Origin of the sequence: Qipengyuania pacifica (assembly GCF_019711555.1) — a bacterium.
Classification (GTDB): Bacteria; Pseudomonadota; Alphaproteobacteria; order Sphingomonadales; family Sphingomonadaceae; genus Qipengyuania; species Qipengyuania pacifica.
On the sequence record NZ_JAIGNQ010000004.1, the window covers coordinates 1 to 54,730 of the forward strand.

Sequence of the window (54,730 nt, forward strand, 5' to 3'; positions counted from 1 at the left end):
GCAAGGTTCGCCCCGGCCGCGTGATCTTGTTTTGTAGGCATTACAGTCCGGGCTCGCCGCCGGATGTTTTCGTGTGTCCCACTACCCACGTTCTTTCACCACTGCCATTCACCGTGCGTGACGGTCTGCCCAAAGCGGAAATTCCGGGCTCGGGTCCGCTTCGTTTGACTCCCCCCACCCACCTTTGACAGACTCGCGCGCGACGCGCCCGGTCCGCGGGTGCATTTCCCGAGCAGTGCAACCCTCGCGCTGCGAACACGAAATCTTGAAGGATATTCATGACCACTCCCAACAGCGGTGACACCGTCACCATCGACTACGTACTCAAGCGCACCGACGGCGAAGAAGTCGGCAATACCCAGCAGGCCGGCCCGCAGGACATCACCATCGGCAGCGGCCAGATCTTCCCGCAGATCGAAGAAGCGCTGACCGGCATGGCCGTCGGCGAAGAACAGAGCGTGTCGATCGATTGCGCCAATGCCTTCGGCCCGCGCCAGGATGCGCTCGTGATCGACATTCCGCGTGAAAACCTGCCGCCCGAACCCGCTCCGCAGCCCGGCATGGCCATGCAGGCGCAGGCGCAGGACGGTTCGCCCATGACGCTCTACATCGTCGAAGTCGGCGATCAGACGATCAAGGCCGATGGCAACCACCCGCTCGCAGGTGAAGATCTTACCTTCGACATTACCCTGCGCGATATCAAGCAGGCTGCCTGATCGATCCGGCCGGGCGGCGGCGTTCCAAGGCGAGCGCTGCGCCGCCCGGCCACCTCCTGATCTCTTACGCGAGGTTCAGGTTATGCGACCTCAAGATGAACGTAAGGTCGTCAAGTCGGTTCACTTACGGGTCAGCCCGTTGTGTTACATGTTGCGACATCGACAACAGCCGCAGGTGGTGGAGCGGCAGTACCGACGAAGGATTCGCTCCATGAAACTGACCAAATTGATGAAGGGCAGCGCGCTCGGCGCTCTCGCGGCGGCGATGGCGATCACCGCCCTCCCCGCCGAAGCCGTGGCGCAATCCCGCGACCGGCAGGAACGCGCAGATCGCGGCGACCGTGGTAATCGCGGCGGCGATGCGCGGCAGCAGCGCGGCAATCGCGGTGAAGCCCGCCAGCGCGGCGAGGCTCGCCAGCAACGCAGCGAGCGTCGCGAACAGCGCCGCGAAGCATGGCAGGGCAATCGCGGCGATGCCACGATCAGCCGCGGCGACCGCAATTTCAATCGTGACAATCGTGGCTCCCAGCAGGCGCGCGAACAGGCCGCCCGCGCCCAGGCCGCCCGGGCGGAAGCGCAGCAGCGCAATCGCAGCTACTCCGGCGATCGCAACCGTTCCTACACCGACCGCAACCGTGTCGACCGCCGCCAGGAAGCGCGGCGCGAGGCCTATCGCGACGGCCGCCGTGACGAACGTCGGCGGGACGTGCGCGAAGACCGCCGCATTCGCGACAATGCCTATCGCAACGGTCGTCAGGTCGAACGTCGCCGCGACCGGTATGAAGATCGCAACATCCGCCGCGATGGATATCGGGACGGTTACCGCGAAGCCCGCCGTGACCAGCGTCAGTCACGCTATTACGACGGCCGCCGCTGGCACGATTACAATCGCTGGGATTCGCGGGGCTGGCGCAACAACAACCGCTACGACTGGCAGCGCTACCGGCACAGCAACCGGAACGTCTATCGCCTCGGCCGCTACTACTCGCCCTATCGCGATTACCGCTACCGCCGCCTGAGCATCGGCTTCCAGCTGGGCAGCCTGTTCTTCGGCAGCCGGTATCAGATCAACGATCCGTGGCGCTATCGCCTGCCCGCCGTCTACGGCCCCTATCGCTGGGTCCGCTATTACGACGATGTGATGCTGGTCGATATCTACAGCGGCGAAGTGGTCGACGTAATTTACGACTTCTTCTGGTAACCGCCTTCCGCCGGCCGGCTTGAGAGTGGTCCGGTCGGCAATGAGGCCCCCGTCGAGTGATCGGCGGGGGCTTTTTCGTGGGCCTCAGCCCGGTACCTTGCCGAAGGGCAGCATGCGGAAAATGCCGCCGTTCTTGTCGAAGAAAGTATGCTTCAGCGCGCCGAGGATATGCAGCGCGATCAGATAGATGAAGATCGATCCGCCCAGCGCGTGCATGTCGAAGATGGTGCCGCCCAGCGTCCTGTTCTCACCCACCGGAAGCTGCGGAATGGTGAACAGGCCGAAGAAATCGATGCTTCGCCCGGTCAGCGAATTGGCCAGCCAGCCGCCCAGCGGCAGCGCGATGAGCAGGACGTAGAAGATGACATGGACGGTGCGCGCCAGCGTCTTTTCCCATCCGGCAAGATCGGACGGCAGGGGCGGCACCTTGTGCGTGGAGCGCCACAGCAGCCGTCCCACGGTCAGCACCAGGATCGTGATGCCCACGGCCTTGTGATAACCCATGACCGTGCCACGCATCGCGCCCTCGAAATCATGGGCACGTTCGACGATCTGCCAGTTGGCGATGACGAGTATGGCGATCAGCCAGTGAAATATCATCGCCCCTGCAGAATAGCGGCGTGCAGTCGTGTCGGTCATGGTCCATTCCCCCGGAACGTTTCACCCCTACCTACCGGGCGCGTGCAAACTGGCAAGTCACGTCTTGTCGCGGACGATGCGATTGCTACACGTCCCGCATGACTACCAAGACCGCCCCCGTTCCCGATCAGGATGCTCTGAAGCGCGTCGGCGCCAGAGTTCGCAAACGTCTCGATGCCGATCCGCAGGCTTACCGGGTCCCGACCGACAAGGCCGACATCTACGCCATCGGCGATTTCTTCACGCCGGAAGAATGCCAGCGCCTGATGCACATGATCGATGCCGTCGCCCGGCCCAGCCAGCTTCACGAAACGGCTTATGTGGCCAAGTTCCGCACGTCCTATTCAGGCAATTTCGATCCCCACGATCCCTTCGTCAAATCAATCTCGCGCCGCATCGACGATGCGCTCGGCCTGCCGGGAAAGGTGGGCGAGAACATTCAGGGCCAGCGCTATCTGCCGGGTCAGGAATTCAAGCCGCATAACGACTGGTTCTATACCGATCAGGAATATTGGAACATCGAACGCAAGCGGGGCGGCCAGCGTTGCTGGACCGCCATGGCCTTCCTCAACGAAGTAGAAGAAGGCGGCCACACCCACTTCGTCGAGGTCGGCGCCTCGATCGAACCCAAGCCCGGCGTGCTGCTGGTGTGGAACAACGCCACGCCCGAAGGCCTGCCGAATGAGGATACGCTCCATGCCGGCACGCCGGTCATCAAGGGTCAGAAATACGTGCTGACCAAATGGTACCGCACGCGCAAGCACACCTGAACCGTCAGGCCGCCGAGGCCCGGCCCCGGGCCGGAGCGACTATGCCTTCGCCAGCGCCTCGGCAATCAGCGTGCGGGTGTTGGCGACGCCGTAAAGCGCGATGAAGCTGCCCATGCGTGGCCCCTGCTCGCTGCCCAGCAATGTCTGGTACAGCGCCTTGAACCAGTCGCGCAGGCTCTCGAACCCGTATTCCTCGCGCTTGCCGATTTCATAGACCTGCGTCTGCAAATCTTCCGCGCTCGTATCCTCGCTCGCATCGGCCAGATAGGCGTCGAGCGTGCGGAGCGCCTCCGCCTCGTTCGTGGTCGGTGCGCGCTTGTCGAGCGTGGGCACGATGTAATCGCGCGTATAGGCAACCGCAGTGCTGATCAGCACTTCCAGTTCCGGCGTGATCTGGCCTGCGCCGATATAGCTTTCCAGATAATCACGCAGCGATGCCTCGCTCGCTTCGGCGCCCAGCACGCTGGCAAGGTTCAGCAGCAGTCCATAGGTCACCGGCAGGCTTTCGCCCGCACCCGGTGCCTCGCTGCCTTCGAAGCCGCCATTGGCGCGCGCAAGGTGCCACACCGGATTGCCCAGTTGCTTGTCCAGATCCTGTTCGGACAGGCGTTCGCGGAACTGCCAGTAATCGTCCACCGCGCGCGGGATCACGCCAACATGGAGCTGCTTGGCGCTCTTGGGATTGGGGAAGATGTAGAAACCCAGGCTCTCTTCGCTGCCATAGGTCAGCCATTCCTCGATCGTCAGCCCGTTGCCCTTGGACTTGGAAATCTTCTCGCCCTTTTCGTCGAGGAAGAGTTCGTAGATCAGCCCCTCGGGCTTCTTCCCGCCCAGGACCTGCACGATCTTGCCCGACTGTGTGACGCTGTCGGTCAGGTCCTTGCCGCACATCTCGTAATCGACGCCCAGCGCATACCAGCGCATCGCCCAGTCGACCTTCCACTGCAGCTTGGACATCCCACCAAGTGCGGACTGCTCGACCACGCTGCCATCCTCGTCGGTGAAGCGGATCGTGCCAGCTTCGGCATCGACCACTTCCACCGGCACCTGCAACACCGCTCCCGTGGTCGGGCTGATGGGCAGGACGGGCGAATAGGTCTTGCGCCGTTCTTCGCGCAATGTCGGCAACATGATGTCGAGGATCGCGCCGTTCTTGCGCAGCACCTGCCGCAGGGCGTCGTCGAAAGCGCCCGAGTTGTAGCGGTCGCTGGCGGACATGAACTCATATTCGAAACCGAACCGGTCGAGGAATTCGCGCAGCATCGCATTGTTGTGATGCGCAAAGCTTTCATGTGTGCCGAACGGATCCGGGATACGTGTCAGCGGCTTGCCCAGATTGGCTGCCAGCACGTCCTTGTTGGCGATATTGTCCGGCACCTTGCGCAGCCCGTCCATGTCGTCGCTGAAAGCGACGAGGCGCGTCTTGCCGTCTTCCGGCTTTGCGCCGATTATGGCTTCGAAGGCGCGGCGCACCAGCGTGGTCCGCAGCACTTCCTGGAACGTGCCGATATGCGGCAGACCGCTGGGACCGTACCCCGTTTCGAACAGGACCGGCGAACCGTCCGGCTTGGCACCGTCGGGATAGCGTTTGAGCAGGCGCTGGGCCTCCTGAAAAGGCCAGGCCTTGGAAACGCGTGCGGCGGTAATAAGATCGGTCATGCTCATGGCTGTTGCCTCTTGCCCAGTCGCATCGCCGTTGCAAGCGCGAAGGCGCGGGCGATCGACCAGTGCCGCGATCTGCAATTAGGCTTTACTGGTTGGAAAGGTGGGAGCAAGGGCGGCCGCCATGCTTCGCTTTCGCGATCCGATTCGATTGATCCCGGTGCTTTTTCTCGGGTTCATCATCGTTGGCACCGCCATACTCAGCCTGCCCCTTGCGACCGCGGACGGAACGCGCGCGCCGCTGCTCACGGCCTTCTTTACCGCTACCTCTGCAGTTTCCGTTACCGGCCTGATCGTAGAGGACACGCCCGTCTACTGGTCGCTTTTCGGCCAGACCGTAGTGATGATCCTGTTCCAGATCGGCGGCTTCGGCATCATGACAGCAGCCACCCTGTTCGGATTGATGGTCGGGCGCGGCTTCGGACTGCGCGATCGCATGGCGACACAGGTGGAACGCAACCGGCTCGAAACGGGCGATGCGGCATCCGTGCTCAAGCTGGTCTTCAAGATCACCATCTACGTCGAAGCCGCCGTAGCCCTCGTGCTGGCGGCCCGCTTCGCCATCACACACGGCATGTCCATCCCCGCCGCGATATGGCACGGGGTGTTCCATTCGGTCAGCGCCTTCAACAATGCCGGCTTCTCCAGCTTTTCCGACAGCGTGATGAGCTACCAGACCGACCCGGTCATTCTGGGACCGATCATGCTTTCGGTCATTCTCACCGCGCTCGGTTTTCCGGTGATGCAGGACATCCGTCGGCACAAGCTGCGCTGGCGGCAGTGGTCGCTTCATACCAAGATCACCGTATCGGGCACCGTGGCACTGCTGCTGTTCGGCCTGGTTGCGACGGCAGCCATGGAATGGGACAATCCGGACACGCTCGGGCCCATGACAACGGGCGCGAAAATGCTGAACGCGGCATTCCATTCGGTCATGCCCCGCACGGCAGGTTTCAACAGCCTGGACGTCGGATCGTTTCACGACGAAACGATCATGGCGAATTATTTCCTGATGTTCGTGGGCGGCGGCAGCGCCGGTACCGCGGGCGGTATCAAGGTCACCACCTTTCTCGTCCTGTTCGCCATCGTCCTGTCGGAAGTGCTGGGTCGCCGCGATGCGGGTCTGTTCCAGCGTCGCTTCGGTCGGGCGGTCGAACGCCAGGCCCTTTCGGTCACCGTTCTGGCCGCCGCCCTCGTTTTCGCCGTGACCACCTACATCGCATCGATCAGCCCCCTTCCCCTGGACGATATCCTGTTCGAATGCATATCGGCCTTTTCCACGGTAGGCCTGTCGACGGGTATTACCGCCGATCTGCCGCCCAGCGCGCTGATCGCTCTGTGCGCGCTCATGTTCATCGGGCGCGTGGGCACCATTACCGTGGCGACCGCACTGGCCCTGGGCGGCCGCGAGCGGCCCTATCGCTATCCCGAGGAGAACCCCATTGTCGGCTAAAACACGCAAACCCGTCCTGATCGTCGGTCTCGGCCGGTTCGGGGGCGCGATCGCCCGCACGCTCGAACGCATGGGCCATGAAGTTCTCGGCGCCGATACAGATCCGCGGCTGGTGCAGGAATTCGCCGGCGATTTGACCAAGGTGGTCGAAGCCGACTGCACCGAAGTGACTACGCTGGAACAGCTCGGCGTGTCCGATTTCGAAGCGGCTGTTGTGGCCATCGGCACGGATATCGAAGCCAGCGTACTGGCTGTGCTCGCGCTGTCGGATCTGGGTCTGACCAACATCTGGGCGAAAGCCACCAACGACAAACACGCCCGCATTCTCGAACGCACGGGGGCGACCCACGTCGTGTTTCCCGAACAGCGCATGGGCGAACGCGTCGCGCACCTGCTGAACGAACGCCTGCTGGACTTCATCTCCTTCGGCGAGGAGTTCGCCATTGCACGGCTCAAGGCTCCCGAACCGATTGTGGGTCTGCCGTTGATCACCAGCCAGTGCCGCAAAAAGTTCGATGTAACGGTCGTGGGCGTGAAGCGGGAAGGTGAGAATTTCATTCACGCCGTCCCCGACACGATCATCTTCGAAGACGACGAACTCGTCGTCTCGGGACGCATCGCCGATATCGAAAAGTTCTCGGCAATCTAGAATGCGGCAATTGGCACGCAAAAGGGACGCCCAACTCGGTAGTGGACGCCCCTTCCGCTGCGACACCTTTGAGGGTCGGGTGGGTTTTTAGGCCGTCGCAGGACGCCAGCCGCGCAGCTCAGGCCAGACATTGGTGTACTGGCTGAGATCGATGCCCGGCTTGCGATCGGTAAAGCGGGTACCCAGCGACTGCAGGATCAGACGGGCCCTCTTGGCGCGGGCCTTGTGCGAGGCGAAGGGGTTGGCGCGGTCCGGCTTCGCATCGATCATGCGTTTCAGCAGGCGATCGCGTTCCACCGGATTGCGCGGTGCTTCGCTCGGCAGTTCGACGGCCACGTCCTTGTTGCTCGTCACGGGCGTGATCGGTTCTGCACGCATCGCCGGGGCAGGCTCGCTGTTATAAGTTGCGCCGACTGTTTCACTGTCCCGGCTCAGCGGCTCGGCAACCACCGGCTGCTCGATGACGGGGACTTCCTCGTCCCGCTTGCGGCGACGCGAACGGAACAACAGGAATGCTGCAAGGCCGACACCGCCGACGGCCAGAAGAGCAAACAGCAGCGCAGCACCCGACCCATCGCTCAAGGGGTCCTGTACCGGCGTAAGCTCGGCTGCGGGCGGCGCGCTTTCCGGCGCGGTCGCGGCGGCGAGCGGCTGCTCACCGGCGGCCTCGGATTGGCTATTCGCGAACGGCGCTGTCGTAGGCTCAGCCTGTTGGGTGGCGGCGACCGGCGCTGGTGCTGGCGCTTCGCGAGTAGCCGCGCGGGTCGTCTGCGTCGTCGCAACCGGTTCTGCCTCGTTCACGACTGGCGGCTCTGCCACCGGCTCGGGCTCGGGAAGCTGAACGGTGATTGGCGCGGGTACCGGCGATGTCGTTGCGACCGGCGCGGTCGACGGTACGACCGGGGCGGTCGATGCGGCAGGCGCTTCCTCGGGTATGTCGAGCACGATGGTCGGCGCTTCCTGGGCACCTGCTGCTGTGGTGTGGAGCGCGGCCATCGCGGCAATCGCAATGGGGGCGCTGGCGATCAAGTGGCGTGTCTTCTTCATGACTATAAAACGGGCATCTTTTCGCCACAGTTCCGATGAACGACCGTTCAGAAAACTCTATCTCCCTGTTTTACAGCGCATAATTGATTCCGTTTCACGGCTAAGCGCCGACCAATCGCGACGAACCGAGCGCCGTTCGGCATAGTTCTGCCAGCTTCTGTTTACTTTTCGTTCCCTCCCTTTCATGGTCTTTCGGTGATCCAGCCCCTGCCTCTTCCCGCCCTTCACGCCAGCCACGCGGGCACCTGGCTGCGCGATGCGAACGGCGGCACGCGTGGCTGTTCGAAGGGCGAAGCCGTGATGGCCGCCGCCGACACGCCGCAATTGCTGATGAATGCGCCATTGGTTGCCAGTCGGCTGGGTTACCCCGACCTTTCCGGCCTCGATCTGCTGGAACTGTTCGCCTTTATCCACCCGGCCAGGTTCTGCGTGCCGACCCCCAAAGGCCTCGCCCATGCCCTGTCACTGGATGAGCCGGTGGACGACGCATCGGTCCCGTTACTGCTCCAGCAGGCGGCAGGCGTGCTGATGGCCACGTGCGAAAGCGCAGACTGGGCCGAACGCGAAGGCGCATGGTCTTCGCTGCAGTCTCTCGCACGACTGCGCTGGCCATGGGCCGGTGTGCTCTCGGCCCATATAAGAAGGCCGGAGCGGGCAGAAAAATGGCTCTTCAGCCGCCTGCCCGAATGGGAAGAAACGCCCGAGCGTCCCCAGCCCGCGCAAGTATTGATCGAAGAGCCTGAGATCGAGGCCCAGCTTGCCCGGCTGACCGGCGAAGGCGCCGAACAGCGTGAAGGCCAGCGGTCCTTCTCGCGCGGTGCGGGTCATGTCTTCGGGCCCCGTGACCGGCAAAAACGCCCGCATGTGCTACTGGCGCAGGCCGGAACCGGCATCGGCAAGACGCTCGGCTATCTCGCTCCGGCCTCGTTGTGGGCGGAACGCTCCGGCGGGACGGTATGGGTATCGACCTATACCAAGAACCTCCAGCGGCAATTGCGGCGCGAAAGCAATCGCGCATGGCCGGCAGCGCGCCCGGACGGCTCACCGCCGGTTGTGGTGCGAAAGGGGCGGGAAAATTACCTTTGCCTGCTCAATCTGGAAGATGCGCTGCAAGGCGGGTTTGCCGGACGCCCCGCAATCCTGGCCCATCTCGTGGCCCGCTGGGCAGCCTATTCGCAGGACGGCGACATGATCGGCGGCGATCTTCCCGGCTGGCTCGGTACGCTCTTCCGCAAACGCGGGATCGCGGCTCTGACGGACCAGCGCGGCGAATGCGTCTACGCCGGTTGCCCGCACTATCGGAAATGCTTCATCGAACGCAGCGCCAGGAATGCGGCGCAGGCGGATCTCGTGATTGCCAATCATGCGCTGGTGATGGTCAACGCAGCGCGCGGGCGCGATCCGGCCAGCCGTCCGACGCGTATTGTCTTCGACGAAGGGCATCATGTTTTCGATGCTGCCGACAGCACGTTTTCCGCCGCGCTTACCGGGCAGGAAGCGATCGAACTGCGCCGCTGGATCATTGGCCCGGAAAAGAACAGCCGCGGCCGTCGCCGTGGGCTTTCGGCGCGGCTCGCCGATGTCGCAAGCTATGACGATGCAGGCGGCGTGGCCGTCGAAGCCGCAGTCGACGCCGCCCAGGCGCTACCCTCCGAAGGCTGGCTGGGACGTTTGGCCGAAGCTGCCCCCCTCGGCCCGCTCGAGGAATTGCTCGCTGCCGTGCGCACGACCACATTCGCGCGCGACGAAAGCGGTCTGGAAGCGGGATACGGGATCGAAACCGAATGCGCGCAGCTGCCGGGCGAGCTTGTCGAGGCGGCCGGGACCGCCGCACAGGCGCTTGCCGCGATACGCACCCCCCTGCTGAAACTCGCGGGTCGTCTGGAAGCCATTATGGAAGACGCGCCCGACTGGCTCGACGGCCAGGGCCGCGCCCGGATCGAGGGGGCCCGCCACTCGCTCGCCTGGCGGATCGACCTCATCGCAGCCTGGGAAGCCCTGCTGTCACGGCTGGGCGGTCCGGCGGACCCCGAATTCGTCGACTGGCTACAGGTCGACCGCAACGATGCCCGCGAATTCGACGTCGGGCTCTACCGCCACTGGCTCGATCCGATGAAGCCCTTCGCCCGGGTGGTGCTCGAGCCGGCTCACGGAGTGATGCTGACCAGCGCCACCCTGACCGATCGCGACGAAACCGGGCCCGACTGGCCCCATGCCATCGCCAAGAGCGGCGCACCCCATCTCGAACTCGCCCCAAAGACAGCGCAGGCAGACAGCCCATTCGATTATGCCAGCCGTGCCGAAGTCCTGATCGTCACCGATATCCGGAAAGGCGACATTCCGGCCCTCGCCGGCGCCTACGCGCGGCTGATCGAGGCATCGGATGGCGGCGTGCTGGGCCTGTTCACTGCCATCCGCCGGATGCGCGCGGTCTATGGCCGCATCGCTGACCGGCTCGCCCGCACCGGCCTGCCGCTCTATGCCCAGCACGTCGACCCGATCGATACAGGCACGCTGACCGACATATTCCGGGACGATCCGCGCGCCAGCCTGCTTGGCACCGATGCGCTGCGCGACGGGGTCGACGTGCCCGGTCGGTCGCTACGCTGCGTGGTGATGGAAAGCGTACCCTGGCCGCGCCCCACCATTCTCCACCGCGCCCGCCGCGCTGCTGCCGCCGAGCAGGATGGCGGTGCGAAACGGTATGACGACCGGATCATTCGCGCACGCCTGGCACAGGCTTTCGGGCGCCTGATCCGCACGCGCGAGGACTCCGGCCATTTCGTGGTCCTCTCTCCCGCATTCCCGACACGGTTGCTGTCGGCCTTCCCCGAAGGCACACCCGTCACGAGGCTGACACTCGAAGAAGCTTTACAGCGCGTGGCCAACGGTGTTGTTAGCCCCGAGCATTCGCCAGCGGAGAAGCAGCCTCAGTGAAGACGCACGCATGAAAATTCTCGGCCTGCTGCGCCATGCCAAGTCCGATTGGGGCCAGAGCGACAAGCGCGATTTCGACCGCGGCCTCAACACCCGTGGCCGCAAGGGCGCGCAGGTCGTCGGCGGTCATATCCGCGAACACGGGATCAAGTGGGACAAGCTCGTCGCCAGTCCCGCAGAGCGGGTCAAGCTCACCCTGTCCGAAGGCATTCCCGATCTCGAACCGCAATGGGACGAACGGCTCTATCTCGCAGGAACGGACACCATCATGGAAGTGATCCGCGAGGCAGGCGGCGATGCCGACACGCTGCTCGTGTCGGGCCACAATCCCGGCCTTGGCGACATGCTGTTCGAACTGGTGGCTCCGAAAAACGAAAACGCCCTGTACGATGAAGCCAAGGTAAAATTTCCCACCGCCGCTTTCGCCGTGTTCGAACTCGACATCGAAGACTGGGCGGATCTGCGGGACGGCTGCGGGAAGCTGGTCCACTTCGCCCGCCCGCGCGACCTCGACGCCGATCTCGGACCGGAATACTGACCCGGCTGCGGCGTCGCCCGATCAGGCCGGCGTCGATATTTTCATGAGAACGAGCCCGCATACGATCAGGACGGCAGCCGTCACGCGAGCAAATGAAAACGCTTCGCCAAAATAGGCAATCCCGATGATGAAGGCCCCGAGCGCGCCGATCCCCGTCCAGATCGTATAAGCGGTTCCCAGCGGCAGCACCTTCATCGACCAGGCCAGCAGCCCGAAGCTCAGGATCATTCCAACGATCATGGCGACGGTGGGCCAGAAGCGCGTGAAGCCTTCCGACTGCTTCATCGCGGTTGCCCAGACAATTTCGAAAAGCCCTGCGAAAAACAAAGCGAGCCACGCCATAACAGCCTCCTGAAATCGCCGGGCCGTCCCGGTCTTGAATGTCAGAGGCGGGAACGTGGTCTCCGCGCGGATTCGATACCTTCGGCTGTGCGCGGAATCAATACGGCTGACGGATTTGCCGGCTTTACCGCAGAACCCGCGGCCCCGGTCCGCCCTCGGCGGCAACGTCGTCGGGGTTGTACAGCTTGCAGGTCTTCAGGCTCAGGCATCCGCATCCGATACAGCCATCGAGATTGTCGCGCAGCGACTGCAGCTGGGCGATCCTGCGGTCGAGGCTCTCACGAATGGCCTCGCTGATCTTCCACCAGTCGAAGCTCGACGGGGTCCGGCCCTGCGGTAAGCTGCGCAGGTGCTCGCCTATCTCTTCGAGCGACAGGCCGAGCTTCTGCACAATGAGAATGAAGCTCAACCGCCGGATATCGCTACGCAGGAAGCGCCGCTGGTTACCGCCGGTGCGGTGCGACTGGAGCAGCCCCTTGTCCTCGTAAAAGCGTATCGCCGAGGGGGTGAGACCGGTCCGGCGCGCGAGGTCGCCGATGGTGAGCAGATCGTTCGGATTCATCGATTTCTCTGATAGGCGAATTGAAGCTTGACCTCAAGTAAGCTTGAGGTTGCATAGGGTGTGCATCGAAACCGCAGGCATTTGTCCGAACCCTGCTCGGGCGCCTGCCAAATAGGAGATGCACAATGCCCATCGGACGGCTTGAACACACGAATATATCGGTCACGGACCCCGACCGCAGCGCCGCGCTGCTGATCGATCTGCTCGGCTGGGAAGAACGCTGGCGCGGCGAATCCAAGATGGGTGGACGCTCGATCCATGTGGGTGAGAAGCACGACTACATTGCCCTCTACACGGGCGATCACGTGACCGGCGACTTTGCGAAGGGCAATCCGCTCAATCACGTGGCGTTCACTGTCGACGATCTCGACGCGGCGGAGAAAGTCGTGACGTTCTACGGGCTCAAACCGTTCGGCCACGACGATTACGAACCGGGCCGGCGATTCTACTTCTTCGATTGGGACGGGATCGAATTCGAGGTGGTCAGCTATGAATGAGCTGCTCCCCAGGGAGCCTATGTTCGCGCCACCTGAACCGCACCCGGTGCGCCGTGAAATCCAGCCATCGCGGCCAGAGGAACATCCTCGAACCGGCCGAGCCATCGGCGGGCCATTTTCGCCAGTGGCATCGGATTGAGATAGTGCCGTTTGCAGCGCCCGTCGCGTTCGGTAGCGACCAGTTCGGCCGCTTCGAGCACGGCGAGGTGCTTGGCCACCGCCTGACGCGTCATCGGAAGATCTTCGGCCAGAGCAGAGAGCGTCAAGCCGCCCTTCTCGCTCAGCCGATCGAGCAGGAGCCGACGCGTTGGATCCGAAAGAGCGGCGAAGGTATCGGTCATGCCCACAAGGTTAAGAATGCCTTGCCGAGTCGCTCAATTCTCGCGCGGGAGTTGTCCACGGCAAGGATTCATCCGGGCAGGCCTTGTGTCTGCCGCAGGGCCTCGCCCAGTGCCATGCCCGCACTTGTGGCGAGATTGAGCGATCGGACCTCTGCCCGCATCGGCAATCGCACGCTCGCATCCACCACTGCGCGCACGGCATCGGTCACGCCTGCGCTTTCCTTGCCGAACAGCAGGACGTCGTCAGGGCGATAGGAAAAATCGTAAGAGGACTGGGTCGCGCGCGTTGTGAAGAGGACAATCCGAGCACCTGCGCGCGCTTTCCGGAATGCGGAGAAGTCCGCGTGGCGAATAATCTCGACGTGATCGATGTAATCCATGGCGGCGCGGCGAACCCGCCTGTCGTCCCAGGGGAATCCAAGCGGTTCGATCAGGTCGATGCCTGCGCCCATGCATGCGCCGAGACGCATGACGTTGCCGACATTGCCCGCAATCTCGGGTTCGAACAGGGCAATACGCATAGGCGTTACAGCAGCCGCTGCATGGGCGCTGGCTCTCCGGCCCAAGGCTGATCGGTCCGCTCGATCACCAGATCGCCCGACCACGGCTCGCACAAGGCGCGCGCATCCGCGGGCGAACCGTCGATCCACACGGGCCACTCTTCCTCTCGCAGCAGCACGGGCATTCGCGTGTGAAGTTCGGCAGCGGCGGGCGCCGCATCGGTCATGACCATGGAATAGCAATGCCCCCATTCGTCGCTATCGCGCCATACGCCCGCTACGGCGAAAAGGTCCGCATCCGGACGCGACAGCCAGGTGCGGGTCTTGCCCCCTTTTGGGCCTTCGGCTTCGGCCCAGGCGGTAACGGGGATCAGGCAGCGCCGCTCTTCGAAGCTGTAGCGCCAGAAGAAACTGTCGAGCTTGTCGGTGCGCGTGTTGTTAACCGGCTTGGGCTTCAGGGGCTGACCATTCTTGCCCTTGAGGACAAGAGGAAACCCCCAGGTCATCTGGCTGAGCGTGCCTTCGGCCACCACGGCACCGGGATAGCCGGGAAATACCTCGTCGCCGAAATTTGCGCCGTGCAGATCGTTCACCGCCCTGAACAATCTGGCGACCTCGTCCCTGCCCTTGGTCATGCGGTAGAGATTGCACATCAGGCATTGCCTACGACGAAGCACGCGGCAGCGACGAGCGCGCCGGTCCACCGATTGGCGCGGAAGCGATCCAGCGGATTGCCCGGCGCCTCTCCGTCTAGCGTTGCAACCTGCCAGAGGAGATGTCCCGCTGCCGGCAGGAGCGCCAGCAGTGCAACCCAGTCTGCCCGGTAGAGCCAGAAGGCCAGCGCCCAAAGCGCCACGGCCGCAGCATAGCAGAATGCCACCCCGCCGCGCACTTTGGTCCCCATACGCAAGGCGGAAGACCGAATGCCGACAAGCGCATCGTCTTCGCGATCCTGCATGGCATAGATCGTGTCATATCCGATGACCCACAGGGCCGCACCGGCATACATGGCGGCCAGCGCGTCGAGATTGTCTGCGCGCAACTGTGTCCAGCCGACCAGCAGTCCCCAGGTGAACACCATCCCCAGCCAGGCCTGCGGCCACCATGTGATGCGCTTCATGAACGGATAGGCCGCCACCAGCAGAACACTCGCAAGTGCCACGCCCTGCGCGATCGGGCGCAGTTGCAGCAGCACCAGCAGTCCGACAGCGCCCAGAGCGCACAGCCAACCCCATGCCAGTTTCTTCGAAATGCGCCCGCTCGCCACGGGCCGGGCAGCGGTGCGGGCCACCTTGCGATCCAGATCGGCATCGACGATGTCGTTGTAAACGCAGCCTGCGCCGCGCATGGCGATGCTCCCGAGAAGGAGCCAGGCAACGAGTTCCAATTGCCAACCCGCCCCTGTCAGCCACACGCCCCAGGCGCAGGGCCAGAACAGCAGCCACCAGCCGATCGGCCGATCGAAACGCGCCAATTGCGCAAGATCGCGCGGCACTTGCGGTAGTCTCGCGACAATGCCGCGATGTTCGCTGTCGGGTACGACATCCATGTTCGCGGTTTCGCTCATCGCTTGCTCCCTAACCGCAGGCGTGCCACCTGCAAAGCCATGCCCGCAACACCAGAATGGCCGCCCAGATCCGCTCCTCGCCTTTTCGTCGAACAGGAACTGTCGTCGAAACAGCCTGTGCAGGTCGAAGGCAATCAGGCGCACTACCTTGCAAAGGTCATGCGCGTTTCGCCAGGCGACGCCGTGATTTTATGCGATGATATCAGCGGAGAATGGGCGGCAGAAGTGGTTGAGACCGGCAAACGCCATGTCCTGCTGCAGCCCACCGACCATCTGCGCCCGCGCGAGCCGGTGCCGGATTTCTGGCTTTGCGCGGCTCTGCTGAAGAAAGACCGGTTCGACATCGTTCTCGAAAAGGCGACCGAACTCGGGGTCGCCCGCATTGCGCCGATCGTCACGCGGCGGTGCGTGGCGGACAAGCTGAATCCCGAGCGTGCCGATACGATCGTCACAGAAGCGGCCGAACAGTGCGCCCGTACGGCGCTGCCCGAGATCGCTCCCGTCACGAAGCTCGAGGCGCTGCTGCGTGACTGGCCGCAGGAACGGCACCTGTTCTTCGCCGACGAGGAAGGCGGCGAAGCGGCTGCCGATGCCTTTTGCTATGCCGAAGGCCCCGCTGCCTTGCTGGTCGGTCCGGAAGGCGGCTTCGACGATGCGGAACGCGCCGCCATCCGTGCGCATCCAGCGTCTGTGGCGATCAGCCTCGGCCCTCGGATCCTGCGCGGCGAGACGGCAGCCATAGCGGGAATATCGGTCTGGATGGCCGAGGCAGGCGACTGGCTCGGCGAAGAATAATTTCCTTTCCACGCAAGGTTCGGTTTCCTATCGCAACCAGCATGAGCACGCGCGACACCTCCAGCAGTGAAGATCCCATCATCGAATCGCGCGACCAGCTCGTCGCGCCGATGGCCGGTGGGGAGAAACCGAAAGACGCCTGGAGGATCGGTACGGAGCATGAAAAGCTCGTATACTGTCGCAAGACGTTCAAGGCGCCGTCGTATGACGAGCCCGGAGGTATTCGGGATATCCTGCTGAGTTTGCGGGAGTTCGGCTGGGAGCCTGTCGAAGAAGGCGGCAAGGTCATCGCAATGCGCGGCGACGACGGGACCGTAAGCCTCGAACCGGCAGGACAGCTCGAACTGTCCGGCGCTCCGCTTGAAAACCTTCACGAAACCTGTGCTGAAACTGGGCGCCATCTCGATCAGGTCAAACAAGTCGGCGAACGGTTCGGTGTCGGTTTCCTCGGCCTCGGCATGTGGCCCGACAAGACACGCGAAGATCTGCCGATCATGCCCAAGGGCCGCTACGACATCATGCTTCGGCACATGCCGCGCGTCGGCAGCCTCGGCCTCGACATGATGCTGCGTACCTGCACCATCCAGGTAAACCTCGATTATTCGAGCGAGGCGGACATGGCGCACAAGTTTCGCACCAGCCTGGCCCTCCAGCCGCTCGCCACGGCACTGTTTGCCAATTCGCCCTTCACCGAAGGCAAGCCCAACGGGTACCTGTCCTACCGCAGCCATATCTGGAGCGATACCGATCCGCATCGTACCGGCATGCTGCCCTTCGTGTTCGAAGACGGTTTCGGTTACGAACGCTGGGTCGATTACATGCTCGACGTGCCGATGTATTTCGTCTTCCGTGATGGGAAATACATCGATGCCGCCGGCCTCAGTTTCCGCGATTTCCTCGACGGCAGGCTGTCCGTTCTGCCGGGCGAAAAGCCGACGCAGAGCGACTGGTGGGATCACCTCTCGACCGCATTTCCCGAAGTGCGCCTCAAAAGCTTCCTGGAAATGCGCGGCGCCGATGGCGGCCCGTGGAGCCGGATCTGTGCCCTCCCTGCCTTCTGGGTGGGCCTGCTCTATGAACAAAGCTCGCTCGATGCGGCATGGGATCTCGTCAAGGACTGGACCGTGGAAGAACGGGAAGACCTGCGCAATTCCGTGCCCAAACTGGCGCTCGACGCGCCGATCCCGGGCGGTGGCACATTGCGCGACCTTGCAAAGCAGGTGCTTCCCATTGCCCGCTCCGGTCTTGCCAAGCGGGCGCGCCTCAACTCCTCCGGCGATAATGAAACGGGCTTTCTGGAAACGCTGGACGAAATCGTGGCCAGCGGCAGAGTGCCGGCTCAGGTCCTGCTGAACCGCTATCATGGTGAATGGGGCGAAGACATCAGCCGCGTTTACAAATACAGCTTCTGACAAGCCTGGGAGAACGGCAATGATCCAGATCAACGGAATGATTAAGCTGGGTCGCCCGCTCGACGCCGCAACGCGCAAGGCACTGGTCGAGATGGTGCGCGCCAGCCGCGCAGAGGACGGGTGCATCGATTACAGCTTCGCCAGCGATCTTGCAGACCCCGATACGCTGGTCCTTTTCGAACGGTGGCGCGATCAGCAGGCGCTGGATGCCCATGGCAAATCCGCCCATATGGAACAGTTTCGTCAGGTGATGGCGGCCAACCCGCCGGAAAAGCGCGATCTGCGTATGTACCAGACCGACGACGGCCAGCCGCTCGGGTAATTATCAGGTCGCTTCCACCGAAATCGCGGGGCGCGGCCTGAAGCGGTTTAACAATTTGGTCAGCGGCGCGGTTATCAGGCCGTTATGCGCCATCCACGCGTAATATTCCCGATACTTCGGATCTTCGGCCAGGAGATGCGCCTCCTCCGTCTTGGCGCGCCAGAAGTAGATTCCGTTCACGACCAGCAGAAAGAAGCTGTTGCGTATCGCCTCAACCGGCGAACCGGTGGTGACGAGAAACGGCAGGACGGAACACCACCAGAAGAGGTTTTTCGACAGATAGGCGGGATGGCGCGTGAAGCGATAGGGGCCGTTCGTCAGCACGCCGCGATAGGTGAGATTGGAAAACCGAAGGCCGAAAGCAAAGGTGGCCCAGGCATAAATACCCGTCAGCAGGACCAGCACCCCGCCCCACAAGGCGATCAGAGTATCGTGGCCCGCAAGCCAGTGGAGCCAACCTGCCGCGTTCTGTTCGTAATTGATCGCCCTGCCGTCACCCAGAATGCCCCACACCAGGGGCGGGTAGCAGATCAGTGCAGCGACCCAACCAGCCAGAAGGGGATTGCCCGACCGGATATGCGCATCGAGCGGCCGCATCGTGACGATGTATCCAACCGTGCCGATCATCACATCGATCATGAACATCGCTTCGATAGCCGTCAGCACCACCCGTTCCGGCCGCGCCATGACTTCGGCGATGTCCGCCGTCACGACCGTGCGGAAAGCGAACGGAATGATCGAAATCATGAAGGCGGTGAAGAAGGCCTTGATGATCCACGCGCGCCAGTGCTTCTTGATTTCTTCCGTGTCCCAGCCGGGCCGCATCAGCAAAAGGGCGCCGAAATGCCAGGTGTGATCGCGTTGCTTTACGAGCGCGCCGTCAATCCAGAACATGTACGGGAGGGACAGCACCACAAGCGGAATGGCGGCGTAAGCAAGCACCTGTATCGAAAAGACATACTGACCGTCCCAATACCACCGGCACAGACAATACAGACAGGCGATGATGGCCCATGTCGCCCATAACCCGGCCAGTTTGACCAGGGTTACACCGCGATCCGGCTTTCGGCTGCGTACCAGCGACCAGTCGAGCCCCGTGGAAGGGCGTCGATGAACCTTGTCAACCAGAACGGACCACGCCGCCATGGGCAGCGCGGCCGCCAGCAAGCCGACCAATGCGGAATTGGGGCCGCCCAATGTCTCGCGCGGGACGGCCAGATCGAAAGCCGCGGCGATATCCGGAAAGGATCGGGCAAAAACGACCCAGGCAATGAGCCCTGCAAGCCCCACCAACCCGACGGCCGAGGAGACGTCGCTCTTCGGCCGGGTGGGTGGTGCTGGCGCTATCGCAGTCATGACCGTCGCTCGTTAGCCTTCATTGGTTAACACACGGGTCACGGTAGCAGCAAAATCAGCGAAAGGCGGTAATCCGTCCGCTATCGTCAAGAATATAAAGCGTGTTGTTCGCAACGACCGGCGCCAGCGATACCGGCTCCTTCAGGTCCGTGAATTCGGACGCTGCACCTTCGCCGGTGCTGATCCGGTACACCTTGCCTTCGGAATTGACCGCCCACAGATTGTTGCCGGCAAGGACCGGACCGGACCAGAAGATCGGATCTTCCTTCTTCTTCTCGTTCCGCCAGCGCGGCAGCTGGGTCAGCCACCGCACCTTGCCGGTGGAGCGGGCAATCGCCAGCAGACGGGCATCGTCGGTAAGAGTGAACAGCCATTCGCCTGCGATGGCCGGTGTGGAAATGCCCGCGAGATTGAGCTCCCAGATTCGCTGCCCGCTGACCAGTTCATAGGCAGCCATCCGGCCACCCTGGCCAAGCGCATAGACGCGGCCGTTGTCGATGATCGGGTCGGCATCGATATCGGTTAGCGATCCGACCTGCGTCGAGATCGACGTGAGCGCCAGAGCATCCGCCCACAATGTACGGCCATTTTCGTAGCGGTGAGCAATGAGTTCGCCCGAACTGTACCCGGCGATAACCGTACCCTGCCCTGCCGCAGGTGCGGCGACGCCGAAGACCCCGGCCTGAGTGGATGATCCCGATTCCTGCCACTGAACCTCGCCATTCGTGGCGTTCAGGGCGAATATCTGGTTATCCTGCGTCATGACGAAGATGGAACCGAAGGCTACGGTTGGCGAACCGCGCAGCGGGCCGGACGGCTTTACCTTCCAGATTACCGAACCATCGGAGGCGTTCAGCGCGACCACATCGCCGACACCGTCGGTCATGTAGATCTTGCCGTCGTCGTAGCTTGCACCACCGCCGAATGCGGACGGTTTGAGATTATTGGCGACACCGGGATTGTAGCCCCAGCGCCGCGCACCCGTCTGGGCGTCGAAAGCGGTCAGAGCGCCGTCCCCGCCGACCACGAACATCATGCCGTCACCGATTACCGGCGATGCGCCGAGACGACGGCGCTGACTGGCCCCTTCGACATTGACGCTGAAGAGCCGGCTTGGTGTATCGGCCAGCGCCAGATGCCCGTAAGATTTGGCCGCATTGCCGCCGGCCTGCGCCCAGGTTTCGTTGACCCGCGCAGGAGGAAGAACCACCGACACATCCGCCAGCGCCGGATCGACCTTCGCGCCGGTTTCGATGCGCGAGAGGATCGGCTGGCGTTCACCCATCGTGGGCGTGACCTTCTTGCCGTCGCCGCCGCCGAAAAGCCCGCCGCTGCAAGCCCCGAGGCCGATGGCCAGTGCTGCGACAAGCGCGGTGCGCGAAATATTGCTGCAGTTCATCTGTTTCCTCGTTTCGTCAGTATTCGGCAAAGCCAGGGCGTTCCTATTCGGTTTCTACCGAGGGGCCGGCGCCTTCAGGATTATCGCGTCCGATTCCCTGGGCTTCGAGCAATGCATCGACATCTTCGATCGCATCGACGCCCAGAACTCCGGCCATCTGCCGCGCGCGCGAACGCGCTGATTCAGGGCTGTTTTCGTCTTTCGCAATCTGCGCGAACAAGGCACCCGCTTCGGCACGCTTTCCCTGATCGAGATAGGCGTGGGCTACCAGTTCGCCCGCACTCGCGAAGAACGCGTTGCCGGGCGTGGCCAGCGGTTTGAGCGTGGCGACGATGTCGGCACTTGTCATCTTGTCGTAATTCAGCGTGACATCGCGCAGACGGGCAAGCTCGCGCATCGCGGGCGGCGCCTTGTCGTTTGCAGCCACGCTTTTGAAAATGGTGGAAGCTTCCGCGGCATCGCCGCGCTGCTGGGCAATCCCCGCGCGCATCATTGCCGCGGCAACGCCTGCCCCGCTTTTGTCCGAAGCGGCCAGTTCCTCCAGCCGATCGTAAGCGGAATCGACATTGCCGGCCTGGACCTGATCCAGCGCCGCGACGAGAGCTTCGGAATTACGCTCCATCGCAGCTTCCTGTCGGCTCTGCCAGAAGAGGTAACCGCCGAATGCCAGAAGGCCGACGATCAGGAGTGCGAAAAGCGGCTTCCCCCACTTGCTGAGGAATTCTTCGGCGTCGCCCTGACGGACGGCATCGTCGACTTCGCGCATGAGCGCTTCCTGCTGGGCGTTATCCTGCTGGGCGCGCTTGTCTTGGCGGGTCAGTTGGTTCTTGGGTGTCAGGGCCACAGGGCCGGGCTCCATCTCGGTAGATATCGGTTTGCGCGGCTCTTTAAGGATAGGCGCGGACAAGGGCAATGGTCGCTAAAGCCTGTCCCCGCCCGGGTTAACCGCGGCTGAAATGCTTTAGAGATCAATTTTCATCGCACTGGAATACAGTCGACGATAGGTCGCGATCATCTTCGCTTCGTCGAATTCGGCTACGGCCTTGGTTCGATTGGCTTCTCCAACCTCCTTGCGCAGGTCTTTCGACCCGGCCAGCCTCGCCAGCGCCGTACCCAGTTCCTCCTCGTTTCCGGGACTGGCAATGAACTCGGCGTTCCTGTCGGAAACCATATTCGCAATATCGCCCACCGCGGGGGCAACAACGGGCAGTCCGGCCGCCATTGCTTCGACCACCGACAGCGGGAACTGCTCCGAATCGCTCGACAGTGCGAAGATGTCGAACAGGCCGACGACGCGTGCCGGATCCGAAACGGCGCCCGGCAGGTGGACCCGGTGATTGATCTGCAATCGATCGGCTTCGGCAAGGATGGCGTTGCGCGCCTCGCCCTCGCCAAGGATCACGAGATGCCAGTTTTCATCCAGCTCGCTAAAGATCCGCACCAGTCGCGGCAGGTTCTTGACCGTGCGCAGTCCGGCCAGTGTACCGACCCAGAACTCCCCGGGATGCTTGATCAGACGGAGAGCGTCCTTCTTGGGCCGCATTGCGAAGGCTTTGGTATCGACCCCATTGGGGATGCGCTTCACCCTGCCGAGCGGCTGCTGCCAATCGACCAGCGCAATTTCTTCCAGTCGTTCGGAAGGAACGACCAGCCCCGACGCCTTGCCCAATGCGATGCGGCGATACCACGTCCTGCTTTTCTTGAGCTTTTTCAGCTCCGTTTCGTCAAAACCGTCCTCGTGGTGAATGAGCGGCGGAAGGCCATGCAGATCCTTGAACAGCGTGTGCGCCATGGCGGCATCCATCGCGCCCCAATTGTACGTACAGATAAGATCGTAGCCTTTCATGGCCTTGGCCAGCTTCTGCAGCCGGCCCGGGAGGGGCCAACCCTTCAGGCTCGGAAATTCCGGCTGCATGCCGACTTCCAGACCTCGCGTGATCCGGTCCGCAGCGCCCTGCTCCGCCGGTTCGCCCGATACGATCGTGTGCCGCGCCTTCTTGCCCAGAGCATTGATCAACTGCACCGTGCGCAGTTCCTTGCCGCCGGGCGCAAAGGTGGAATGCAGGTGCAGGATATGCGGCACCGTGCCCGGTCGTGCCCGCGTCATGCGCAGCGCGCCAACAGAGCGTCGATCGCCGCACGTGCCTCGGGCTCGTCGAGCGTTGGCGCATGGCCGACGGCGGGAACCGTGGCAGCAATTGCACCGGGGGCGCGGCGCTGCATCTCTTCGAAGGCCTGTACCGACAAGAGCTGCGACAACTCGCCGCGCAACAGCGCCAATGGCTTGCCAGCCAGAACGCCGAATGCCGGCCACAGGTCCGGCGGAACCGCTGCTTCGTCCGCAGCCATGATCGGCTCTGCGATTTTCATATCGTAATCGAAGGCGATGCGGCCGTTGTTGCACAGCGTCAGCGTGCGCTTGGCCATGGCGATCCACTCTTCGGTTCCGTAGTCGGGAAAGGCATCGCCATGCACTTCCTCGAGCGCACGGGCCGCATGCATCCAGGTGGGGAAGCTGCGACCCTGGCCGACATATGTCTTGATCGCATCGAGTCCTGCGGTCTCCAGCAAGGGCCCGACATCGTTTAGTACCGCCCCCTTGATGCGATCGGGGTGGACCGCGGCCAGTGCCAATGTGATCAGCCCGCCCATCGATGTCCCGATCGACACGAAGCTGTCGATTTCTTCTGCATCGAGCAGGGCCAGAACGTCCAGCATGTAGGTGCCGACCTGATAGCTCTCCGGATCTTCGGCATAGTCGCTATCGCCGCGTCCCCGCATCGAAGGGACCAGCACACGCCAGCCCTGCCCCGCGATGTGCGGCGCAAGATCTTCGAAATCGCGCGCATTGCGCGTCAGGCCGTGCAGGCAGATCACCGGCGGGCGATTGCCGGCACTGCCATATTCCCGGAAATGCAGGGTGAGACCGTCGGCGCTCTGCCAGTGGCGGTCGGTAAAGCTTTTATCCATGTCTGGCGGCGAAAACCTTGGTGGCTTGTCTCAGGTGCCCTTGTAACAGATGGGCTTGCCGCCCACTATCGCTGCATGCGCGCCGAACCGCAAGCCGTGAGCTATCGCCCCGACACGCCGATCGAATCTTTGGCCGATTGGCTGGGTGATCCCGTCGCGCCTGCCGATTTCCCGAAAACCCGCCTGCGGTTTCGCAATGACCTGCATGCAGCAGGTGTCGGACTGGACGGGTTGACCGACGACCAGTGGCAAAATCATTTCGGACGGTTCGAGCCTCTGGCAGACAATCTCGCCCGTCCGCTGGCCCTGCGGTACCACGGCCACCAGTTTCGCGTGTACAATCCGGAAATCGGCGATGGTCGTGGCTTTCTGTTTGCACAGATGCGCGATGGAGAAAATCGCCTGCTCGATTTCGGCACCAAGGGATCGGGCCAGACACCGTGGAGCCGTGCAGGCGACGGTCGGCTCACCCTGAAAGGCGCGGTAAGGGAAATCCTCGCCACCGAAATGCTCGAAGGTCTTGGCGTTTACACGTCCAAGACATTCAGCGTCGTGGAAACGGGCGAGGAATTGTGGCGCGGGGACGAACCCAGCCCGACGCGTTCAGCCGTTATGACCCGTCTCAGCCACGGTCATATTCGCATCGGCACCTTCCAGCGCCTCCTTGCCCTCGAAGAAGCCGAGCACATGGCACGGCTCGTCGATTATTGCCTCGAGCAGTTTCCCGGCCCTCCCCCGCCAGCCGATGCTCCGGGCCGCGACGATCCATCGGTGCGCCTGATGCACCTGGTGGTCGAACGCATGGCCGATCTCGCCGCCAGCTGGATGGTGGCCGGCTTCGTCCACGGCGTGCTGAACACAGACAATATGAACATTTCGGGCGAAAGCTTCGACTATGGCCCATGGCGTTTCCTGCCCAAGTGGGATCCAAGCTTCACGGCCGCCTATTTCGATCATCAGGGCCTCTATGCTTTCGGGCGCCAGCCCGAAGCGCTTCATTGGAACTGTGGCCAGTTCGCGGTCGCCTTGCGTCTCCTTACCGATGCCCCGCCCCTGATCGCAGCGATGGAGCGCTTCGGTCCGCTCTACATGGAGGCAATCGGCAGACGCTGGTGCTGGCGACTGGGGCTGGAAAGCCGCGATGCCGAGGCAAACGCGGATTTGGTGAATGCATGCGAAAAGCAGATGACCGAAAGCGGTATCGCGCCCGATCAATTCTTCTTCGATCATCGCGGCGGACGCAGCGCGACCGGCGCACTGGCCGAGATCATGCAAGGCTTCAAGCCGGTCGGCGACACCCATCCCTACTGGCATGGCGACGGCCCTGAATCGATGCTGATCGACGAGGTCGAAACCATCTGGGCAGCGATTGCCGAAAGCGATGAATGGGCACCCCTTCACGACAAGGTGGCCGCTCTTCGCCGGATGGGCGACGCGCATGGCACCCCTCCGCTTCCCCAAGGCCACTTGCCACCCCAGGCCGACGACTTGAATTGACGCGGAGCCTGTTACCTCCCACTTAGGCCCCACTTCGCGCCCCCATAGAGGAAAACCACATCAAGATGGCGACCGACCTGGTCTCAACCGAACCCGCAACCGGCCGGGAAATCTGGCACGGACAATCCGGCAATGTCGATAAGACGGTCGAACGCGCGAGAGTGGCGATGCGCAGTTGGGCACGCGAACCTCTGGGTCGCAGGATCGAGCTCATGCGGCGGTTTGCCAATCAGGTTCGCAAGCATTCCGAAACATTTGCCGAACTCATCGCCCGTGAAACCGGCAAGCCGCTCTGGGAAGCGCGGACCGAAGTGGAAGCGGTCATCGGCAAGGTCGAAATCTCGGTTACCGCCTATGCGGAACGTACCGGCCAGAAAAAGCTCAATAGCGCGCTTCAGGGAACGGCGGCGCTACGCCACAAGCCGCATGGCGTGATGGCGGTTCTGGGGCCCTACAATTTCCCGGCTCATCTGCCGAACGGACACATCATTCCCGCGCTGATTGCTGGCAATGTCGTGATTTTCAAACCGAGTGAAAAGACGCCCGCCGTGGGCGAATTCCTTACCCGCTGCTTCCACGAAGCCAAGGTGCCGGAAGATGTGATCCAGTGCATTCACGGCGGCGTCGAAGTTGGTCAGGGGCTCGTCGAACACTGGATGGTGGACGGTGTTCTGTTCACGGGTTCGGCCCGTGCGGGCATCGCCATCAACCGCAAGCTGGCTACGGACCCTGGCAAGATCGTCGCGCTAGAGATGGGCGGCAACAATCCCATCGTCATGCTCGACACGCCGAAGATCGAAGATGCTGCGGCCACGATCATCCAGTCGGCCTTCACCACGGCTGGCCAGCGCTGCACGGCTGCACGTCGGCTGATCGTCGTCGATTCCATGTTCGACAAGATCGTACCCGCAGTAAAGGAAATGGCGGAAAAGCTGATCGTCGACGAACCGTTTGCCGATCCCCAGCCCTTCATGGGCTGCGTGATCGACAATGGCACGGCCGATCTCCTCTCGGAAAGCTTCGTTGCGCTGATGAGCCGCGGTGGCCGCCCGATCATGCATATGAAGAGGCCTGACGAGAGCCTGCCGTTCCTTTCGCCGTCTATCCTGGACGCTACCGATATTCACGAACGGCCGGACATCGAATTGTTCGGGCCCTTGCTACAGGTCATTCGCGTCCCCGATTTCGAAGAAGCGATCAAGGAAGCCAACAACACGCGTTACGGGCTCTCGGCCTCGCTGATCGGCGGTCAGCCGGAAGATTTCGAAACATTCTGGAGCGAGATTCGCGCCGGGATCGTCAATTGGAATCGGCCGACCAACGGGGCTTCATCCGCAGCGCCTTTCGGCGGCGTTGGCTTGTCCGGCAATCATCGCCCGGCGGCATTCTACGCCGCAGACTATTGCGCCTATCCGGTCGCCAGCAATGAGATGGAACAACCGCGCGCCACCATCGGCGTGGGCCTCAGGAACGAGTAAACCGTATCAGTTGGTGGTGACCAGATCGATCTGGGTCACACCCTGGGGCAACCGCTTGCCATAAACGACATAGGCGGCATCACCTTTCATTCCCGAAAGAATGTTGTCGCCTGCTGCCGTGACGTGTTCGGCGCTGTACCCGGCGCCCTTCGCGCGGGTGTAATAGAAGGCCAGAACCTCATCCAGCGCGACGGGTGTGAAGAACGACACGATGCGTAGGGCACAGGCGCCTTCATCCGTTCCGGCAGCTTCCTGCGTATTGGCACGCGGATAGACCGGGAAAGCCGGTGGTAGCTTCGCTGCCCAGGCACTCGTGTAATTTACTTTCTCACCGCAATTTTCGCCGCCCGGAGCGACCGCTGCCTTGGCCGCGGCAACCATGGCCCGGCTCGGCGTAGCATTGTTGCCAAGCGCCTTGGCCCCCGGTGCAAAGACCATATTGCTGCGCCCGCCAACCAGTTCGCCCGCACGATCGCGCGCAGCTTCCACGGCACTGGCCGATTTGTCGATATTGGGAATCGCCGCGTTGCCGGTACCGGAAAGGGCGGCATTGGCCTCGTTGCGACCGGCCATATCGGGGTCGGTCATCATCTCGTCATTGAGCGCCTGTTCGCTGGCCGGGTCCATCGCATCGGCTTCGGCCTTGTCATTGCCCCTGTCACCGCACCCGGCGATGAGGACAAACGGCAGAACGGAGGCAAGCAGGCGACGTTTCATCAATGGACCTTTCGGCTTTAAAGCATTGACCGACTAACGCCTGAACCCGCACCCGTTCCAGTCCGATGCGGATGCATGCACCATTGCGGGACAGCCCGCCGCCTGACGGAAAAGGGCGCCGCCCGCCCCCTTTTCGGGGTTCGGACGACGCCCTCACGGCTCGGTGGGAACCGTGGTTTCCGGCCATGGGTGGGCACGGCCGGAACTCGCGACGTGATTAGCCGCAGCGGGTGCTGGAGCGATCGATCGTACGGCCGAGGAGTGCGCCAGCCGCACCGCCCAGAAGCGCACCGATGGTACGGTCACCGCGTCCGGCCACTTCGTGACCAAGCAGCGCGCCTACGCCAGCACCGACCAGCAGACCGGTGGTGCCATCGTCGCGGCGGCAATAATAGCGGTTGTCGTTACCGCGCCAGACGCGGGTGTTCGAACGAACGGGCTGGCCGTAATTGCGGTCGTAACCCATGTAATAGGGGCGCGACTGGTTGCCGCGATAGTGACGGTCACGATAGTCGCGGCCGCGATGATCGCGGTAGTCGCGGTAGTCGCGGTCGCGATAACGGCGGTCGCGCTGGTGTTCGAACGTCATGTCGCCGGTCACGGCAGCATGGGCGTTAGGATTTGCATGGAGGGCCGGTGCAGCACTGGCTGGCATGGCGAATGCGAGGCCCGAAGCGGCAATGGCCATGGTGGCGGTCTTGAAAAGTTTCGACATGGCTTTTTCCTTTTCTCTTCCAACGGACGGAGGGGGGCTCCGGCGATGTCGTTAAGCTTTAAAGGGGTTTACCTGAACGGAATGCAACGCCGCAGTCAGATTTGAAAATTTCGACGAAGCGAGTTTCTGCCGGTGACGAATTGAGGCTTGCGGGCAATTTGCAAGCCGCCTAGCGCGGCCCGATGGATGCAGGTGGCCCTTCTCAGCATGACCGAAAGGGTCTGGCAGCGGCGTTCGGCGCCTATATTATCTGGGGCTTCCTGCCACTTTACCTGATTCTCGTGCAGACCGTGCCGGCGTTCGAATTCGTTGGCTGGCGCATTATCTGGACGTTGCCGCTCTGCCTGCTCATCGCATTGTTCCGAAAGCAGGGGGGCGAACTGCGCGCGGCGCTCGGTAATCGCCGCACGGTCGGCTGGCTCGCCCTCAGCGCGTCGCTGATCGCCGTAAACTGGGTGGTGTATGTCTGGGCGATCCAGACAGGCGAAGTCTATGCGGCAAGCCTTGGCTATTACATAAATCCGCTCGTCAACGTCCTGCTCGGCACCGCACTGCTCGGCGAACGGCTCACACGGCCGCAGTGGCTCGCAGTCGGCATCGCAGCCGTCGGTGTATCGCTTCTCGCGGCCGGCGCGGTGACGACTCTATGGATCAGCCTCACTCTGGCGCTCACCTTCGGTACCTATGGCTTGATCCGGAAGCGCGTCGTGGTGGGATCGGTCCCCGGCCTGACGATCGAATCGCTTCTGCTCCTGCTCCCCTCGATCGGCGTCGTTTGGTACTATGCCCAGACACAGGGTTCGTCCTTCGCGGTCTCGACCGAGCTGAGCCTTTCCATCATGCTGGGCGGCGTACTAACCGCCGTTCCTCTGCTGATGTTCGCAATCGCGGCTCGCAAGCTGCCCTATTCGATGCTCGGCTTCATCCAGTTCCTAGCTCCCAGTATCGTTTTCATCCTGGGGCTGACCGTCTTCGACAAGCCGCTTCATCCGGCTGAAATCGCCTGCTTCGCCTGCATCTGGCTGGCAGCGGCGATATTCGTCTGGGATCTGGTGGCGAGGTCTAGGAAACAAGCCGCCAGGCAAGTGTTTCCCCCGCGTTGAAGGGCACGATCGGCGCTGCTCCGCCGTCTACTTCTCGAGGGACATCGACCGGAGCCTTCTCCAGAGTGATGCGCTCCTCGTTGGGCGCCATGCCATAGAAGCTCGGCCCGTTCAGGCTGGCGAAGGCTTCGAAATTCCCGAGTGCATCTTCGTCGTCGAATACCTGAATGTAACTTTCCAGTGCGAACGGGGCATTGAAAATGCCTGCGCAGCCACAGTCGCTTTCCTTGTCGTGCCGGTGGTGCGGCGCACTGTCGGTACCGAGAAAGTACTTCGGCGATCCACTTGTCGCAGCACCGCGCAGCGCCAGCTTGTGCTGCTCGCGCTTCGCTACGGGCAGACAATACATATGCGGGCGAATGCCGCCGACCAGAATGTCGTTGCGATTGATGTGGAGGTGCTGCGGCGTGATCGTCGCAGCGACATTGGGGCCCGCGCTTTCGACGAAGCTGACCGCCTGCATGGTAGTGATGTGTTCGAAGATCACCTTCAACTGCGGCAGCCGGTCCACCAGCGGCTGGAGCACGCGGTCGATGAACACCGCCTCCCGGTCGAAGATATCGATGTCCGGGGTGGTCACTTCGCCATGAACGCATAGCGGCATGCCGATCTCTGCCATCCGTTCGAGAACGCCCATGATATTGCGCACATCGGTCACCCCGTGCGCCGAATTCGTCGTCGCACCTGCGGGATAGAGCTTGGCTGCAATCAAGACGCCATCCGCGTGGCCGGCAGCCAGATCGTCGGCGTCGGTTTCGTCGGTGAGATATGCGGTCATCAGCGGGGTGAAATCGGTACCATCGGGCACTGCATCCAGGATCCGCTCGCGGTATGCCGAAGCGAGCGCGGTGGTGGTCACCGGCGGGGCAAGGTTCGGCATCACGATCGCACGCGCGAACTGGCGGGCGGTATGCGGCACGACGGCACGCATCGTATCGCCATCGCGGAAATGCAGGTGCCAGTCGTCGGGGCGGCGGATTGTCAGCGATTCGACCATGTGGTTGCCTATGGCGGCGGGCGGCCTATCTGTCACCCATGACTGCCACTCGACTGATGAACCGTGCCGTGATCCGCCTGTCGACCGACGATGCGGAGGAAAACGTCGCGTCCTTCCTCCAGGGTCTCGTGACAAACGACATCGCCGGGACCCTTCCCGCCTATGCCGGTCTGCTGACGCCTCAGGGTAAGACCCTGTTCGATTTCATCGTGTGGCCGGGTCCGGCAGGCGAATTGCTGATCGATTGCGAAGCGGGCGCGGCGGAGGGTCTGGCGAAGCGTCTGTCGCTCTACCGTTTGCGTCGCAAGATCGCGATTGCCGTCGATCCGCGTGTCGGTGTCCACTGGCGCCCGGAGATGGGCGATGGCGCGGCGACGGACCCTCGGCTGGGCGCGCTCGGCCAGCGCTGGCTCGCTCCTGCAGAAGATAGCGATGAAGCTGCTGACGACGCCTGGCAGGCGCATCGCCTCGCCATGGGCGTGCCCGAAGGCAGCGCGGAACTTGGCGATATCCTGTGGCTCGAAACCAATGCCATCGAACTCCACGGCGTCAGCTTCGCCAAAGGCTGCTACATCGGTCAGGAAAACACCGCGCGCATGAACTGGCGCAGCAAGGTGAACCGGCGGCTAGTGGTCGTGCCGCTGGATCAGTCTGATGAAAAGCGGCGCAAGGCGGAATATCCTGCGCACGGGCTTGCCGTCGATCATTTGCGCGTTGCCGATATCGACCCCGCGCTGGCCCCGGAATGGATGCGCCCCGGGCTCACCCCTGCGGAAGAGTAAGCTCCATCGAGCGGACCAGCATCCGCTCCGCCCTGTCGCGTGCGGCAGTTTCCGGAAGCCCCAGCGACCGCGACAGCGCCTTGCCGATCAACGCATCGCCCATCGCCATCAGCACCAGCGCCAGCGTTTCTTCATGGACCTGCATCGGCGCCGCGCCATGAGCGGCCTCACCCGGTGCGATTTCGTCGACCAGCTGGTGAATGGTTTCCACGATCGGCGTCAGCGCATCTTCATTGCCGGTCAGGATCATCCAGCTGGCCAGCGCGCCTGCGCCTTCCTTGTCGAAGGCATCGAATGCCAGGTCGACCACTTCGCGCGGGCTGCCCAGCCCTGCCCGGCTCGCCCGCACGGCATCGATGATCGTGTCGCACACCGTGCCCGCCAGATGCCCCGCCAGCGCCTTCTGCAGGCCGGCGGCCGATCCGAAATGATGCAGCAGATTGGCATGGGTGCGGCCGATGCGGGCGCCCACCGCCTTCAGCGTGACCGATTGCGGCCCCGTTTCGATAAGCAGGCCCCGGGCCGCCTCCAGCGCGGCCAGGCGCGATTCTTCTGGAGAAAGTCGTTTACGCGTCGCCATATGTCCACGAAGTATCCCATTCATCGCAAGTGGGAAACCCGTTAACCGCATGTTATTGACAGTAATGTCAGTAGGACTTACTTACATTCATGTCAGTTAATCCCACGGAGCTTTCCATGAACGCCCCCGTTTCCATTTCCCCCGACGTCCGCAATGCCGCGCCCACGCCGGAAGACCTTACCATCACCGTCCGCGACGAACGCTTCAATCGCGATTCGACACCGCGCAAGTGGTGGGCCGGCGATGCGTTCGGCACCGCCTGGCACAATGCCCTGTCGGCCACCTTTCCTCGCGGCGAAGCCTTCTTCATCGAAGCGGTGAAGGCCCATCGCGATGGGGCCGACCCCAAGCTCGAGGCCGAAATTCGCGCCTTCGTGAAGCAGGAAATCAACCACACCCGCGAACATATCGCCTTCAATCGTCTGGCCGAAGATCACGGCTACGATATCAAGGGCATCGACAAGCGCGTGGCCGAACTGCTCGCGCTGACCAAGGATCGTCCCGCCATCGCCAATCTGGCGGTGACCATGGCGCTCGAACACTACACCGCCATGATGGCCGCCGAATTCCTGGCCAATCCGCAGCATTTCGCCGATTCCGATCCGGAAGTGCGCGACATGTGGCGCTGGCACGCGGTCGAGGAAATCGAGCACAAGGGCGTTGCCTTCGATACCTGGAACCACGCGACAAAGGACTGGAGCGACGGCAAGCGCTGGCGTGTGCGCAGCATCGTCATGCTCAGCGTGACCGTCCGGTTCTTCAAGAATCGCTGGGCCGATTCGCTCGCCCTGCTCAAGCAGGATGGCATCACCGGCTGGAAAGCGCGCTGGGGCCTGTTCAAATATCTGACCGTCAGCCCCGGCGTCGTGCGGCGCATATTCCCGGCATGGCTCGCCTACTTCAAACCGGGCTTCCATCCGTGGGATCACGACGATCGCGCCCTGATCAATGTTTATGAGGGCGAATTTTCCGACGCCCTGATGCCCGCGGAATAATTTTCCGCCCAATAGCTGCTAGAAGAAAGGCCCCGCGAGGTGATCGCGGGGCCTTTTCCGTTTGGTCAGGCGGCCTGAAGCGGCATCAGCGTCTCATCGGACAGGTGCAGCCGGTAAAGCGCGCAGGGCGCGTCGCTACCCCGCCCTTTGCTGTGGCGCGGAACGATCTTGCCGGTCGGTACGAAGCCGATCTTGCGCAAAACGCGCCCCGACGCCGGATTGTCGGTGAAATGGCCCGCCTCGATTCGCTGGTGGCCCAGCAGCCGCGCAACCTCCAGTACGCCGCGGGCCGCTTCGGTGGCGAAACCGCGCCCCCAGTATGGCTGCGCAATCCAGTATCCCAGTTCGGTCTGGCCGTTCTCGTCCGGATCCATGCCGATGCATCCGACGATTTCCGACCCTGACGGCGTCGGCAGCGTGATCAGGAAACGCGGATAGAACGGATCGGTGTTGCGCATCACGAATTCGTGCGCATGTCGGGGGAGATAGGGCCAGGGCGCGCTGGCAAGGTTGCGGACGACGCCTTCGTCGGCAATCGCGCGCAAAAGTGCATCGGCATCTTCGGGCCAGGCAGGCCGCAGCAGCAGCCTCTCGGTAACATGGAACATCGGTATTCTCCCCGTATCTCCACGCTCCGGGCTCCTAGGCCGGACGCGTGACAATTGCGTGGCGGCGAAAGGATTTTTCGCCGACGAAATCGAAGAGGGAGAAACGACGAGAGGGAGACGGGTTGGTCCCATCTCCCTCTTCGGTTGCCGGATCATGGACCCGGCTGGGACCGTCCCGTTTGGACGATCCCGTTATCGGAGCGTCCGGTTATTCCGCGGCTTCGGCCATCATATCGACCGAGACGAATTTGCGGTCGAGTTTGCCCTTGTGGAATCGCACAATACCGTCGGTAAGCGCGAAAAGGGTGTGGTCCTTGCCCATGCCGACATTGGCACCGGCATAGAACTTGGTACCGCGCTGGCGCACGAGGATGTTGCCGGCGACGACGTTCTCGCTGCCGAACTTCTTCACACCAAGGCGACGACCGGCTGAATCGCGACCGTTACGCGACGAACCGCCTGCTTTCTTATGTGCCATCGTCCGTGCTCCTTACTTCTTGTCTTCGGTCTTCTTGGCTGCGGCCTTCTTGGGCGCTGCCTTCTTGGCCGGTGCCTTGTCGGCAGCTTCCGTCTTGGGAGCAGCCGTCTTCTCGTCGGCGTCAGCCTTCGGAGCCGCTTCCTTCTTCGGAGCCGCCTTCTTTTCGGCCTTCGAATCGCCGACCGCCGTGATGCGCAGCAGCGTCATCTGCTGGCGGTGGCCGTTCTTGCGGCGATAGTTGTGGCGGCGACGCTTCTTGAAAACGAGGACCTTCTCGCTCTTGGCCTGCGCAATGATCTCCGCCGAAACGGTAACCTTGCCGGCATCCGAAAGCTTCTCACCTTCGCCTGCAAGCAGGACGTCACCCAGCGTGATGGTGTCGCCGGCTTCTCCAGCCAGCTTCTCAACCGCGATCTTGTCTCCGGCGGCAACCCGGTATTGCTTGCCGCCCGTGCGCACTACTGCGAACATGGTACGTGTCTCTCGTTCAATTTGCTGTGCCCTAACCCACAAGACGAACTCTTGCGAATAAACGGCGCGCCCGTCAGGCCGCCAGAAGCAGCCCCGGAAAGAAGCGTGCCGTTAGGCCAAAGGCGGTCCCAAGTCAACGCCCGGTACGAGGAAATTTGCATCCTCGCTGGCGCGCTGCGACGCGCGTGATATGGAGGGTGTGATGATCGACCGCAAGCATCTTGTCTTTCCGTTCGCCGCACTTCTGGTGGCAGGCTGTGCCGCCTCTTCGGACCGCTATCCGTCGCTGGCCGTGCGCGATGTGGAACGCGCGGAAGGTACGTTCGACCCCGTACCGGGCCCGCAACTCGACGTTCCCGAGGTAGAAGTGGATGTCGGCCCGGATCTCGGCGCGGGCCTCACATCCCTCGTTGCAGATGCCCAGGCTGCCCATACCGCCTTCACCGACGCCGTCCCTGCGGCAGAACGCAGCGTTCGGGCCGCATCGGGCAGCAGTATCGGCAGCGACAGCTGGGCAGCGGCTCAGGTCGCTCTTGCCGATCTCGATTCGGCGCGCAGCAATGCGGCAATCGTGCTGGGCGAACTCGATACGCTCTACACCGCTGCCACCGTGCAGGCAGAAGACGCCACGGCGATCGTCGAAGCGCGCAACACCGTCATCGCTCTCGTATCGGAAGAAGATTCGGTGCTGGAACGGCTGCGCGCGCAGGTTCGCTGAACGCCAGGGGCACGAAGCCGGTTTCCCGGCTCCGCGCCCCCGCCCCCATAAACCGGTACCGCTCAGACGAGCGCGGCGATCGTGACCGTGGTCACTCCCCAGCAGAAGATCAGCACCGGCAGGATAAGCACCTGCACCGCGGCATCGCGCGCAGTCACCCGGCCCGTATGGGTGGCAATTCCGTCGCGGACGAGCTTTGCCCAGCTCATGTTCCGCCCCCGGTGCTCCGGCGCCATCCGTGTCCACACCGCCGGCAGACCGAATCCCGCGACGATGAAGAGGGTGAAGATCACCATCGGTATGATGAGCCCGGGCGATGACAGGCCAGCCGCCATGACCGCGAGAAAGCCGAGATAAAGCCCCACGGTCGCGACATAGAGCCCCTTGGGCAGTTCGAAGCTGCGATCGACTTCGTGCGTTACCTGGGGCGAATCGAGGATGATCGCCTGTTCGGCAACGAGTTCGCGGGTGAAATGCTTGGACATGGCGTGCTCCTTTGATGGAGCAGTGATGCGCCGGTCAGACCGCGCTTTCCTTGATCTGGATCAAGAAACCCGAATTATTTCCAGCGTGCCAGATCGCTATGGTCCTGCCCACGCGGTTCGATCCAGTGCCAGCCATCGCCGCGGCGTTCGCGCTTCCACAGCCATGCTGCCGATTTGAGATGGTCCATCAGGAAATCGGCGGCCTCGAAGGCGTCGCGGCGATGCCGCGCGGCTGCGGCAACCAGCACGATGGCATCGCCCGGCGCCATGACACCGACCCGGTGCCACACAAGCGCGCCATCCAGCGAAAATCTCTCCTGCGCCTCTTGCGTCAGCTCCTGCATGCCGGGCAGCGTGAGCGGTTCGTAATGCGACAGTTCGAGCGCTTTGACATTGCCATCGGGTCGCACCTTGCCGAGGAAGGACACGATCCCGCCCGCCTCGCCATGCGCGGCATTGAACGCCGCCAGCGCTTCGCCCACCGACAGTCCCTTGTCGAGCAGTCGAACGTCCAGCGGGACGGAGATGCTAAGCCTGGCCACCGCTCACCGGGGGTAACAGGGCGACTTCATCGCCGTCCTGGGCATCGAGGGCGGTCTTGTCCGCCAGCACCCGTCCCTGGCACGCGATATTCACCCGCGTCTCGCGAAGCTGCTGCGCAATCTCGGCGTCGACCTGCTCCAGCAACCCTTCCCAATCGAGTGGGGCGGCAACTTCGATTTCCGATTCGCCGGCCAGATCGCTCAGCGGACCAAGGAAAAGAATGCGTACACCCATCGATCAGGTCTCCAGATACTGCCCGGTTATGCCGGGCGCCGCCGCAAGATAGGTTTCGGTCGCATCGACCGCTTCGCCCCCATCACCGGCAACCATGTTGATCCGGCGCGGCGCATATTTACGGGCAAGCCCTGCAACCATGGCCAGGCGCCACTGTCGATGGGTGTGATCGGCAGGCGGGACGAGTATCAATGCGTCTTCGCCCCCATCCAGGGCTTGCTCGACCTGCTCCAGCCAGTGCTGGTGGAATGCGCCCGCCGCGGCGAGCGGGTCTTGCGGCAGGCCGTCTACGGCGATTCGCTTCATTCCCGGCGCTCGCGGTGCAGGGTGATGCCGATCTGCTCGCCCGCCTCCGCGATCGCCAGCTTGACGATCTTCACCGTCACCGCTTCGATCCTTCTGTCCTGCAGGAACAGGGTCTCGCACACGTGGTCGGCTACGGCCTCGATCAGCTTGAAGTGCACACCTTCGGGCAAGGCACCCGATGCGGCGAACTTCAGATCCATGTAATTCTTCGAATCGTCGAGCGGCGTGTCCGGATCGTAACGGCGAAGCGGCTTCATCCGCACCTTGATGGTGAAACGCAGCGGCTGCGGGCGGCCGGTTTCTTCCGAATAAATACCGGTGAGCACATCGTGCTCGAACTCGGCCACTTCGAGGATCAGCGAATCGTTCATGCGCGCGCCTCCTAGCGCGGATTGGACCAGCGCGCGAAAATCGCGGTGGGTAGCAGGCGCCCTGCCCGCTGTTCGTCATTGGCCTGTTCGAGGCTGTCTTCCTGCACTGCCAGATCGCCATGCTCGATCTTGCCGGGCAATCCGGCGAACAGCTCTTCCAGCAATCCACCCAGGGCAAGGCTGCTCATCCGTACGGCATAAACGGTGAGGAACAGGAACCGGCTGTCTGCATCCAGCAATTGGCGGCAGTCCGAAACGAGGCCGGGAAGCCCCTCTTCCAACCGCCACACCTCGCCGTCGGGCCCGCGGCCGAATTTGGGCGGGTCGAGGATGATCCCGTCATAACGCCGGCCGCGCCGCACTTCGCGCGCCGTATACTTCATTGCATCTTCGACCAGCCAGCGGATCGGGCGATCATCGAGGCCCGCAAGCGCCGCATTCTCGCGCGCCTGCGCTACAGATTTCTTGCTCGCATCGACATGCGTAACCCGGCCGAACCGGCTCAGCGCCTGTGTACCGACCCCGGTATAACCGAACAGGTTCATGGTCTCGGCGTCGGTGGCACCGGCCAGTTGCTCACCCATCCAGTCCCACACCGGCGCCATGTCGGGGAAGAAACCGAGATGCCGGAAGGGCGTGCATTGCGCGGTAAAGCGCGCCTCGTCGCCCCAACCGAGTTCCCATCCATGTTCCGGCACCTCGCCGGAATATTGCCAGCGGCCTCCGCCGTCCTCGTCGCTGCCAGGCACGAATTCGCCATCCGCATTCCACTCGGGCAAGCGCGGCGACCACATGGCCTGCGGTTCGGGGCGAATGAAGCGATAGGGTCCGTATTCTTCGAACTTGCGACCATGGCCGCTGTCGAGCAGGCGATAGGCATCCCAGCCCTCGCCGACCATCAACACCGGATCGCGCATCAACTCCGCCATCAGGCATGTCCCAGAATGTGGTCGCGCACCGCCTCGTACGTGCCGGGAAGCTCGGTATAGGCTTCCTCGCGCGCGAACAGGTCGCCTACCCGCGCGGGCAAGGACGGCCGCGTCCCGGTGGAACGTTCGACGGCATCGGGAAACTTCGCCGGGTGCGCCGTCGCCAGCGTGACGACCGGCACGTCGTGAGGAAGCTCCACCGCGCGCGCTGCATGCAAGCCGATCGCGGTATGAGGGTCGACGATCTCGGCACAGTCCTCGCACGCCCAGCGCATGGCCCGTGCCATGTCGTCCTCGTCGGCGCGCATGCTGGTGAACAGCGCAGCCGCTCCATCGCGCTGTGCATTGGTCAGCTGCATCGCTTTGCTGGCCTCGAAACCGCGCATCTGTTCGGCCAGGGCGATCCCGTCACGCCCCCCGACATCGAACAGCAGCCGTTCGAAATTGGAACTGACCTGGATATCCATGCTCGGCGCAGCGGTCGGTGTGACTGTTCCGGTCGAATAGTCGCCGTTCGACAGTGCTCGATACAGTATGTCGTTGGTGTTCGTCGCCACAATCAAACGTTTGATTGGCAAGCCTATCCGTTCGGCAACATGCCCGGCAAAGACATCGCCGAAATTGCCCGTGGGCACGCTGAAGGCTACTTCGCGCTCCGGCCCGCCCAATTGGAGGGAAGCCGCGAAGTAATAAACAACCTGCGCCATTAGCCGCGCCCAGTTGATCGAATTGACGGCCCCGATCCGGTGCTTCGCCGTCACGTCCCGATCGGCGAAAATGCGCTTAACCATCGCCTGCGCATCATCGAACGATCCGTCGATCGCGATGTTATGGACATTGGGCGCACGCACCGTCGTCATCTGGCGGCGCTGCACGTCGCTGACCCGCCCCTTTGGGTGAAGCATGAAAATCTCGACCCGGTCGAGACCTGCCACGGCATCGATAGCCGCGCTGCCGGTGTCCCCGCTGGTCGCGCCGACGATGGTCAGCGTGCCATTTTCCCGCGCAAGGAATTCCTCGAACAGCAGGCCCAGCATCTGCAGCGCCACGTCCTTGAAGGCGAGTGTCGGACCGTGGAAGAGTTCCAGCAGCCACTGCCGCTCGTCGAGCTGCGTCAACGGCGTCACCGCGGCATGGGCAAAGCGCCCGTAAGCCTTGGCCGTCAGCCCGCGCAGGCTTTCCGGCGTCAGGCAGTCGCCCACGAAGGGCTGCATGACCCGGGCAGCCAGTTCGGCATAGGGCAGGCCGCGCATCGATGCGATCTCGTCACGAGAGAAACGCGGCCATTCCGCCGGAACGTAGAGACCGCCATCATTGGCGAGGCCGGCGAGCGTGACGCCAGCAAAATCGAGCGTCGGGGCGCTGCCGCGAGTAGAGACATATTGCATCGTGTCAGCCGGTTAGCGCCGGTAACTGGAGCGGGCAAGCAAGCCGCTCTTTAATCCGCCCTAGCCCGCGTCGCCTTGCGCCGTAGCGCCAGCACATAAATCACCAGGGCAGTCAACGCGAAAAAGAACCACTGCCCGGCATAAGCCAGGTGATTGTTGGGCAGATCGCGCGGATCTGGAGAGGCGAGAGGTTCGAGTCCCGCAATAGACTCGCTCGCGACGATCCTGCCGCCGGGCGCAATCGTACCGCGAACAATGCCGCCGTCCCAGCTCACCGGCGCCGGGTCGCGTGAAAATCCGAGGTCGATGGTTGCGATCTCACCGCTACCGAGGCGACAGGTCGCCCGCTGAGCCACGCCCTTTTCTCCGCGCTCACTAGTACCGGCAACCGTCGTGATGCCATCGACACGGGCGCAATCGACGCTCGTGCGACGGTAGAGGACCTCATCCAGCGCATCTGGCGAGCGCGGATAGTCAACCTCCGCCGACATCTGCAGTGCCTGCTCTGCCCGTGCAATCAGCGCAGCCTTTTCATCCATTCGGCCCAATTGCCAGATCCCGAGCGCGATCATGGTGGCAATGGCCGCAGCGACGACAAGCGTGGGAAGAATGGGAACGCGCATCAGAAAATCCTGCTTTAGCCCTCGCGGGCACCAGTGTGACGCCCGTCGATCAATTGCTCACCAGTCGCGACCATCGCCGGGAATCGCTGCGCCAAACCGAGAAGGGCAGCCTCGGTGAGACCGGGCTGCCCTTCGCGTGTTTCGAATTCTGCCGAGCCCATTAGTGGACGGCAGCACCCCAACCGCCCCAAACATAGATGGCGACGAAGAGGAACAGCCAGACGACATCGACGAAGTGCCAGTACCAGGCCGCCGCTTCGAAGCCGAAGTGCTGACGCGGCGTGAAGTGGCCCTTGTACGTACGGATCAGGCAGACGATCAGGAAGATCGTGCCGACCAGCACGTGGAAACCGTGGAACCCGGTCGCCATGTAGAACGCCGAGCTGTAGGTGTTCCCGCCGAAGGCGAAGGGCGCATGCATGTATTCATACGCCTGGATCATGGTGAAGACCGCGCCCAGGATAATGGTCAGCCAAAGCCCCTTCTTCAGCCCTTCGCGATCACCGTGGATCAGGCTGTGATGGGCCCAGGTCACGGTCGTACCCGAGCAGAGCAGGATCAGCGTGTTGAGCAGCGGCAGGCTGAAGGGATCGATCACCGCCTCGATGGCGACCGGGGGGAAGACCCCGCCGACGACTTCGGAAATCTCGCTTGGGAACAGCGCGAAATCGAACCAGCTCCAGAACCAGCCAACGAAGAACATCACTTCCGAAGCAATGAACAGGATCATGCCGTAGCGCATGTGCAACTGCACGACAGGCGTGTGATCGCCGCGCTCGGCTTCCTTCACGATGTTCGAGAACCAGCTGAAGAAGGTGGCGATCAGGCCTGCGATACCCAGACCAAGCACGAGATGGCCATTTGCCATGTCGTGCATGTAGAGCACCATGCCGCTGGTGAAGACCAGCGCCGACAGAGAGCCGACGAACGGCCAGATATCGGGTTCGAGAATGTGATATTGGTGATTGACGTTGCCAGCCATTGTACTCGCGTCCTGGGTTTCGCTTTGCGGGTGCCCTTAATGCGCCAATGCCCGCTGGTCTAGGGGCTACTCGGCAGATTCCAGAGCCCGGTGAAAAGTATACGACAATGTGATCTGCTCGACATCGTCCATATTCGGATCGTCGAGCGCCTTGGGATCGACATAATAGAGCACAGGCATGCGCACTTCCTGACCCGGTTTCAGCACCTGTTCGGTGAAGCAGAAACACTGAATCTTGTTGAAATAGGCGCCAGCCTGTTCAGGCTCGACGTTGAAGGTCGCGGTACCGGTGATCGTTTCGTTTGAATTGTTCTTGGCGAGATATATCGCCATATCGCGCTGACCGATCGTTACCGTGTCCGTGACCTGTTCCGGCCGGAAGCTCCACGGCACGTCATTGGCCGTCGTGCCGTCGAAACGGATCGAAATGGTCTTGGCCCCCGCACTGGCGCCCAGTCGTTCGGCCAGGGCGGCGTCGCTTTTGCTGGCGCGCTGCGTGGTACCGCCGAAACCGGTCACCTGGCAGAACATCTGGTAGAGTGGGACCGCTGCGAATCCCAGGCCGAGCATGCCCAGAGCGCCCAGGAATGCGAAGATCGCCGTGCGGTTCTTGCGTGAATCGAGAGTTGCAGCCGTCATGCGTCCCTCACATCCGTGCGATGGTTATCACGTAGAATAGAACGGCCAGAAACAGCAGAATACCGCCCAGCACGAGATTACGGCTCTTCTGGCGGCGTTTGTATTCGGTTTCTTCTTCGGGGGTCATGCGATACATCCCAGATTGGCCAATACCCTGTCAGCCACCAGTGCGGCAAACAACGCGAAAAGATAGATGATGCTGAATGCGAACAGGCGCTTTTCGGGCTTCATCGTGTCGTTCTCGCCAGTGTGGCGGAAAGCGACGGGAAACGAAAGGGCAAGAAAGGCAAGCGAGAGCGCAAGCGATGCAACACCATAGACATAACCGGTCCCGCCGATGAACCACGGCGCCGCCGCGACCGGCACAAGCAGTACGGCGTAAGCAAGTATCTGGTGCCGCGTCGACGTTTCGCCGCGCACCACGGGCATCATGGGAATGCCGACATTGGCGTAATCTGTCTTCACGAACAGGGCGAGCGCCCAGAAATGCGGCGGCGTCCACATGAAGATAATCAGGAACAGCAGCACTGGCATGAGTGTGATGTCGCCGGTCACGGCAACCCAGCCTATCATCGGCGGGAACGCCCCCGCCCCGCCGCCGATGACGATGTTCTGCGGTGTGCGCGGCTTGAGCCAGACGGTATAGATCACCGCGTAGTAGAAGATCGACAGCGCCAGGATCGTCGCTGAAAGCCAGTTCACAGCCAGGCCCATGATCATGACCGAAGCAGCCGATATCAATACGCCGAAATCGCGCGCATCGGTGCGGTTCATGCGGCCTGCGGGAAGCGGCCGCGCCGCCGTGCGTTTCATGCCAGCGTCGATATCGGCTTCCCACCACTGGTTGAGCGCTGCAGCGCCGCCCGCGCCGAGCGCGATGCACAGGATCGCGGTAAAGCCAAGTATCGGATTGATATACCCGGGTGCAGCCAGCAAACCACATAAGCCGGTAAAGATCACCAGGCTCATGACGCGTGGCTTGGTCAGCGCGAAAAAGTCGCGCCATTCCGTAGGGAGCTGGGTGGGAACGGTCTGGGTCATGGAATCGAGCGCCCTATAGGGCGTCAGAGGCGCTTTAGCCAGTCAATCAGGATGCGGTTCACCTCGCCCGGCCTTTCCTGCTGGGTCCAGTGCCCCACTCCATCGAGTATGTGACCTTCGACATTCGGCACGAACATCTTTACCAAACCGATCGGATCCTCGACCGCACCGAACAGGAAAGTGGCCGGATCGCGTGTGCCGCCGATGAACAAAGCGGGCTGTTCGATCAATTTGCCCGCCCAACCCTGTAGCCATTCATAGTCGGCTTCATGGTTGCGGTAGCGGTTGAGCGGCCCTCGAAAGCCGGAGGATTTGAACTCCGCCTCATAAAAATCGAGATCGTCCTCGGTCAGCCAGCCTACCGGCGCTGGATCGGGCAGCCCTTCGAGGAAGGTGGCCCCCAGCGGCTTGTCGAAGTAATCTCCTGGCGGGACATCGCCGCTGATCGAATACATCATGCGGGCCACCCAATCGCGCGGATCCCGCTCGGCTTCCGCTTCGGCGACGCCCGGCTCCTGGAAGTATTCCTGATAGAAGAACCGCCCTTTGGACGTGAAATGTTCGCGAAATACCTCCGTGAACGGGCGATTGGGAACGCCGGCGAAGGGAACGGAAAGTCCCGCAACTGCCCGAAAGTGCTCCGGATGCGTCAGCGCCGAATTCCACACGATGGGTGCGCCCCAGTCGTGTCCGATCAGGGCCGCCGGCTCATCTGGCGAAAGAGCGTTGCGCAGTCCGACGAGATCGCCGACGATCCGCTGCAAGGTATAGGCTTCGATCGGATGCGGTTTGTCCGAACCGCCATAACCGCGCACATCGATCGCGCAGGCGGTGAACCCCGCCGCTGCAATCGGGCCGATCTGGTGTCGCCAGCTGTACCAGCTTTCCGGAAAGCCGTGGACCATGATGACCAGCGGTCCTTCGCCCTCGATTGCACAGCGCAGGCTTGCGTCGCCCGTATCGATCGTCCGCATTTCACGCATTCGGTTTCTCCCGTCGAGATATGAAAACGGCCGGTCCACCATGGAACCGGCCGCGCTTTCATGTCCAGTCTTTCGAGCGTGGATCAGGCCGGATGGGCCTTGCTGATGTGGTCGTCGGAGGTGTGGTGATCCTCGATCACCGGCAGCTCGCTGAACTGGTGGTACGGCGGAGGGCTCGACAGTGTCCACTCGAGCGTCGTCGCGCCTTCACCCCAGTAGTTTGCAGGAGCCTTCTTCCCGGCCACGAATGCGTAGACCAGGTTGGCGAAGAAGAAGATCATCGAACCGGCCATGATTTCGTAGCCGATAGAGCTGATCTCGTTCCAGTAGGCATAGGCATCCGCATAGTCGGGATAGCGACGCGGCATGCCCTGCAGACCCAGGAAGTGCTGCGGGAAGAAGATCACGTTCACGCCGATGAAGAAGCCCCAGAAGTGCAGGTGGGCCAGCAGTTCGGAGTGCATCTTGCCGCTCATCTTCGGGAACCAGTAGTAGAAGCCCGCGAAGAGCGAGAATACGGCACCCATCGACAGCACGTAGTGGAAGTGCGCGACGACGAAGTAGGTGTCGTGAACGACGTCGTCGATGCCACCATTGGCGAGATAGACACCCGTCACACCGCCGACGGTGAACAGGAAGATCATGCCGATCGCCCAGACCATTGGGGATTTGAACTCGATCGAGCCGCCCCACATGGTGGCGATCCAGCTGAAGATCTTCACTCCGGTCGGAACCGCGATGACCATGGTCGCTGCGGTGAAGTACATCTTCGTGTTCACGTCGAGACCGACGGTGTACATGTGGTGCGCCCAGACAACGAAGCCGACGACACCGATCGCGACCATGGCGTAGGCCATGCCGAGGTAACCGAACACCGGCTTGCGGCTGAAGGTCGAGACGATCTGCGAGATCATGCCGAAGCCCGGCAGGATCATGATGTACACTTCGGGGTGACCGAAGAACCAGAACAGGTGCTGGTAGAGGATCGGGTCGCCACCACCGGCCGGATCGAAGAACGTCGTACCGAAGTTACGATCGGTGATCAGCATGGTGATCGCTGCAGCAAGAACCGGCAGGGCCAGGAGCAGCAGGAAGGCGGTAACCAGAACCGACCACACGAACAGCGGCATCTTGTGCAGGGTCATGCCCGGCGCACGCATGTTGAAGATGGTGGTGATGAAGTTGGTGGCGCCCAGGATCGAACCTGCACCGGCAAGGTGCAGCGCGAAAATGGCGAAATCGACGGCCGGGCCTTGCGAACCCGTGGTCGAAAGCGGCGCATAGACCGTCCAGCCCGTACCTGCACCCGGACCTGTGCCGCCCGGCACGAAGAGCGAGAACATCAGCGAGCAGAAGCCCGCAACGGTCAGCCAGAACGAAATGTTGTTCATGCGCGGGAAGGCCATGTCCGGCGCGCCGATCATCAGCGGGACGAACCAGTTGCCGAAGCCGCCGATCATCGCCGGCATGACCATGAAGAACACCATGATCAGGCCGTGAGCGGTGATGAACACGTTCCACATGTGAAGTGCGGTGTCGAAATCGGCACTGCCGCCCATGAACTGAGCCCAGAACTGCAGATACTGGATACCCGGCTCAGCCAGCTCCATCCGCATGATGCCCGAGATCGCACCACCCACGATACCCGCGATGATCGCGAAGATCAGGTAGAGCGTACCGATGTCCTTGTGGTTGGTGGACATGAACCAGCGCGCGAAGAAACCGGGCTTGTGGTCCGCATCGTGATGCGCGTGATCTTCGTGGTGGGCCTCGAAGTGGTCGGCGGTAGTAGCCATCGTGCTATACTCTCGAGCTAATCGTAAATCTTAAGCGGTCGGTGCGACAGGAGCAGCGCCTGCCCCCGGAGCGCCGGGTTCGGAGCTTTCGGGCTGCTGCAGCGGAGCGGCGGCAGGTTCTGCTGCCGCTTCTTCCTCTTCGGCACCGGCGATGGTGCCACCCTGGGCCAGGACCCAGGCATTGTACTGATCCATCGGCAGCGCTTCGATCGCGATCGGCATATAGCCGTGACGCGCACCGCACAGTTCAGAACACTGGCCATAATAGACGCCGGGTTCGTCGATGAAGAGCATCTTTTCGTTCAGGCGTCCGGGGACCGCGTCGAGCTTGAACCACAGGCTCGGCACCGCGAACGAGTGGATCACGTCGGCTGCAGTCGTCTGCAGACGGATCGGCACACCGGCGGGAACGACCATGCGATTGTCGACGGCCAGCTGATGGGGCTCGCCCACCGCGTCGGCTTCTTCCTTGCTCAGCATGTTCGAAACGACTTCGAACTCGCCATTGTCGGGATAGGAATAGCCCCAGTACCACTGATAGCCGATGGCCTTGATGGTGATCGCATCCTTGGGCGGCGATTTGTACTGCGCGCTCAACAGGCCGATCGAAGGCACGGCGATGCCGAGCAGGATCAGCGCCGGAACGACAGTCCAGATCACTTCGATCAGCGTGTTGTGGCTGGTCTTCGAAGGCACCGGATTGGAGCGCTTGTTATATTTGAGGATGACCCAGACGAACAGGGCCAGCACGAACAGGCTGATGATGACCATGATCCAGACCAGCCCGATGTGAAGAGCGTTCGCCTGGTGGCCGATCGGCGAAAACTGCTGCTGGACATCGATTGCCTTGGCGATCGGCATGCCCTTGCCTTCGGTCGGCTTCATCGGCGTATAGGCATCGGCACCGGGGCCGACATCCTCGCTCGAAGCTTGCGCAACATCGGCCGCAGCGACTTCTTCAGTCTGCTGCGCCGCAGTCGTTTCGGTGGCATCCTGTGCCATCGCGCCCTGCGCGCCGAAAGCCAGCATCGCCGCCATCGTAAGGCTGGCGACAATCCGGTGGAACCCGTGGAGGGAGCCGAGAATTTTCATCGTCTTGGCACTCTTTCGTGTCGTGTCTCGTTCCGGGCCTGCCACACTGCGCGAATCTCGCGTACGCGGCAAGACGCGCCCCTGCGAGGGCCCGGTTGCGCCCGCCCTATAGGCAGGGATCGCGCTTGCCTCAAGCGGCTGGCCGATAAAAATGTGCACGCACCTTTGCCTCTTGCGAAAATGTGCGCGACGCGCTTTGGACGCAGGCATCATGACTGAAGACGAAATTATCTCCGAATTCCGTGCCAGCGAAGCTCTCCTCGAAGGCCATTTCAAACTTTCGAGCGGGCGCCACAGCGGGCATTATCTCCAGTGCGCGCGCGTACTTATGAATTCGGAAAGGGCGGGCAGGCTCGCTTTTGCCCTCGCCCAGAAAATCCCTCGCGAACTGCGCAACCAGATCGATGTGGTCATCAGCCCGGCCATGGGCGGCATCATTATCGGCCAGGAAATGGGCCGCGCCCTCGGCAAGGATGCCATGTTCCTCGAACGGCCCGAAGGCACGTTTCACCTTCGCCGTGGCTTCCGCCTCGAACCGGGGGCGAAGGTCTTGATGGTCGAAGACGTCGTCACGACCGGACTTTCCAGCCGCGAGGCGATCGCGGCCGTGAGTCGCGAAGGCGGCCAAGTTGTTGCCGAAGTCGCGCTGGTCGATCGCTCGAACGGCGCGGCCGATCTCGGCGTGCCTTTCTATCCGCTCGTGGACATCAACTTTCCGACATACGCGGAAGACGAAATTCCCGCCGATCTGGCAGCCATCCCGGTGACCAAGCCCGGAAGCAGGGCAGCTTGATCGATCTGCCGCATCCCCCACGCCTGAGACTGGGCGTCAATATCGACCACGTCGCAACCATCCGGAATGCGCGCGGAGGTGATCATCCTGACCCTGTCCGTGCGGCAGAAATCGTGGCGCAGGTGGGCGGGGACGGCATCACGGCGCATCTGCGTGAAGATCGTCGCCATATTCGCGATGCGGACCTCGAGCGCATACAAAAGGCCACCGACCTTCCGCTGAACCTCGAGATGGCGGCGACCGAGGAAATGCTGGCCATCGCGCTCGTGCACAAACCGCATGCCGCCTGCATCGTGCCTGAAAAGCGCGAAGAACGGACGACCGAAGGCGGGCTCGACGCGGCAGGGTTGCACAATCAGCTCGCGCCCATCGTGTGGAAGCTGGCCGACAATGGCATCCGCGTGTCCTTGTTCATAGAAGCGAGCGAACGACAGCTGGAAGCAGCCCAACTCCTGCGTGTGCCGGTGGTCGAATTTCACACCGGCGAATATGCCCATGCCGGGCTCGACAATGATGAAGAGCGCGAAGCGCGCGAACTGAAACGCATCGCCACCATGTCGAAGATGGCTCGCCAGATGGGGATCGAGCCGCATGCCGGGCACGGCCTGACATATGAGAACGTAAAACCTGTCGCCGCGATCCCCGAACTCGCCGAACTCAATATCGGCCACTATCTCGTGGGCGAGGCAGTGTTCGTCGGGCTGGAAACGGCAGTGCGGCGCATGCGCGATCTGATGGACGAGGCACGCTCTTGATCATCGGCCTGGGCTCCGACCTGTGTAATATAGAGCGGATCCAGAATTCGCTGGATCGTTTTGGCGAGCGGTTCGAGAATCGCGTCTTTACCGAGATCGAGCGCGCCAAGGCCCGCCGCCGCCCCTTCACCATCGCCGGCACTTACGCCAAGCGTTTTGCGGCCAAGGAAGCTTTTTCGAAAGCTGTCGGCACGGGTTTCCGGCGCGGGGTCTTCATGAAAGACATCGGTGTGGTGAACGCGAAATCCGGTGCGCCCACGCTTTCGCTGACGGGCGGCGCCGCAATCGTGCTTGCGGAAATGGTGCCAGAGGGCCATGAGGCGCGCATACACCTCACCCTCACCGACGATCACCCATGGGCTCAGGCCTACGTCATCATCGAGGCCCTACCCAAGTGACCACCGGCACACCGGCAGTGAACGACACCAGCAAAAAGAAAAAGAAAGCTGACGACAAGGTCGACTGGATCGCGGAAATCCGCGGTCTGGCCTTGATGCTGTTGGCTGTTTTCGCGTTTCACAGCTTCATCGCGAAGCCATTCTATATCCCGTCGGAATCGATGATGCCGAACCTGCTGGTGGGGGACCGGCTGGTGGTGAGCAAATATCCCTACGGCTGGAACTGGTCGTCGATCAGCTTTCACCTTGCCCCGCGTGGCAAGTGGCGCCTGTTCGGCTCGACCCCGGAATATGGCGACATCGTCATTCCCGTGCACCCGCAACGCGATGAGGATTATATCAAGCGCGTTGTCGCACTCCCGGGTGACCGGATCGCGGTACGCAATGGTCAGATCATCCTCAACGGCACCCCGGTCGAACAGAAGGTGGAACCCGCCATCGCCCTTCCGCTGGATGCCAACTCGCGCTGCGACGGTTTCGGTTTCGACGACTTCCGCTCTACCAACGCCGATGGCAAACCTATTTGCCGCGTACCCGTAATGCGCGAAACCCTGCCCAATGGGGCGACCTATCTCATCATCGACCACCAGAATCAGGATCTGGACAACTTCCCCGAAATCACCGTTCCCGAAGATCATGTCTTCGTGATGGGTGACAATCGCGATCACTCGGCAGACAGCCGCGAACTGAACCACCCGCGCGGCCTCCTGGGCCCCATTCCGCTCGAAAATATCGGCGGGCGTGCCGAGTTCATCACCTTCTCGCTCGACGGTACGACCACGATCAATCCGATCAGCTGGTGGACCAGCCTGCGCGAAGGGCGCGCCTGGTCGACCCTGCGTCCCGCCATTGCGGAACGAAAACCCGCTCCCGAACGCTAAAGCCACACAATACAGGGGGCGCGCATGGCCGATAAGACGCAGGATATTCACGAAGCGGACCTCGGCACCAGCCCCTCCCGCATCAACGACCCGCATATTCGTCAGGAAATAGCGCGCGCCGTCGTATGGGTGGGTGTCGTCGGCGCCGTGGCGCTGGCGGTCTGGATTGCTCGCCCGCTACTGGTGATCTTCGGCGCAATGGTTTTCGCGTCCATGATCGATGGCGGCGCTCGTCTGCTTGGCCGTGCCCTTCCCATCGCGCGCGCATGGCGCGTCGCGATCGTACTGGCCGCAACCGTCGCCTTTCTGGCGTGGCTCGGATATTTCGCCGGGTCAACGATTTCGCAGGAAGCAGCCCAGTTTCCCGAGATTATCGAGCGCCAGGTCGGCGAACTGATCTCCTGGGCGCGCTCGCAAGGGTTTGAAATCAACCAGCCGCAATTGCAGGATTACCTCGGTAATATCGGCAGCGGGATCAGCACCGTTACACGCGCGCTGAGCGGGCTGGTCGGCGGGCTGGCAACGATAGTCCTCATCCTCGTAATCGGCGTCTACGTTGCGATCGACCCGCAACTCTACGAACGCGGCGTCGCCTGGATGCTGCCAAGCGAAAAACGGGATCGTTTCCATGTCACCCTTGCCCGCATGGGCAAGACGATGCGCCGGCTGATGGCCGGTCGCGTGCTCGGCATGCTGGTCGAGGCTGTTTTTACCTACATCATGCTCGGTGTGGTCGCGCCGATGGTTGGCATTGGCGCAGTGCCGATGGCAGCATTGCTCGCGATCCTAACCGGCCTGCTCGCTTTCATTCCCAATCTGGGCGCGATCATCTCAGGGCTGCTGATGGTCCTGGTGGGCTTTTCCGGTGGGGTCGAAATGGGTATTTACACCATCACCGTCTATTTCTTCGTCCAGAACTTCGATGGCTATGTAATCATCCCGATGATTGCGAAGAAGACCGTCGACCTGGCCCCCGCGCTCGTGCTCGCATTCCAGCTGATCATGGGCATTCTGTTCGGCATTCTCGGCCTTTTCCTCGCCGACCCCCTGCTGGCGATGATCAAGGTCGCGCTGGAACGCCGGGCGGAACAGGCGCATGAAAACAAACGTGAAGAGGTTGCCACGAATGGCGCGTAAGTTTCTGTATTTTATTGCCGTTTGCATCGTTCTGGTCATCTTGGGAGCAATCGCACTGTCGATCTGGTCACGCGAGGCGACTGAAATCGCCTTCGTGCCCCGCGGCGAATTCGTCGAGCAGGAACCGTTCGCCGAAAACGCCTATCAGGACCCGAACATGTGGTATTCGCGGCCTGGTCTCGGCACGAACGATCCTTCGCGCTACCAGCCTGCCATCGCGGAAACCGCGCCCGATCCGGCCGATCAGGATCCTTCGCCACAAGCCCCGGCTGCCGAGCAGAGCCTCGATGCAGGCAACCCTCTGCAGACTACCGGCACCGTCACCGGCGAGGCGGCCGATCCGCAGACGCTGCCCGAATTTGCGGTCTTCTTCGTGCCTCCCACCAGTTACATTCAGGCCGGTGGCGACTGGAATTCCAAGATCGACGATGCGACCACCAACAATCGTGCGCGCATCTTCCTTCAAGGGCTCGCCAGCCCGTTCAATCGCGCGGATGAACTCTGGGCGCCCAAATACCGGCAGGCGGCCGCAGGGGCTTTCCTGACCGACAAGCCCGAAGCGCAGCAGGCCATCGATGCGGCCTATGCCGATGTCGCCCAGGCCTTCGATTATTTCATCGACAGCGTGGACGAAAACAAACCGATCGTACTAGCCGGGCACAGTCAGGGCGCTTCCCATGTTCTGCGGCTACTACAGGAAAAGGTTGCCGGTACGCCGCTCGAGGCGCGCATCGCTGCCGTCTATGCCCCGGGGTGGCCGGTGTCGGTCGAACACGATCTTCCCGCGCTGCCATTCCCGGCCTGTGCATCAGCTGGCCAAGCGCAGTGCCTGCTCGCCTGGTCGGCATTTTCCGACGATGGCGATGCCGATCTGATCATGCGCCGCTACGAAGCAACCGTTGGCTACGATGGTCAGCCGCGCGGCACCGGGCCGATCCTGTGCGTCAACCCGCTAACCGGGGCCACCGGGGGCTCGGCTCCCGCCAGCGCCAATCTCGGCACGCTGATCCCCGATCAAAACCTGTCAAAGGGTGAACTGGTCGCAGGCGTCGTTTCCGCACGCTGTGGCGAGAACGGCCTGCTCTATATCGGCGATCCGCCGGAGCTCGGCCAAGGCGTCCTTCCGGGCGGTAATTATCATGTCTACGACATCCCCCTGTTCTGGAAAAACCTGCAGGAAGACGTCGTTACACGGGTGAAGGCATGGACAGCGGCGCAGGCCTCGTAACGGACAACGCCCTGACCTATGGCGACGTGCTGCCGGAAGGTGGCGCGCTGCTCGGTCTCGACCTCGGCACGAAGACAATCGGCGTTGCGACCTGCGATGCGGGGTGGCGATATGCGACCGCGGGCAAAACGATCGCGCGCGGCAAGTTTACCAAGGATTGCGGCATCTTGCGCGCGCTTGCTACGGAACGCTCTATTCGTGGCCTCGTCATCGGCCTGCCCCGCAACATGGACGGAACCGAAGGTCCGCGCGCGCAGGCCAGCCGCGCCTATGCGAGGAACCTCTCCGCGGCATTGGAATTGCCCGTTCTCCTGTGGGACGAACGCTGGTCTACTTCCAGCGCGGAAGCGGCCATGATCGGCCAGGACATGAGCCGCAGCAAACGTGCCGCAAGGATCGACAGCCATGCCGCGGCAGTGATCCTTCAGGGCGCCATCGACACGCTGGCGGGCGGCGGCTTTTGATAGCGGCCACGGCGGCTTCACAAACACCCTGTCAACTTGCCTGCAGCCTCGCTATCGCCCTTCCATCATGAGCGAACAGGACCGTAAATTCGATCCGGCCAAGGCCACCGCGTTCTTCACCGGACGCGGTCATTCAGGCTGGCTCGGTCTCAGATATTCGGACCACGGCGACGACTGGGTCGAACTCGAACTGCCTTGGCGCGAAGACCTGCTCGGCGAAGACGGGCAACGCGTCCTGGCATCGGGTCCCATTCTCAGTCTGATGGATATGGCCAGCGGCATGGCCATCTGGCGCGCCATGGACGAATTCACTGCCATCGCGACGCTCGACCTGCGCGTCGATTACGTCCGCCCCGCGCGCGAAGGGGCCAGCGTTTTCGGCCGCTCGCAATGCTATCGCCTGACGCGCAGCGCCGCTTTCGTGCGCGGCCTCGCCCATGACGGCGATGCGGATGATCCGGTAGCCCATATCCAAGCGGTCTTCATGAAGATCGCACCCACGGCGAGGCTCTGACATGGCGGACATTCCCGATATCGAAGCGCTGACGCCTTACGCCCGCTCGCTCGGCATTGCGCTGGACCGCTGGGAAGACGGCACGCCGATCATGGCCGTTTCCTTCGACGAGATGGTTGAGGGCCGGCCGGATCATTACCACGGCGGCGCGACCGGCGGCTTGCTCGAAACGGCAGGCTATGCAGCGCTGCGTGCCGAACTCGCCCGGCTGGAGCGCGAGGCCGTCCTCAAGCCGATCAACATCACAGTGCAGTATCTCGCCGCCGGCAAGAGTCGCACCAGCTATGCGCGCGGACGGATTACCAAGCTTGGCCGCCGTAGCGCGAACATCACCGTCGAAGCCTGGCAGGACGATCCAGCCCGGCCCATCGCGACCGCGGTGATGAACGTCCTGATGGCCGAACCTTCCGGCTAGTTCGCCGCTCCGCCTGACCCTGCGCTTTCCTCGCGCCGGTTTCGGGCTTCGAACCGTCTTTCGTCTACACGTCTGCGCGCTTCCTCGATCGCCGCCTCATCGACCGCCACGCCCTGATCGCCCACGCTGATATCGACGGGGATGCCATCGATCTCGGTCGACAGTACCGCTTCGCCCTCGCGGATGCGCAGGCGCGAGTTTCCGTCCCCGAGGGGAATATCGCCGAGATCGGGCACATCCAGCGGCTCGATCGGCGTGCCGGGGTCCGCCTGTTCACGCGGCTTCGGCTGGCTCGGAACGCCCCTGACGTTCATCGCGCTGTTCATGAAATCGCGCCAGATCCGTGCAGGCAGGCCCCCGCCGCTGATCCCGCCCTGCAGCGGGGAATTGTCGTCGTTCCCGATCCACACGCCCACAACCAGATCACCGGCATAGCCGACGAACAATGCATCGCGATTGTCCTGCGTCGTGCCGGTCTTGCCGAAATTGGGTCCCGACAGCATGGCTGCCCGCCCCGTTCCATTATTGATGGCAGCCCGCAGCATCTGTTCCATTTCCGACTGGGTGGAAGATGAAAAGCTCGAAGGTCCATCCCACAGATTGGCAAAGAAACCACGTTCCGGCCGCGCAAACGCATGCGGTTCTACCGGATATTCATTGGCCGCAATCGCCGCATAGGCGGACGTCAGCTCGAGCAGCGACATGGTCGATGTTCCCAGCGCCAGGCTAGGATCGCCTTCCGGCAGTGGTGCCGTAACGCCCAGATCGCGGGCGGTCGCGATCACCTTGGCGCTACCGACGTCGCCCAGCAGGCGCACCGCTGCGACATTGCTCGATTGCGCAAACGCTTCTTCCAGCGTCAGGCTTTCCGAATAGCGCCCGCGGGAATTCTTGGGGCGATAACTGCCTTCGGTGATCTCCGTATTCGCGATCCTGTCCTGCGGGCTCCACCCTGCCCGCAGCGCGGCAAGATAGACGAACAGCTTGAAAGTCGATCCTGGCTGGCGCTTGGCCTGCGTGGCGCGATTGAAGGGCGATTTCGCGTAATCCTTGCCCCCGATCATTGCTACGACCTCGCCATTGCGACGCATGGCGACGAGCGCCACCTGTGCCCCGCCCAATGGAGCATTCTGGGTCACCCGCCGGGCGATGTTCTGCAACCGGCTGTCCAGTGTGGTGGTCAGCGTCTGGCGGGAATAGCCCTGCTCGGTAAGCTCGCGCGCTTCCGGCAGTGCCCAGTCGGCGAAATATGTGCCCGTGGGCAATTCGTTGCGCGCGCGCACGTCCAGCGTCGGCGGCCTCATCTGCCGCGCCTCGGCTTCGGAAATGTATCCCGCATCGACCATGGACTGGACCACGACCCGCATGCGCTTCTCCGCCCGCGCATAATGCTTCGTCGGGGCATAGGCGCTCGGCGCCTGTAGCAGGCCGGCCAGCATCGCGGCCTGATTGGGTTTCAGGTTCTCCGGCCGGCGGTAGAAATAATGCAGGCTCGCTGCGCGCAGGCCATACACATTGTCCCCGAAATAGGCGTTGGACAGATAGCGGCTGAGGATTTCGTCCTTCGTCAGCCAGCTTTCCAGCCAGAATGCAATCAACGCCTCGCGCGCCTTGCGCGTCAGCGTGCGTTCCGGCGAAAGAAAGGTGAATTTGGCGAGTTGCTGAGTAATCGTGCTGCCACCGCCCGTTCCGGTGAACGCGGCGCGCGCGATCCCGCGCGGGTCCACGCCCCAGTGCGAATAGAACCGCCGGTCCTCTGTCGCCAGGAAGGCCTCGACCACATGCGGTGGAAGCTGCGACACTTCGACCGGCTCATCCGTGATGGCACCGTTGCGGGCGATCGGCGTCCCGTCCGCTGCCAGCAGGGTGATCTGCGGCGCGGCAATCGGCTCGAGCGATTTGGAAAGCGGCGCGGTAAT

62 protein-coding genes (1 of these 62 cut by a window edge) are annotated in these 54,730 nt (G+C 62.5%); 26 read left to right on the forward strand and 36 right to left on the reverse strand.

Translation table 11 applies throughout. From position 1 onward, the window contains the following. Positions 1–278: 278 nt before the first annotated feature. On the forward strand, positions 279–716 hold the full coding sequence (locus K3177_RS12555) for an FKBP-type peptidyl-prolyl cis-trans isomerase (RefSeq protein ID WP_196845835.1): 438 nt from the start codon (positions 279–281) through the stop codon (positions 714–716). A 211-nt stretch (positions 717–927) separates the two neighbouring features. Next, a complete protein-coding gene (locus K3177_RS12560; protein ID WP_247714482.1) occupies positions 928–1,917 on the forward strand; it encodes an RcnB family protein in 990 nt (329 codons plus the stop codon). An 84-nt stretch (positions 1,918–2,001) separates the two neighbouring features. On the opposite strand, the gene K3177_RS12565 is transcribed toward K3177_RS12560, so the two are convergent. After that, positions 2,002–2,556: a cytochrome b gene (locus tag K3177_RS12565; protein WP_221598542.1), complete on the reverse strand. Its 555-nt coding sequence runs from the start codon at positions 2,554–2,556 to the stop codon at positions 2,002–2,004. A 98-nt stretch (positions 2,557–2,654) separates the two neighbouring features. Here K3177_RS12565 and K3177_RS12570 point away from each other — a divergent pair, with 98 nt between their 5' ends. Continuing rightward, positions 2,655–3,326, forward strand: coding sequence for a prolyl hydroxylase family protein (locus tag K3177_RS12570; protein WP_103024389.1), 672 nt, complete (start codon positions 2,655–2,657; stop codon positions 3,324–3,326). A 39-nt stretch (positions 3,327–3,365) separates the two neighbouring features. Here the strand turns inward: K3177_RS12570 and K3177_RS12575 are convergent, their stop codons facing one another. Beyond that, a complete protein-coding gene (locus K3177_RS12575; RefSeq protein WP_221598543.1) occupies positions 3,366–4,991 on the reverse strand; it encodes a lysine--tRNA ligase in 1,626 nt (541 codons plus the stop codon). Positions 4,992–5,112: 121 nt separating this feature from the next. Here K3177_RS12575 and K3177_RS12580 point away from each other — a divergent pair, with 121 nt between their 5' ends. Beyond that, the gene (locus tag K3177_RS12580; protein ID WP_103024388.1) at positions 5,113–6,441 is read left to right on the forward strand and encodes a TrkH family potassium uptake protein; all 1,329 of its coding nucleotides are present in this window, start codon (positions 5,113–5,115) and stop codon (positions 6,439–6,441) included. Continuing rightward, positions 6,431–7,090 (forward strand): potassium channel family protein, encoded by a 660-nt coding sequence (locus K3177_RS12585; protein WP_234003214.1) that lies wholly within the window; start codon positions 6,431–6,433, stop codon positions 7,088–7,090. The genes K3177_RS12580 and K3177_RS12585 overlap by 11 nt, the downstream gene beginning before the upstream one ends. A gap of 87 nt (positions 7,091–7,177) precedes the next feature. On the opposite strand, the gene K3177_RS12590 is transcribed toward K3177_RS12585, so the two are convergent. Next, positions 7,178–8,137: a hypothetical protein gene (locus tag K3177_RS12590; protein WP_221598544.1), complete on the reverse strand. Its 960-nt coding sequence runs from the start codon at positions 8,135–8,137 to the stop codon at positions 7,178–7,180. A gap of 198 nt (positions 8,138–8,335) precedes the next feature. Between K3177_RS12590 and K3177_RS12595 the strand changes: the two genes are divergently transcribed. Further along, on the forward strand, positions 8,336–11,074 hold the full coding sequence (locus K3177_RS12595) for an ATP-dependent DNA helicase (RefSeq protein WP_221598909.1): 2,739 nt from the start codon (positions 8,336–8,338) through the stop codon (positions 11,072–11,074). 10 nt (positions 11,075–11,084) lie between these two features. Continuing rightward, a complete protein-coding gene (locus tag K3177_RS12600; RefSeq protein ID WP_221598545.1) occupies positions 11,085–11,612 on the forward strand; it encodes a SixA phosphatase family protein in 528 nt (175 codons plus the stop codon). Positions 11,613–11,633: 21 nt separating this feature from the next. Here the strand turns inward: K3177_RS12600 and K3177_RS12605 are convergent, their stop codons facing one another. Both K3177_RS12605 and soxR read right to left on the reverse strand, forming a co-directional pair. After that, entirely contained in the window at positions 11,634–11,954 is a 321-nt protein-coding gene (locus K3177_RS12605) for a DMT family transporter (RefSeq protein ID WP_221598546.1), read from the reverse strand. 124 nt (positions 11,955–12,078) lie between these two features. Continuing rightward, positions 12,079–12,516, reverse strand: coding sequence for a redox-sensitive transcriptional activator SoxR (soxR, locus tag K3177_RS12610; RefSeq protein WP_103024384.1), 438 nt, complete (start codon positions 12,514–12,516; stop codon positions 12,079–12,081). Between the two features lie 125 nt (positions 12,517–12,641). On the opposite strand from soxR, the gene K3177_RS12615 reads away from it, so the two are divergent. Further along, positions 12,642–13,013: a VOC family protein gene (locus K3177_RS12615; RefSeq protein WP_221598547.1), complete on the forward strand. Its 372-nt coding sequence runs from the start codon at positions 12,642–12,644 to the stop codon at positions 13,011–13,013. 17 nt (positions 13,014–13,030) lie between these two features. Here K3177_RS12615 and K3177_RS12620 read toward each other — a convergent pair whose 3' ends face one another. The 4 genes from K3177_RS12620 to ubiA all read right to left on the reverse strand — a co-directional run bounded on the left by K3177_RS12620 (position 13,031) and on the right by ubiA (position 15,421). Beyond that, a complete protein-coding gene (locus K3177_RS12620; RefSeq protein WP_103024382.1) occupies positions 13,031–13,354 on the reverse strand; it encodes an ArsR/SmtB family transcription factor in 324 nt (107 codons plus the stop codon). Positions 13,355–13,422: 68 nt separating this feature from the next. After that, entirely contained in the window at positions 13,423–13,875 is a 453-nt protein-coding gene (locus K3177_RS12625; RefSeq protein WP_196845829.1) for a tRNA (cytidine(34)-2'-O)-methyltransferase, read from the reverse strand. 5 nt (positions 13,876–13,880) lie between these two features. Continuing rightward, positions 13,881–14,507, reverse strand: coding sequence for an SOS response-associated peptidase (locus K3177_RS12630; protein ID WP_221598548.1), 627 nt, complete (start codon positions 14,505–14,507; stop codon positions 13,881–13,883). After that, positions 14,507–15,421, reverse strand: a complete 915-nt coding sequence (gene ubiA / locus K3177_RS12635) for a 4-hydroxybenzoate octaprenyltransferase (RefSeq protein ID WP_103024379.1) — start codon at positions 15,419–15,421, stop codon at positions 14,507–14,509. The genes K3177_RS12630 and ubiA overlap by 1 nt, the downstream gene beginning before the upstream one ends. Positions 15,422–15,460: 39 nt before the next feature. On the opposite strand from ubiA, the gene K3177_RS12640 reads away from it, so the two are divergent. Genes K3177_RS12640 through K3177_RS12650 form a run of 3 tightly spaced genes read left to right on the forward strand, consistent with a single transcriptional unit; the run spans position 15,461 to position 17,950 of the window. Beyond that, positions 15,461–16,216: a 16S rRNA (uracil(1498)-N(3))-methyltransferase gene (locus K3177_RS12640; protein WP_221598549.1), complete on the forward strand. Its 756-nt coding sequence runs from the start codon at positions 15,461–15,463 to the stop codon at positions 16,214–16,216. A 41-nt stretch (positions 16,217–16,257) separates the two neighbouring features. Further along, the gene (locus K3177_RS12645) at positions 16,258–17,628 is read left to right on the forward strand and encodes a glutamate--cysteine ligase (RefSeq protein ID WP_221598550.1); all 1,371 of its coding nucleotides are present in this window, start codon (positions 16,258–16,260) and stop codon (positions 17,626–17,628) included. Positions 17,629–17,647: 19 nt separating this feature from the next. Further along, on the forward strand, positions 17,648–17,950 hold the full coding sequence (locus tag K3177_RS12650; RefSeq protein WP_103024376.1) for a putative quinol monooxygenase: 303 nt from the start codon (positions 17,648–17,650) through the stop codon (positions 17,948–17,950). Between the two features lie 3 nt (positions 17,951–17,953). Here the strand turns inward: K3177_RS12650 and K3177_RS12655 are convergent, their stop codons facing one another. From K3177_RS12655 to K3177_RS12675, 5 genes are all read right to left on the reverse strand, one after another. After that, positions 17,954–19,306, reverse strand: a complete 1,353-nt coding sequence (locus tag K3177_RS12655) for a methyltransferase family protein (protein WP_221598551.1) — start codon at positions 19,304–19,306, stop codon at positions 17,954–17,956. A gap of 55 nt (positions 19,307–19,361) precedes the next feature. Then, positions 19,362–20,705: an outer membrane protein assembly factor BamB family protein gene (locus K3177_RS12660; RefSeq protein WP_103024374.1), complete on the reverse strand. Its 1,344-nt coding sequence runs from the start codon at positions 20,703–20,705 to the stop codon at positions 19,362–19,364. A gap of 43 nt (positions 20,706–20,748) precedes the next feature. Then, positions 20,749–21,549 carry a tetratricopeptide repeat protein gene (locus K3177_RS12665; RefSeq protein ID WP_158246648.1) on the reverse strand — a complete coding sequence of 267 codons (801 nt, stop codon included), beginning with the start codon at positions 21,547–21,549 and terminating at the stop codon, positions 20,749–20,751. 117 nt (positions 21,550–21,666) lie between these two features. Then, entirely contained in the window at positions 21,667–22,812 is a 1,146-nt protein-coding gene (locus K3177_RS12670) for a glycosyltransferase family 4 protein (RefSeq protein WP_221598552.1), read from the reverse strand. Next, entirely contained in the window at positions 22,809–23,675 is an 867-nt protein-coding gene (locus K3177_RS12675) for an alpha/beta fold hydrolase (protein WP_221598553.1), read from the reverse strand. Before K3177_RS12675 ends, K3177_RS12670 begins: the two co-directional genes overlap by 4 nt. A 75-nt stretch (positions 23,676–23,750) precedes the next feature. Between K3177_RS12675 and K3177_RS12680 the strand changes: the two genes are divergently transcribed. Then, positions 23,751–25,172, forward strand: a complete 1,422-nt coding sequence (locus K3177_RS12680; protein WP_221598554.1) for a protein adenylyltransferase SelO family protein — start codon at positions 23,751–23,753, stop codon at positions 25,170–25,172. A 65-nt stretch (positions 25,173–25,237) separates the two neighbouring features. After that, complete coding sequence (astD, locus tag K3177_RS12685) at positions 25,238–26,650, forward strand: succinylglutamate-semialdehyde dehydrogenase (protein ID WP_221598555.1); 1,413 nt, start codon at positions 25,238–25,240, stop codon at positions 26,648–26,650. A 6-nt stretch (positions 26,651–26,656) separates the two neighbouring features. On the opposite strand, the gene K3177_RS12690 is transcribed toward astD, so the two are convergent. Both K3177_RS12690 and K3177_RS12695 read right to left on the reverse strand, forming a co-directional pair. After that, the gene (locus tag K3177_RS12690; protein WP_221598556.1) at positions 26,657–27,367 is read right to left on the reverse strand and encodes a hypothetical protein; all 711 of its coding nucleotides are present in this window, start codon (positions 27,365–27,367) and stop codon (positions 26,657–26,659) included. Between the two features lie 217 nt (positions 27,368–27,584). Then, positions 27,585–28,082, reverse strand: a complete 498-nt coding sequence (locus K3177_RS12695) for a glycine zipper 2TM domain-containing protein (RefSeq protein WP_221598557.1) — start codon at positions 28,080–28,082, stop codon at positions 27,585–27,587. A gap of 182 nt (positions 28,083–28,264) precedes the next feature. Here K3177_RS12695 and rarD point away from each other — a divergent pair, with 182 nt between their 5' ends. Continuing rightward, positions 28,265–29,185 (forward strand): EamA family transporter RarD, encoded by a 921-nt coding sequence (rarD, locus tag K3177_RS12700; RefSeq protein WP_221598558.1) that lies wholly within the window; start codon positions 28,265–28,267, stop codon positions 29,183–29,185. Here the strand turns inward: rarD and pyrC are convergent. Next, entirely contained in the window at positions 29,145–30,182 is a 1,038-nt protein-coding gene (gene pyrC / locus K3177_RS12705) for a dihydroorotase (RefSeq protein ID WP_221598559.1), read from the reverse strand. The genes rarD and pyrC overlap by 41 nt on opposite strands. Before the next feature lie 38 nt (positions 30,183–30,220). Between pyrC and ygfZ the strand changes: the two genes are divergently transcribed. After that, the gene (gene ygfZ / locus K3177_RS12710; protein WP_221598560.1) at positions 30,221–30,964 is read left to right on the forward strand and encodes a CAF17-like 4Fe-4S cluster assembly/insertion protein YgfZ; all 744 of its coding nucleotides are present in this window, start codon (positions 30,221–30,223) and stop codon (positions 30,962–30,964) included. Here the strand turns inward: ygfZ and K3177_RS12715 are convergent. Further along, positions 30,945–31,544, reverse strand: a complete 600-nt coding sequence (locus tag K3177_RS12715; protein WP_221598561.1) for a TetR/AcrR family transcriptional regulator — start codon at positions 31,542–31,544, stop codon at positions 30,945–30,947. The genes ygfZ and K3177_RS12715 overlap by 20 nt on opposite strands. Positions 31,545–31,660: 116 nt before the next feature. Here K3177_RS12715 and K3177_RS12720 point away from each other — a divergent pair, with 116 nt between their 5' ends. Next, positions 31,661–32,539, forward strand: coding sequence for a metal-dependent hydrolase (locus K3177_RS12720; protein WP_221598562.1), 879 nt, complete (start codon positions 31,661–31,663; stop codon positions 32,537–32,539). A gap of 65 nt (positions 32,540–32,604) precedes the next feature. On the opposite strand, the gene K3177_RS12725 is transcribed toward K3177_RS12720, so the two are convergent. The 3 genes from K3177_RS12725 to rplU all read right to left on the reverse strand — a co-directional run bounded on the left by K3177_RS12725 (position 32,605) and on the right by rplU (position 34,096). Next, a complete protein-coding gene (locus K3177_RS12725; RefSeq protein WP_221598563.1) occupies positions 32,605–33,147 on the reverse strand; it encodes a GNAT family N-acetyltransferase in 543 nt (180 codons plus the stop codon). Positions 33,148–33,355: 208 nt separating this feature from the next. After that, on the reverse strand, positions 33,356–33,625 hold the full coding sequence (gene rpmA / locus K3177_RS12730) for a 50S ribosomal protein L27 (RefSeq protein ID WP_103024360.1): 270 nt from the start codon (positions 33,623–33,625) through the stop codon (positions 33,356–33,358). A 12-nt stretch (positions 33,626–33,637) separates the two neighbouring features. Next, positions 33,638–34,096, reverse strand: a complete 459-nt coding sequence (gene rplU, locus K3177_RS12735; protein WP_196845813.1) for a 50S ribosomal protein L21 — start codon at positions 34,094–34,096, stop codon at positions 33,638–33,640. A 202-nt stretch (positions 34,097–34,298) separates the two neighbouring features. Here rplU and K3177_RS12740 point away from each other — a divergent pair, with 202 nt between their 5' ends. Next, positions 34,299–34,814, forward strand: a complete 516-nt coding sequence (locus K3177_RS12740) for a hypothetical protein (protein WP_196845812.1) — start codon at positions 34,299–34,301, stop codon at positions 34,812–34,814. A gap of 62 nt (positions 34,815–34,876) precedes the next feature. Here the strand turns inward: K3177_RS12740 and K3177_RS12745 are convergent, their stop codons facing one another. The 14 genes from K3177_RS12745 to coxB form a co-directional block, all read right to left on the reverse strand. Then, positions 34,877–35,299 (reverse strand): hypothetical protein, encoded by a 423-nt coding sequence (locus tag K3177_RS12745; protein ID WP_103024357.1) that lies wholly within the window; start codon positions 35,297–35,299, stop codon positions 34,877–34,879. 74 nt (positions 35,300–35,373) lie between these two features. Further along, positions 35,374–35,841: a molybdenum cofactor biosynthesis protein MoaE gene (locus tag K3177_RS12750; protein ID WP_196845811.1), complete on the reverse strand. Its 468-nt coding sequence runs from the start codon at positions 35,839–35,841 to the stop codon at positions 35,374–35,376. Continuing rightward, positions 35,828–36,076 (reverse strand): MoaD/ThiS family protein, encoded by a 249-nt coding sequence (locus K3177_RS12755; protein ID WP_103024355.1) that lies wholly within the window; start codon positions 36,074–36,076, stop codon positions 35,828–35,830. Before K3177_RS12755 ends, K3177_RS12750 begins: the two co-directional genes overlap by 14 nt. 3 nt (positions 36,077–36,079) lie before the next feature. Then, positions 36,080–36,382, reverse strand: a complete 303-nt coding sequence (locus tag K3177_RS12760; RefSeq protein ID WP_221598564.1) for a Rossmann fold domain-containing protein — start codon at positions 36,380–36,382, stop codon at positions 36,080–36,082. Next, positions 36,379–36,753: a dihydroneopterin aldolase gene (locus tag K3177_RS12765; protein ID WP_103024353.1), complete on the reverse strand. Its 375-nt coding sequence runs from the start codon at positions 36,751–36,753 to the stop codon at positions 36,379–36,381. The genes K3177_RS12760 and K3177_RS12765 overlap by 4 nt, the downstream gene beginning before the upstream one ends. A gap of 11 nt (positions 36,754–36,764) precedes the next feature. Next, a complete protein-coding gene (locus K3177_RS12770; protein ID WP_221598565.1) occupies positions 36,765–37,682 on the reverse strand; it encodes an RsmD family RNA methyltransferase in 918 nt (305 codons plus the stop codon). Next, positions 37,682–39,070: a threonine synthase gene (thrC, locus tag K3177_RS12775; RefSeq protein ID WP_221598566.1), complete on the reverse strand. Its 1,389-nt coding sequence runs from the start codon at positions 39,068–39,070 to the stop codon at positions 37,682–37,684. Before thrC ends, K3177_RS12770 begins: the two co-directional genes overlap by 1 nt. 50 nt (positions 39,071–39,120) lie before the next feature. Beyond that, complete coding sequence (locus tag K3177_RS12780) at positions 39,121–39,693, reverse strand: SURF1 family cytochrome oxidase biogenesis protein (RefSeq protein ID WP_221598567.1); 573 nt, start codon at positions 39,691–39,693, stop codon at positions 39,121–39,123. A 160-nt stretch (positions 39,694–39,853) separates the two neighbouring features. After that, positions 39,854–40,675, reverse strand: coding sequence for a cytochrome c oxidase subunit 3 (locus K3177_RS12785; protein WP_103024349.1), 822 nt, complete (start codon positions 40,673–40,675; stop codon positions 39,854–39,856). Between the two features lie 66 nt (positions 40,676–40,741). Further along, positions 40,742–41,314, reverse strand: coding sequence for a cytochrome c oxidase assembly protein (locus K3177_RS12790; RefSeq protein ID WP_221598568.1), 573 nt, complete (start codon positions 41,312–41,314; stop codon positions 40,742–40,744). Between the two features lie 123 nt (positions 41,315–41,437). Further along, positions 41,438–42,355 carry a heme o synthase gene (locus K3177_RS12795; RefSeq protein ID WP_221598569.1) on the reverse strand — a complete coding sequence of 306 codons (918 nt, stop codon included), beginning with the start codon at positions 42,353–42,355 and terminating at the stop codon, positions 41,438–41,440. 23 nt (positions 42,356–42,378) lie between these two features. Further along, on the reverse strand, positions 42,379–43,338 hold the full coding sequence (locus tag K3177_RS12800) for an alpha/beta fold hydrolase (protein ID WP_247714483.1): 960 nt from the start codon (positions 43,336–43,338) through the stop codon (positions 42,379–42,381). A gap of 83 nt (positions 43,339–43,421) precedes the next feature. Further along, positions 43,422–45,134 (reverse strand): cytochrome c oxidase subunit I, encoded by a 1,713-nt coding sequence (ctaD, locus tag K3177_RS12805; protein WP_103024346.1) that lies wholly within the window; start codon positions 45,132–45,134, stop codon positions 43,422–43,424. Positions 45,135–45,164: 30 nt separating this feature from the next. Then, the gene (gene coxB / locus K3177_RS12810; RefSeq protein WP_247714484.1) at positions 45,165–46,226 is read right to left on the reverse strand and encodes a cytochrome c oxidase subunit II; all 1,062 of its coding nucleotides are present in this window, start codon (positions 46,224–46,226) and stop codon (positions 45,165–45,167) included. 211 nt (positions 46,227–46,437) lie between these two features. On the opposite strand from coxB, the gene pyrE reads away from it, so the two are divergent. The 9 genes from pyrE to K3177_RS12855 all read left to right on the forward strand — a co-directional run bounded on the left by pyrE (position 46,438) and on the right by K3177_RS12855 (position 52,811). Next, positions 46,438–47,019: an orotate phosphoribosyltransferase gene (pyrE, locus tag K3177_RS12815; RefSeq protein WP_196845803.1), complete on the forward strand. Its 582-nt coding sequence runs from the start codon at positions 46,438–46,440 to the stop codon at positions 47,017–47,019. Further along, positions 47,019–47,774 (forward strand): pyridoxine 5'-phosphate synthase, encoded by a 756-nt coding sequence (locus K3177_RS12820; RefSeq protein ID WP_420493679.1) that lies wholly within the window; start codon positions 47,019–47,021, stop codon positions 47,772–47,774. Before pyrE ends, K3177_RS12820 begins: the two co-directional genes overlap by 1 nt. Next, positions 47,771–48,172: a holo-ACP synthase gene (gene acpS, locus K3177_RS12825; protein ID WP_103024343.1), complete on the forward strand. Its 402-nt coding sequence runs from the start codon at positions 47,771–47,773 to the stop codon at positions 48,170–48,172. The genes K3177_RS12820 and acpS overlap by 4 nt, the downstream gene beginning before the upstream one ends. Next, positions 48,130–49,053 (forward strand): signal peptidase I, encoded by a 924-nt coding sequence (lepB, locus tag K3177_RS12830; protein WP_196845801.1) that lies wholly within the window; start codon positions 48,130–48,132, stop codon positions 49,051–49,053. The genes acpS and lepB overlap by 43 nt, the downstream gene beginning before the upstream one ends. Before the next feature lie 24 nt (positions 49,054–49,077). Next, positions 49,078–50,190 (forward strand): AI-2E family transporter, encoded by a 1,113-nt coding sequence (locus K3177_RS12835; RefSeq protein WP_221598571.1) that lies wholly within the window; start codon positions 49,078–49,080, stop codon positions 50,188–50,190. Beyond that, a complete protein-coding gene (locus K3177_RS12840; protein WP_103024340.1) occupies positions 50,180–51,418 on the forward strand; it encodes a DUF3089 domain-containing protein in 1,239 nt (412 codons plus the stop codon). The genes K3177_RS12835 and K3177_RS12840 overlap by 11 nt, the downstream gene beginning before the upstream one ends. Further along, positions 51,394–51,882 (forward strand): Holliday junction resolvase RuvX, encoded by a 489-nt coding sequence (gene ruvX / locus K3177_RS12845; RefSeq protein ID WP_221598572.1) that lies wholly within the window; start codon positions 51,394–51,396, stop codon positions 51,880–51,882. The genes K3177_RS12840 and ruvX overlap by 25 nt, the downstream gene beginning before the upstream one ends. 67 nt (positions 51,883–51,949) lie before the next feature. Continuing rightward, positions 51,950–52,396 carry a PaaI family thioesterase gene (locus K3177_RS12850; RefSeq protein WP_103024338.1) on the forward strand — a complete coding sequence of 149 codons (447 nt, stop codon included), beginning with the start codon at positions 51,950–51,952 and terminating at the stop codon, positions 52,394–52,396. Between the two features lies 1 nt (position 52,397). Continuing rightward, positions 52,398–52,811 (forward strand): PaaI family thioesterase, encoded by a 414-nt coding sequence (locus tag K3177_RS12855; RefSeq protein WP_221598573.1) that lies wholly within the window; start codon positions 52,398–52,400, stop codon positions 52,809–52,811. Here the strand turns inward: K3177_RS12855 and K3177_RS12860 are convergent. Then, positions 52,808–54,730, reverse strand: partial view of a transglycosylase domain-containing protein gene (locus K3177_RS12860; protein ID WP_221598574.1) — the 3' portion only. The gene runs 270 nt beyond the window's last position; 1,923 of the gene's 2,193 nt are visible here — the last part of the coding sequence; the start codon falls outside the window, past its right edge; the stop codon is at positions 52,808–52,810. The genes K3177_RS12855 and K3177_RS12860 overlap by 4 nt on opposite strands.

Excerpts from the sequence above, each read along its gene's own strand:
- K3177_RS12695 (WP_221598557.1), bottom strand. The coding sequence starts at position 28,082 with ATGTCGAAACTTTTCAAGACCGCCACCATGGCCATTGCCGCTTCGGGC.
- K3177_RS12605 (WP_221598546.1), bottom strand. The coding sequence starts at position 11,954 with ATGGCGTGGCTCGCTTTGTTTTTCGCAGGGCTTTTCGAAATTGTCTGG.
- K3177_RS12620 (WP_103024382.1), bottom strand. The coding sequence starts at position 13,354 with ATGACCGATACCTTCGCCGCTCTTTCGGATCCAACGCGTCGGCTCCTG.
- K3177_RS12580 (WP_103024388.1), top strand. The coding sequence starts at position 5,113 with ATGCTTCGCTTTCGCGATCCGATTCGATTGATCCCGGTGCTTTTTCTC.
- K3177_RS12780 (WP_221598567.1), bottom strand. The coding sequence starts at position 39,693 with ATGCGCGTTCCCATTCTTCCCACGCTTGTCGTCGCTGCGGCCATTGCC.
- lepB (WP_196845801.1), top strand. The coding sequence starts at position 48,130 with ATGGGCTCAGGCCTACGTCATCATCGAGGCCCTACCCAAGTGACCACC.
- K3177_RS12795 (WP_221598569.1), bottom strand. The coding sequence starts at position 42,355 with ATGACCCAGACCGTTCCCACCCAGCTCCCTACGGAATGGCGCGACTTT.
- K3177_RS12770 (WP_221598565.1), bottom strand. The coding sequence starts at position 37,682 with ATGGCGGAGTTGATGCGCGATCCGGTGTTGATGGTCGGCGAGGGCTGG.
- ruvX (WP_221598572.1), top strand. The coding sequence starts at position 51,394 with ATGGACAGCGGCGCAGGCCTCGTAACGGACAACGCCCTGACCTATGGC.
- ubiA (WP_103024379.1), bottom strand. The coding sequence starts at position 15,421 with ATGAGCGAAACCGCGAACATGGATGTCGTACCCGACAGCGAACATCGC.
- rpmA (WP_103024360.1), bottom strand. The coding sequence starts at position 33,625 with ATGGCACATAAGAAAGCAGGCGGTTCGTCGCGTAACGGTCGCGATTCA.
- rarD (WP_221598558.1), top strand. The coding sequence starts at position 28,265 with ATGGATGCAGGTGGCCCTTCTCAGCATGACCGAAAGGGTCTGGCAGCG.
- coxB (WP_247714484.1), bottom strand. The coding sequence starts at position 46,226 with ATGAAAATTCTCGGCTCCCTCCACGGGTTCCACCGGATTGTCGCCAGC.
- K3177_RS12575 (WP_221598543.1), bottom strand. The coding sequence starts at position 4,991 with ATGAGCATGACCGATCTTATTACCGCCGCACGCGTTTCCAAGGCCTGG.
- ygfZ (WP_221598560.1), top strand. The coding sequence starts at position 30,221 with ATGACTGCCACTCGACTGATGAACCGTGCCGTGATCCGCCTGTCGACC.
- K3177_RS12790 (WP_221598568.1), bottom strand. The coding sequence starts at position 41,314 with ATGACGGCTGCAACTCTCGATTCACGCAAGAACCGCACGGCGATCTTC.
- K3177_RS12760 (WP_221598564.1), bottom strand. The coding sequence starts at position 36,382 with ATGAAGCGAATCGCCGTAGACGGCCTGCCGCAAGACCCGCTCGCCGCG.
- K3177_RS12650 (WP_103024376.1), top strand. The coding sequence starts at position 17,648 with ATGATCCAGATCAACGGAATGATTAAGCTGGGTCGCCCGCTCGACGCC.
- K3177_RS12720 (WP_221598562.1), top strand. The coding sequence starts at position 31,661 with ATGAACGCCCCCGTTTCCATTTCCCCCGACGTCCGCAATGCCGCGCCC.
- K3177_RS12745 (WP_103024357.1), bottom strand. The coding sequence starts at position 35,299 with ATGTCCAAGCATTTCACCCGCGAACTCGTTGCCGAACAGGCGATCATC.
- K3177_RS12600 (WP_221598545.1), top strand. The coding sequence starts at position 11,085 with ATGAAAATTCTCGGCCTGCTGCGCCATGCCAAGTCCGATTGGGGCCAG.
- K3177_RS12655 (WP_221598551.1), bottom strand. The coding sequence starts at position 19,306 with ATGACTGCGATAGCGCCAGCACCACCCACCCGGCCGAAGAGCGACGTC.
- K3177_RS12675 (WP_221598553.1), bottom strand. The coding sequence starts at position 23,675 with ATGGATAAAAGCTTTACCGACCGCCACTGGCAGAGCGCCGACGGTCTC.
- thrC (WP_221598566.1), bottom strand. The coding sequence starts at position 39,070 with ATGCAATATGTCTCTACTCGCGGCAGCGCCCCGACGCTCGATTTTGCT.
- K3177_RS12835 (WP_221598571.1), top strand. The coding sequence starts at position 49,078 with ATGGCCGATAAGACGCAGGATATTCACGAAGCGGACCTCGGCACCAGC.
- K3177_RS12840 (WP_103024340.1), top strand. The coding sequence starts at position 50,180 with ATGGCGCGTAAGTTTCTGTATTTTATTGCCGTTTGCATCGTTCTGGTC.
- pyrE (WP_196845803.1), top strand. The coding sequence starts at position 46,438 with ATGACTGAAGACGAAATTATCTCCGAATTCCGTGCCAGCGAAGCTCTC.
- K3177_RS12590 (WP_221598544.1), bottom strand. The coding sequence starts at position 8,137 with ATGAAGAAGACACGCCACTTGATCGCCAGCGCCCCCATTGCGATTGCC.
- K3177_RS12715 (WP_221598561.1), bottom strand. The coding sequence starts at position 31,544 with ATGGCGACGCGTAAACGACTTTCTCCAGAAGAATCGCGCCTGGCCGCG.
- K3177_RS12755 (WP_103024355.1), bottom strand. The coding sequence starts at position 36,076 with ATGGGTGTACGCATTCTTTTCCTTGGTCCGCTGAGCGATCTGGCCGGC.
- K3177_RS12555 (WP_196845835.1), top strand. The coding sequence starts at position 279 with ATGACCACTCCCAACAGCGGTGACACCGTCACCATCGACTACGTACTC.
- K3177_RS12670 (WP_221598552.1), bottom strand. The coding sequence starts at position 22,812 with ATGACGCGGGCACGACCGGGCACGGTGCCGCATATCCTGCACCTGCAT.
- K3177_RS12740 (WP_196845812.1), top strand. The coding sequence starts at position 34,299 with ATGATCGACCGCAAGCATCTTGTCTTTCCGTTCGCCGCACTTCTGGTG.
- K3177_RS12630 (WP_221598548.1), bottom strand. The coding sequence starts at position 14,507 with ATGTGCAATCTCTACCGCATGACCAAGGGCAGGGACGAGGTCGCCAGA.
- K3177_RS12560 (WP_247714482.1), top strand. The coding sequence starts at position 928 with ATGAAACTGACCAAATTGATGAAGGGCAGCGCGCTCGGCGCTCTCGCG.
- K3177_RS12645 (WP_221598550.1), top strand. The coding sequence starts at position 16,258 with ATGAGCACGCGCGACACCTCCAGCAGTGAAGATCCCATCATCGAATCG.
- astD (WP_221598555.1), top strand. The coding sequence starts at position 25,238 with ATGGCGACCGACCTGGTCTCAACCGAACCCGCAACCGGCCGGGAAATC.
- K3177_RS12800 (WP_247714483.1), bottom strand. The coding sequence starts at position 43,338 with ATGCGTGAAATGCGGACGATCGATACGGGCGACGCAAGCCTGCGCTGT.
- K3177_RS12850 (WP_103024338.1), top strand. The coding sequence starts at position 51,950 with ATGAGCGAACAGGACCGTAAATTCGATCCGGCCAAGGCCACCGCGTTC.
- K3177_RS12625 (WP_196845829.1), bottom strand. The coding sequence starts at position 13,875 with ATGCGTATTGCCCTGTTCGAACCCGAGATTGCGGGCAATGTCGGCAAC.
- K3177_RS12765 (WP_103024353.1), bottom strand. The coding sequence starts at position 36,753 with ATGAACGATTCGCTGATCCTCGAAGTGGCCGAGTTCGAGCACGATGTG.
- K3177_RS12660 (WP_103024374.1), bottom strand. The coding sequence starts at position 20,705 with ATGAACTGCAGCAATATTTCGCGCACCGCGCTTGTCGCAGCACTGGCC.
- K3177_RS12570 (WP_103024389.1), top strand. The coding sequence starts at position 2,655 with ATGACTACCAAGACCGCCCCCGTTCCCGATCAGGATGCTCTGAAGCGC.
- K3177_RS12725 (WP_221598563.1), bottom strand. The coding sequence starts at position 33,147 with ATGTTCCATGTTACCGAGAGGCTGCTGCTGCGGCCTGCCTGGCCCGAA.
- rplU (WP_196845813.1), bottom strand. The coding sequence starts at position 34,096 with ATGTTCGCAGTAGTGCGCACGGGCGGCAAGCAATACCGGGTTGCCGCC.
- pyrC (WP_221598559.1), bottom strand. The coding sequence starts at position 30,182 with ATGGTCGAATCGCTGACAATCCGCCGCCCCGACGACTGGCACCTGCAT.
- K3177_RS12565 (WP_221598542.1), bottom strand. The coding sequence starts at position 2,556 with ATGACCGACACGACTGCACGCCGCTATTCTGCAGGGGCGATGATATTT.
- K3177_RS12690 (WP_221598556.1), bottom strand. The coding sequence starts at position 27,367 with ATGAAACGTCGCCTGCTTGCCTCCGTTCTGCCGTTTGTCCTCATCGCC.
- K3177_RS12680 (WP_221598554.1), top strand. The coding sequence starts at position 23,751 with ATGCGCGCCGAACCGCAAGCCGTGAGCTATCGCCCCGACACGCCGATC.
- K3177_RS12855 (WP_221598573.1), top strand. The coding sequence starts at position 52,398 with ATGGCGGACATTCCCGATATCGAAGCGCTGACGCCTTACGCCCGCTCG.
- soxR (WP_103024384.1), bottom strand. The coding sequence starts at position 12,516 with ATGAATCCGAACGATCTGCTCACCATCGGCGACCTCGCGCGCCGGACC.
- K3177_RS12785 (WP_103024349.1), bottom strand. The coding sequence starts at position 40,675 with ATGGCTGGCAACGTCAATCACCAATATCACATTCTCGAACCCGATATC.
- K3177_RS12615 (WP_221598547.1), top strand. The coding sequence starts at position 12,642 with ATGCCCATCGGACGGCTTGAACACACGAATATATCGGTCACGGACCCC.
- K3177_RS12640 (WP_221598549.1), top strand. The coding sequence starts at position 15,461 with ATGCCCGCAACACCAGAATGGCCGCCCAGATCCGCTCCTCGCCTTTTC.
- ctaD (WP_103024346.1), bottom strand. The coding sequence starts at position 45,134 with ATGGCTACTACCGCCGACCACTTCGAGGCCCACCACGAAGATCACGCG.